At 67.2% G+C, this 56,734-nt stretch carries 54 protein-coding genes and 3 pseudogenes (2 of these 57 only partly in view); 38 read left to right on the top strand and 19 right to left on the bottom strand.

The genetic code is table 11. From position 1 onward, the window contains the following. Positions 1 to 86 carry the start of an acetaldehyde dehydrogenase ExaC gene (exaC, locus tag JX552_RS04420; protein ID WP_205876267.1) on the bottom strand. 1,438 nt of this gene lie to the left of the window's left edge, so 86 of the gene's 1,524 nt are visible here — the first part of the coding sequence; its start codon is at positions 84 to 86; the stop codon falls past the left edge of the window. Positions 87 to 142: 56 nt separating this feature from the next. On the opposite strand from exaC, the gene JX552_RS04415 reads away from it, so the two are divergent. The 6 genes from JX552_RS04415 to JX552_RS04390 all read left to right on the top strand — a co-directional run bounded on the left by JX552_RS04415 (position 143) and on the right by JX552_RS04390 (position 5,292). Further along, the gene (locus tag JX552_RS04415; protein ID WP_205876266.1) at positions 143 to 2,173 is read left to right on the top strand and encodes a prolyl oligopeptidase family serine peptidase; all 2,031 of its coding nucleotides are present in this window, start codon (positions 143 to 145) and stop codon (positions 2,171 to 2,173) included. A 52-nt stretch (positions 2,174 to 2,225) separates the two neighbouring features. Continuing rightward, the gene (locus JX552_RS04410; RefSeq protein ID WP_205876265.1) at positions 2,226 to 2,849 is read left to right on the top strand and encodes a DedA family protein; all 624 of its coding nucleotides are present in this window, start codon (positions 2,226 to 2,228) and stop codon (positions 2,847 to 2,849) included. 32 nt (positions 2,850 to 2,881) lie between these two features. Then, positions 2,882 to 3,802, top strand: coding sequence for a crotonase/enoyl-CoA hydratase family protein (locus JX552_RS04405; protein WP_205876264.1), 921 nt, complete (start codon positions 2,882 to 2,884; stop codon positions 3,800 to 3,802). A 63-nt stretch (positions 3,803 to 3,865) separates the two neighbouring features. Continuing rightward, a complete protein-coding gene (locus tag JX552_RS04400; protein ID WP_205876263.1) occupies positions 3,866 to 4,324 on the top strand; it encodes a DUF5078 domain-containing protein in 459 nt (152 codons plus the stop codon). 62 nt (positions 4,325 to 4,386) lie between these two features. Further along, a complete protein-coding gene (locus JX552_RS04395) occupies positions 4,387 to 4,629 on the top strand; it encodes a hypothetical protein (protein ID WP_205876262.1) in 243 nt (80 codons plus the stop codon). 339 nt (positions 4,630 to 4,968) lie between these two features. Beyond that, the gene (locus JX552_RS04390; RefSeq protein ID WP_065132712.1) at positions 4,969 to 5,292 is read left to right on the top strand and encodes a hypothetical protein; all 324 of its coding nucleotides are present in this window, start codon (positions 4,969 to 4,971) and stop codon (positions 5,290 to 5,292) included. A 5-nt stretch (positions 5,293 to 5,297) separates the two neighbouring features. On the opposite strand, the gene JX552_RS04385 is transcribed toward JX552_RS04390, so the two are convergent. From JX552_RS04385 to JX552_RS04375, 3 genes are all read right to left on the bottom strand, one after another. Next, positions 5,298 to 8,258 carry an MMPL/RND family transporter gene (locus tag JX552_RS04385; RefSeq protein ID WP_205876261.1) on the bottom strand — a complete coding sequence of 987 codons (2,961 nt, stop codon included), beginning with the start codon at positions 8,256 to 8,258 and terminating at the stop codon, positions 5,298 to 5,300. Beyond that, the gene (locus JX552_RS04380; protein ID WP_205876260.1) at positions 8,255 to 8,812 is read right to left on the bottom strand and encodes an MmpS family transport accessory protein; all 558 of its coding nucleotides are present in this window, start codon (positions 8,810 to 8,812) and stop codon (positions 8,255 to 8,257) included. The genes JX552_RS04385 and JX552_RS04380 overlap by 4 nt, the downstream gene beginning before the upstream one ends. A gap of 275 nt (positions 8,813 to 9,087) precedes the next feature. Then, complete coding sequence (locus JX552_RS04375) at positions 9,088 to 9,774, bottom strand: TetR/AcrR family transcriptional regulator (protein ID WP_205876259.1); 687 nt, start codon at positions 9,772 to 9,774, stop codon at positions 9,088 to 9,090. 253 nt (positions 9,775 to 10,027) lie between these two features. Here JX552_RS04375 and JX552_RS04370 point away from each other — a divergent pair, with 253 nt between their 5' ends. From JX552_RS04370 to JX552_RS04335, 8 genes are all read left to right on the top strand, one after another. Next, positions 10,028 to 10,450, top strand: coding sequence for an MmpS family transport accessory protein (locus tag JX552_RS04370; RefSeq protein ID WP_205878225.1), 423 nt, complete (start codon positions 10,028 to 10,030; stop codon positions 10,448 to 10,450). Between the two features lie 74 nt (positions 10,451 to 10,524). Next, complete coding sequence (locus JX552_RS04365; protein ID WP_205878223.1) at positions 10,525 to 13,356, top strand: MMPL/RND family transporter; 2,832 nt, start codon at positions 10,525 to 10,527, stop codon at positions 13,354 to 13,356. A 135-nt stretch (positions 13,357 to 13,491) separates the two neighbouring features. Next, positions 13,492 to 14,781, top strand: coding sequence for an NAD(P)/FAD-dependent oxidoreductase (locus tag JX552_RS04360; protein ID WP_205876258.1), 1,290 nt, complete (start codon positions 13,492 to 13,494; stop codon positions 14,779 to 14,781). Continuing rightward, positions 14,775 to 15,482, top strand: coding sequence for a DUF1365 domain-containing protein (locus JX552_RS04355; RefSeq protein WP_205876257.1), 708 nt, complete (start codon positions 14,775 to 14,777; stop codon positions 15,480 to 15,482). Before JX552_RS04360 ends, JX552_RS04355 begins: the two co-directional genes overlap by 7 nt. Continuing rightward, the gene (locus JX552_RS04350; protein WP_205876256.1) at positions 15,479 to 16,753 is read left to right on the top strand and encodes a class I SAM-dependent methyltransferase; all 1,275 of its coding nucleotides are present in this window, start codon (positions 15,479 to 15,481) and stop codon (positions 16,751 to 16,753) included. Before JX552_RS04355 ends, JX552_RS04350 begins: the two co-directional genes overlap by 4 nt. A 20-nt stretch (positions 16,754 to 16,773) precedes the next feature. Then, complete coding sequence (locus tag JX552_RS04345; RefSeq protein ID WP_205878221.1) at positions 16,774 to 17,544, top strand: DUF1295 domain-containing protein; 771 nt, start codon at positions 16,774 to 16,776, stop codon at positions 17,542 to 17,544. Positions 17,545 to 17,588: 44 nt separating this feature from the next. Then, positions 17,589 to 18,152: a sigma-70 family RNA polymerase sigma factor gene (locus tag JX552_RS04340; RefSeq protein ID WP_205876255.1), complete on the top strand. Its 564-nt coding sequence runs from the start codon at positions 17,589 to 17,591 to the stop codon at positions 18,150 to 18,152. 45 nt (positions 18,153 to 18,197) lie between these two features. Continuing rightward, positions 18,198 to 18,893, top strand: a complete 696-nt coding sequence (locus JX552_RS04335; protein ID WP_205876254.1) for an anti-sigma factor — start codon at positions 18,198 to 18,200, stop codon at positions 18,891 to 18,893. Here JX552_RS04335 and JX552_RS04330 read toward each other — a convergent pair. Genes JX552_RS04330 through JX552_RS04320 form a run of 3 tightly spaced genes read right to left on the bottom strand, consistent with a single transcriptional unit; the run spans position 18,886 to position 20,661 of the window. Then, positions 18,886 to 19,749 (bottom strand): hypothetical protein, encoded by an 864-nt coding sequence (locus tag JX552_RS04330; protein ID WP_205876253.1) that lies wholly within the window; start codon positions 19,747 to 19,749, stop codon positions 18,886 to 18,888. The genes JX552_RS04335 and JX552_RS04330 overlap by 8 nt on opposite strands. 11 nt (positions 19,750 to 19,760) lie before the next feature. Further along, positions 19,761 to 20,279, bottom strand: a complete 519-nt coding sequence (locus JX552_RS04325; RefSeq protein WP_205876252.1) for a mycothiol transferase — start codon at positions 20,277 to 20,279, stop codon at positions 19,761 to 19,763. Positions 20,280 to 20,289: 10 nt separating this feature from the next. After that, positions 20,290 to 20,661 (bottom strand): VOC family protein, encoded by a 372-nt coding sequence (locus JX552_RS04320; protein ID WP_205876251.1) that lies wholly within the window; start codon positions 20,659 to 20,661, stop codon positions 20,290 to 20,292. A 46-nt stretch (positions 20,662 to 20,707) separates the two neighbouring features. Between JX552_RS04320 and JX552_RS04315 the strand changes: the two genes are divergently transcribed. From JX552_RS04315 to JX552_RS04305, 3 genes are all read left to right on the top strand, one after another. Then, positions 20,708 to 22,447 (top strand): N-acyl-D-amino-acid deacylase family protein, encoded by a 1,740-nt coding sequence (locus tag JX552_RS04315; RefSeq protein ID WP_205876250.1) that lies wholly within the window; start codon positions 20,708 to 20,710, stop codon positions 22,445 to 22,447. A 76-nt stretch (positions 22,448 to 22,523) separates the two neighbouring features. Further along, positions 22,524 to 24,017 carry a PPE family protein gene (locus JX552_RS04310; protein ID WP_205876249.1) on the top strand — a complete coding sequence of 498 codons (1,494 nt, stop codon included), beginning with the start codon at positions 22,524 to 22,526 and terminating at the stop codon, positions 24,015 to 24,017. Positions 24,018 to 24,038: 21 nt separating this feature from the next. Next, positions 24,039 to 24,458: a pyridoxamine 5'-phosphate oxidase family protein gene (locus tag JX552_RS04305; protein WP_205876248.1), complete on the top strand. Its 420-nt coding sequence runs from the start codon at positions 24,039 to 24,041 to the stop codon at positions 24,456 to 24,458. On the opposite strand, the gene JX552_RS04300 is transcribed toward JX552_RS04305, so the two are convergent. Next, entirely contained in the window at positions 24,436 to 25,665 is a 1,230-nt protein-coding gene (locus JX552_RS04300) for a TerC family protein (protein ID WP_205876247.1), read from the bottom strand. The two genes, JX552_RS04305 and JX552_RS04300, sit on opposite strands and share 23 nt — an antisense overlap. 74 nt (positions 25,666 to 25,739) lie before the next feature. Then, a complete protein-coding gene (gene groL / locus JX552_RS04295; protein WP_205876246.1) occupies positions 25,740 to 27,365 on the bottom strand; it encodes a chaperonin GroEL in 1,626 nt (541 codons plus the stop codon). A gap of 291 nt (positions 27,366 to 27,656) precedes the next feature. Here groL and JX552_RS04290 point away from each other — a divergent pair. Next, a pseudogene (locus tag JX552_RS04290) lies at positions 27,657 to 28,150 on the top strand (cupin domain-containing protein). A gap of 20 nt (positions 28,151 to 28,170) precedes the next feature. On the opposite strand, the gene JX552_RS04285 reads toward JX552_RS04290, so the two are convergent. Together JX552_RS04285 and JX552_RS04280 are read right to left on the bottom strand one after the other, a co-directional pair. Then, positions 28,171 to 29,610 carry a flavin-containing monooxygenase gene (locus JX552_RS04285; RefSeq protein ID WP_241010881.1) on the bottom strand — a complete coding sequence of 480 codons (1,440 nt, stop codon included), beginning with the start codon at positions 29,608 to 29,610 and terminating at the stop codon, positions 28,171 to 28,173. Then, positions 29,610 to 29,858 carry a hypothetical protein gene (locus tag JX552_RS04280; protein ID WP_241010880.1) on the bottom strand — a complete coding sequence of 83 codons (249 nt, stop codon included), beginning with the start codon at positions 29,856 to 29,858 and terminating at the stop codon, positions 29,610 to 29,612. Before JX552_RS04280 ends, JX552_RS04285 begins: the two co-directional genes overlap by 1 nt. Positions 29,859 to 29,957: 99 nt before the next feature. Between JX552_RS04280 and JX552_RS04275 the strand changes: the two genes are divergently transcribed. Both JX552_RS04275 and moeA read left to right on the top strand, forming a co-directional pair. Further along, positions 29,958 to 30,881 (top strand): SDR family NAD(P)-dependent oxidoreductase, encoded by a 924-nt coding sequence (locus tag JX552_RS04275; protein WP_205876243.1) that lies wholly within the window; start codon positions 29,958 to 29,960, stop codon positions 30,879 to 30,881. A 1-nt stretch (position 30,882) separates the two neighbouring features. After that, complete coding sequence (moeA, locus tag JX552_RS04270; protein ID WP_205876242.1) at positions 30,883 to 32,097, top strand: molybdopterin molybdotransferase MoeA; 1,215 nt, start codon at positions 30,883 to 30,885, stop codon at positions 32,095 to 32,097. Here moeA and JX552_RS04265 read toward each other — a convergent pair. Next, positions 32,094 to 33,239: an MFS transporter gene (locus tag JX552_RS04265; RefSeq protein WP_205878220.1), complete on the bottom strand. Its 1,146-nt coding sequence runs from the start codon at positions 33,237 to 33,239 to the stop codon at positions 32,094 to 32,096. The genes moeA and JX552_RS04265 overlap by 4 nt on opposite strands. Positions 33,240 to 33,374: 135 nt before the next feature. Between JX552_RS04265 and JX552_RS04260 the strand changes: the two genes are divergently transcribed. From JX552_RS04260 to JX552_RS04200, 13 genes and pseudogenes are all read left to right on the top strand, one after another. Next, positions 33,375 to 34,082 (top strand): phosphatidylserine decarboxylase, encoded by a 708-nt coding sequence (locus JX552_RS04260; protein WP_205876241.1) that lies wholly within the window; start codon positions 33,375 to 33,377, stop codon positions 34,080 to 34,082. Next, entirely contained in the window at positions 34,079 to 34,933 is an 855-nt protein-coding gene (gene pssA / locus JX552_RS04255; protein ID WP_205876240.1) for a CDP-diacylglycerol--serine O-phosphatidyltransferase, read from the top strand. The genes JX552_RS04260 and pssA overlap by 4 nt, the downstream gene beginning before the upstream one ends. 1 nt (position 34,934) lies before the next feature. Next, positions 34,935 to 37,091 (top strand): AAA family ATPase, encoded by a 2,157-nt coding sequence (locus tag JX552_RS04250; protein ID WP_205876239.1) that lies wholly within the window; start codon positions 34,935 to 34,937, stop codon positions 37,089 to 37,091. A 73-nt stretch (positions 37,092 to 37,164) separates the two neighbouring features. Further along, positions 37,165 to 39,752, top strand: a pseudogene (locus tag JX552_RS04245) (PE family protein); the annotation flags it as partial. Between the two features lie 3 nt (positions 39,753 to 39,755). Next, positions 39,756 to 41,318 carry an alkaline phosphatase family protein gene (locus JX552_RS33635; RefSeq protein ID WP_346779307.1) on the top strand — a complete coding sequence of 521 codons (1,563 nt, stop codon included), beginning with the start codon at positions 39,756 to 39,758 and terminating at the stop codon, positions 41,316 to 41,318. A gap of 120 nt (positions 41,319 to 41,438) precedes the next feature. Beyond that, positions 41,439 to 44,348 (top strand): Na+/H+ antiporter subunit A, encoded by a 2,910-nt coding sequence (locus JX552_RS04235; protein ID WP_205876238.1) that lies wholly within the window; start codon positions 41,439 to 41,441, stop codon positions 44,346 to 44,348. Then, positions 44,345 to 44,818, top strand: a complete 474-nt coding sequence (locus JX552_RS04230; RefSeq protein WP_205876237.1) for a Na(+)/H(+) antiporter subunit C — start codon at positions 44,345 to 44,347, stop codon at positions 44,816 to 44,818. The genes JX552_RS04235 and JX552_RS04230 overlap by 4 nt, the downstream gene beginning before the upstream one ends. Next, positions 44,808 to 46,436 (top strand): Na+/H+ antiporter subunit D, encoded by a 1,629-nt coding sequence (locus tag JX552_RS04225; protein WP_241010879.1) that lies wholly within the window; start codon positions 44,808 to 44,810, stop codon positions 46,434 to 46,436. Before JX552_RS04230 ends, JX552_RS04225 begins: the two co-directional genes overlap by 11 nt. Further along, entirely contained in the window at positions 46,433 to 46,984 is a 552-nt protein-coding gene (locus tag JX552_RS04220) for a Na+/H+ antiporter subunit E (RefSeq protein WP_205876235.1), read from the top strand. The genes JX552_RS04225 and JX552_RS04220 overlap by 4 nt, the downstream gene beginning before the upstream one ends. Then, a complete protein-coding gene (locus JX552_RS04215; protein ID WP_205876234.1) occupies positions 46,981 to 47,271 on the top strand; it encodes a monovalent cation/H+ antiporter complex subunit F in 291 nt (96 codons plus the stop codon). The genes JX552_RS04220 and JX552_RS04215 overlap by 4 nt, the downstream gene beginning before the upstream one ends. Then, positions 47,268 to 47,615 carry a monovalent cation/H(+) antiporter subunit G gene (locus JX552_RS04210; protein ID WP_205876233.1) on the top strand — a complete coding sequence of 116 codons (348 nt, stop codon included), beginning with the start codon at positions 47,268 to 47,270 and terminating at the stop codon, positions 47,613 to 47,615. The genes JX552_RS04215 and JX552_RS04210 overlap by 4 nt, the downstream gene beginning before the upstream one ends. Before the next feature lie 154 nt (positions 47,616 to 47,769). Continuing rightward, a complete protein-coding gene (locus tag JX552_RS04205) occupies positions 47,770 to 48,231 on the top strand; it encodes a hypothetical protein (protein ID WP_205876232.1) in 462 nt (153 codons plus the stop codon). 44 nt (positions 48,232 to 48,275) lie between these two features. Continuing rightward, a complete protein-coding gene (locus JX552_RS04200; protein WP_205878216.1) occupies positions 48,276 to 49,424 on the top strand; it encodes an MFS transporter in 1,149 nt (382 codons plus the stop codon). On the opposite strand, the gene JX552_RS04195 is transcribed toward JX552_RS04200, so the two are convergent. Together JX552_RS04195 and JX552_RS04190 are read right to left on the bottom strand one after the other, a co-directional pair. Further along, complete coding sequence (locus JX552_RS04195; RefSeq protein ID WP_205876231.1) at positions 49,409 to 50,050, bottom strand: LON peptidase substrate-binding domain-containing protein; 642 nt, start codon at positions 50,048 to 50,050, stop codon at positions 49,409 to 49,411. The genes JX552_RS04200 and JX552_RS04195 overlap by 16 nt on opposite strands. Then, a complete protein-coding gene (locus JX552_RS04190; protein ID WP_205876230.1) occupies positions 50,037 to 50,654 on the bottom strand; it encodes a TetR/AcrR family transcriptional regulator in 618 nt (205 codons plus the stop codon). The genes JX552_RS04195 and JX552_RS04190 overlap by 14 nt, the downstream gene beginning before the upstream one ends. A gap of 21 nt (positions 50,655 to 50,675) precedes the next feature. On the opposite strand from JX552_RS04190, the gene JX552_RS04185 reads away from it, so the two are divergent. After that, a complete protein-coding gene (locus tag JX552_RS04185) occupies positions 50,676 to 51,065 on the top strand; it encodes a hypothetical protein (protein WP_205876229.1) in 390 nt (129 codons plus the stop codon). Here JX552_RS04185 and JX552_RS04180 read toward each other — a convergent pair. The 4 genes from JX552_RS04180 to napA all read right to left on the bottom strand — a co-directional run bounded on the left by JX552_RS04180 (position 51,062) and on the right by napA (position 53,831). Next, complete coding sequence (locus JX552_RS04180; RefSeq protein WP_205878214.1) at positions 51,062 to 52,192, bottom strand: glutamate--cysteine ligase; 1,131 nt, start codon at positions 52,190 to 52,192, stop codon at positions 51,062 to 51,064. The genes JX552_RS04185 and JX552_RS04180 overlap by 4 nt on opposite strands. Before the next feature lie 25 nt (positions 52,193 to 52,217). Next, positions 52,218 to 52,928, bottom strand: a complete 711-nt coding sequence (sodC, locus tag JX552_RS04175) for a superoxide dismutase[Cu-Zn] (RefSeq protein WP_205876228.1) — start codon at positions 52,926 to 52,928, stop codon at positions 52,218 to 52,220. A 95-nt stretch (positions 52,929 to 53,023) separates the two neighbouring features. After that, positions 53,024 to 53,497 carry a LytR C-terminal domain-containing protein gene (locus JX552_RS04170; protein WP_205876227.1) on the bottom strand — a complete coding sequence of 158 codons (474 nt, stop codon included), beginning with the start codon at positions 53,495 to 53,497 and terminating at the stop codon, positions 53,024 to 53,026. A 25-nt stretch (positions 53,498 to 53,522) separates the two neighbouring features. Then, the gene (gene napA / locus JX552_RS04165; RefSeq protein ID WP_205876226.1) at positions 53,523 to 53,831 is read right to left on the bottom strand and encodes a nucleoid-associated protein NapA; all 309 of its coding nucleotides are present in this window, start codon (positions 53,829 to 53,831) and stop codon (positions 53,523 to 53,525) included. A 276-nt stretch (positions 53,832 to 54,107) separates the two neighbouring features. On the opposite strand from napA, the gene JX552_RS04160 reads away from it, so the two are divergent. The 4 genes and pseudogenes from JX552_RS04160 to JX552_RS04145 all read left to right on the top strand — a co-directional run bounded on the left by JX552_RS04160 (position 54,108) and on the right by JX552_RS04145 (position 56,658). Continuing rightward, positions 54,108 to 54,704, top strand: coding sequence for a peptide deformylase (locus JX552_RS04160; RefSeq protein ID WP_205876225.1), 597 nt, complete (start codon positions 54,108 to 54,110; stop codon positions 54,702 to 54,704). Continuing rightward, positions 54,704 to 55,279 (top strand): annotated as a pseudogene (locus JX552_RS04155) (GNAT family N-acetyltransferase, cg3035/Rv0428c family); the annotation flags it as partial. The gene JX552_RS04160 and the pseudogene JX552_RS04155, both read left to right, overlap by 1 nt. Before the next feature lie 52 nt (positions 55,280 to 55,331). Beyond that, entirely contained in the window at positions 55,332 to 56,150 is an 819-nt protein-coding gene (locus tag JX552_RS04150; RefSeq protein WP_205878212.1) for an exodeoxyribonuclease III, read from the top strand. Between the two features lie 67 nt (positions 56,151 to 56,217). Further along, a complete protein-coding gene (locus tag JX552_RS04145; protein ID WP_205876223.1) occupies positions 56,218 to 56,658 on the top strand; it encodes a hypothetical protein in 441 nt (146 codons plus the stop codon). 20 nt (positions 56,659 to 56,678) lie between these two features. Here the strand turns inward: JX552_RS04145 and JX552_RS04140 are convergent, their stop codons facing one another. Continuing rightward, on the bottom strand, positions 56,679 to 56,734 hold the 3' end of the coding sequence (locus JX552_RS04140) for an Rv1535 domain-containing protein (RefSeq protein ID WP_241010878.1). Its footprint extends 235 nt past the window's final position; only the last 56 of its 291 coding nucleotides appear in the window; its start codon lies off the right edge, out of view; it ends in the stop codon at positions 56,679 to 56,681.

Genomic DNA, 56,734 nt, shown 5'->3' with positions numbered 1-56,734 from the left:
ACCCATTCGCCGCCGATGAAGTTCCCGTACCGCGACTCATACGACATCAGCGCCCCGGAGGTCCCTGGACGTGCAAAGACAGGCATCTGCTCGGCTCCTCGCTAGTTCATGTAATACAGCTCACACTACCGCTGGGGCCAGAATGGCTTCCATGTCATCTGAGACCGCCGAAGACCGCTACCTCTGGCTTGAAGACGTCACCGGCGACGCGGCACTGGACTGGGTGCGCTCCCGTAACGAGCCGACCAAAGCGGAGTTCTGTGACGCGGAATTCGAGAAGATGCGCACCGAGGCGCTCGAGGTGCTCGACACCGACGCCCGGATCCCCTACGTGCGTCGGCGCGGCGACTACCTGTACGACTTCTGGCGTGACGCCACCAACCCCCGTGGGCTCTGGCGGCGCACCACGCTGGAGAGCTACCGCACCGACGCACCCGAGTGGGATGTGCTCATCGACGTGGACGCGCTAGGCCGCGCGGACGGCAAGAACTGGGTGTGGGCCGGCGCCGACGTGATCGAACCCGAGCTCACCCGCGCTCTGATCAGCCTTTCCGCGGGCGGCTCAGACGCCGTCGTCGTACGTGAATTCGACATGCTGACACGCCAATTCGTCGCCGACGGCTTCGAGTTGCCAGAAGCCAAGTCACAGATCGGCTGGGACGATCCCGACACCGTCCTGGTGGGCACCGACTTCGGGCCGGACTCGATGACCGAATCCGGCTATCCGCGCATCCTGAAGCGCTGGCGGCGTGGCACACCCTTGACCGAGGCCGAGACCCTCTTCGAAGGTGAGCGCAGCGACGTCAGCGCGGGCGGCTCCAAGGACCGCACGCCCGGCTTTGAACGCACCTTCGTCGGCCGCTCCCTGGACTTCTGGAACAGGCAACGCTACGAGCTGCGGGGAACCGAGTTGATCCCCATCGACGTGCCCACCGACGCGAGCAGCATGTCGGTGCACCGCGACTGGCTGCTGATCGACCTGCGCACCGACTGGACCGTCAATGAGACGACCTATCGCGCCGGCTCCCTGCTGGCCGCAAATTACGACGAATTCCTAGCGGGCGCAAAGGAACTCACGGTGGTGTTCGAGCCCGACGAACACACCTGCCTCTACCACTACGCCTGGACGAAGGACCGGCTGCTGATCGTCTCGCTGGCCGACGTCGCCAGCCGGGTGGAGATCGTGACGCCGGGCAGCTGGGACCGCGAGCCGCTGCAGGGCCTACCCGAGTCGACCAACACCGTGATCACCGCCGCCGACGACACCGGCGACGAGTTCTTTCTGGACTCCAGCGGCTTCACCGCACCGTCTCGGCTGTTGCGGGGCACCGGCTCCGGCAGGCTGGAACCGATCAAGTCCGCGCCGTCCTTTTTCGACGCTGAAGACATCTCGGTGGAACAACATTTCGTCACATCGCCCGATGGCACGTCGGTGCCGTACTTCGTGGTGCGTCCCGCCGACGCTGACGGGGCGGCCCCCACCCTGCTCTACGGCTACGGCGGGTTCGAAACGTCCAATACGCCGGGCTACAGCGGGGTGCTGGGGCGGCTGTGGCTGGCGCGCGGCGGGACGTACGTGCTGGCCAACATCCGCGGCGGCGGAGAATACGGGCCGGGCTGGCACACCCAGGCGATGCGCGAGGGCCGCCACAAGGTGGCCGAAGACTTCGTGGCCGTCGCCGATGATCTAGTTGGACGCGGCATCACCACGGTCGACCAACTAGGCGCTCAGGGTGGCAGCAACGGTGGCCTGCTGATGGGAATCATGTTGACCAAGTACCCGGAGAAGTTCGGGGCGCTGGTCTGCAGCGTGCCCCTGCTGGACATGAAGCGCTACCACCTGCTGCTGGCCGGCGCCTCGTGGGTCGCCGAGTACGGCGACCCGGACAACCCGGACGACTGGGCGTTCATCTCCGAATATTCGCCCTATCAGAACATTTCGACGGACCGGAAGTACCCGCCGATTCTGATGACCACGTCAACCCGCGACGATCGGGTGCATCCCGGGCATGCCCGCAAGATGACCGCCGCGCTGGAGACCGCCGGCCACCGGGTCTGGTACTACGAGAACATCGAGGGCGGGCACGGCGGCGCCGCCGACAACGAGCAGCTCGCGTTCAAGGCGGCGCTGAGCTACGCGTTTCTGTGGCGGATGCTCCGAACCGACACGTAGCTGTGACGGTTGCAACGTCTAGGCGCAAGCGGCTTCGGGCACCCTTGAAGTCATGTCCGCGCAACTGCCGGGAATCTTCGGATCGCTTGCCCCCACCCTCGATCGGTACGGGTACGCGGCGATCGTGACCCTGGTGGGCCTAGAAGGGGTGGGAATTCCCCTACCTGGCCAGCTGATCCTGATCGCGGGCGGAATCTACGCGGCCAGCGGGCACCTGACGCTGGTCCCGGTGCTGGTCGTCGGGCTGTTGGCGGCGGTGGTCGGCGACAATGCCGGTTACGCCATCGGCCGCTACGGCGGCCGCGGGCTGGTCCTGCGGTTCGGCCCCTACGTGTTCCTCAACCGGGAGCGGCTGGCCAGAACCGAACGCTTCTTCGCCAGACGCGGCCACATCGTGGTTTCCCTTGGGCGCTTCGTCGACGGGCTGCGGCAGGCCAGCGGTATCGCTGCGGGGCTGGCCCGGATGAGGTGGCGCCGCTACCTGGCCTACAACGCGCTGGGGTCCGCGGTCTGGGTCACTGTCTGGGTTCTCGCCGGGTATCTGGCAGGCAATCACATCGAGACGCTCTATGCCGGCGTGCAACGGTACGGAACCTATGTCGTGGCGACGTGTGCGGCGATTACCGTCGCGGTGCTGGCCGGGTTGGCGATCAGACGGCGGGCTGTCGACGCTTGACACGGTAGTTCGCCGCGACTTCGCTTCCGCTTATGCCTTCTGCCAAGCCCGAATTCGAAACACTGCTGTACTCCACCAGAGGTCCGGTGGCCACGATCACGCTGAACCGCCCGGAGCAACTCAATACCATCGTCCCGCCCATGCCCGACGAGATCGAGGCGGCGATCGGGCTGGCGGAACGGGATCACGACGTCAAAGTCATCGTGCTGCGCGGCGCCGGACGGGCGTTCTCGGGCGGTTTCGATTTCGGCGGGGGCTTCCAGCACTGGGGCGAGGCCATGATGACCGAGGGCCAGTGGGATCCGGGCAAGGATTTCGCGATGGTCAGTGCGCGCGAGACCGCGCCGACGCAGAAGTTCATGGCCATCTGGCGGGCATCGAAACCGGTGATCGCGCAGGTGCACGGCTGGTGTGTCGGCGGCGCCAGCGACTACGCGCTGTGCGCAGACATCGTGATCGCCAGCGAGGACGCCGTGATCGGCACCCCGTACAGCAGGATGTGGGGCGCGTATCTGACCGGCATGTGGCTGTATCGGCTCAGCCTGGCCAAGGTGAAATGGCATTCCCTGACCGGCCGTCCGCTGACCGGCGCGCAGGCCGCCGACATCGAACTGATCAACGAAGCGGTCCCCTTCGAGCGGCTGGAGGCCCGGGTCGCCGAGATCGCGGCCGAGCTGGCGCAGATCCCGCTGTCGCAGTTGCGGGCGCAGAAGCTGATCGTCAACCAGGCCTACGAGAACATGGGCCTGGCGTCCACTCAGCTGCTGGGCGGCATTCTGGACGGCCTGATGCGCAACACCCCCGACGCACTCGACTTCATCCGCACCGCCCAGGACCAGGGCGTGCGGGCCGCGGTGGCGCGCCGGGACGGCCCGTTCGGCGACTACAGTCAGGCGCCGCCGGAGCTGCGGCCGAACCCGTCACATGTGATAGTTCCTGATGAAGATGGGTAGTAAGATTGCCTACGAAATCGACGTCGGAATCTTTGCAACCTTGGAAGTGTTACGGTCAACATGATGTCTCGGCTGACTAGCGGCCTGCGTGCAGGCGCTGTTTTCACTGCTCTCGCGATCACCGCTGCGGTCTTTCCCGGCACGGCAGTGCCGCTGGCGAAGGCCGATTCCACTGAGGACTTTCCGATTCCGCGCAGGATGATCGCGACGACGTGCGACGCCGAACAGTATCTGGCGGCGGTGCGGGATACCAGTCCGGTGTACTACGAGCGGTACATGATCGATTTCAACAACCACGCGAACCTCCAGGAAGCGACGATCAACAAGGCGCACTGGTTCTTCTCGCTGTCACCCGCGGGGCGCCGGGACTATTCCGAGAACTTCTACAACGGCGACCCACTGACCTTCGCCTGGGTCAATCACATGAAGATCTTCTTCAACAACAAGGGCGTCGTCGCTAAGGGCACTGACGCGTGCAACGGCTACCCAGCCGGCGACATGTCGGTGTGGAACTGGGCATAGGGCATGTGCGTGGCAGTCAGCCGCCACAGCCGGTGGGCAGACTGTCGAGGAAGGTGTGCGTGATGGCCGTACCGAGGTTCGTCGGCGTGGCGATAATGGCGGCGGTCGCTTCGATCGCACTCCTGATGGGGAGTAGCCCGGCGCGCGCCGACAGCGACTTGGGTAAGCAATGCGCGCCGGAAGGCGCGAAGGTGTGGGGTAAGCCGGGTCCGATCTACTGCGAGCGCCAGGCGGACGGGCAATTGCAGTGGGTTTCCATTCCGGTCTCGGCCCTGTGCGTGGCCTTCTGCGTGAACCAGCCCTAACGAAACCGCGAGCCGGCTGAGGCCGCCCGCCCGTTTCCCGGCCAGGCTCCGGCTAGCAGACTTCTCGAATTTTGTCCTCCGTTTGGAGGACCGAAATTTCATCCCATCGGAGACCGTTTGGGGGACAGATCCGACCGCTGACCAGGGGAATCATGGCGGGTGGCACTAAAAGTACGATTTTGACGGGGTGCCGCAACCACTCGACGGCAGAGAAATACATCGACTGGGCCCTTGCCGCGGCAGGGCAAACGAACCCATAATGGACCTCCGGCCAGCCGAACATCCACTCGATCTGCATGCGGTGGATGCGACTGCGTTCCGGAAGCTGGAGGACATCGCATGAGCCAAACAACTGGCAACGGCATCCCTGGCACGCTCGCGGCCCTGGACTGGCAGACCATCACGTGTCAGTTCGAGGCGGGCTGCACCAACCGGGCGACACACATCGTCCACCGCCACGCGGTGGATGAATGCAATCACCCCCACGTCGACCCGTTCGGCAACATCGTCGAGATCGTCTGCATCGCCTGCCTGTGGCGCGCCGAGGCCGAGATACTGGTCCAGGTGGGTCAGCTCAGGCGCTCATCGGGCGCCTACTGCCTGACGTGCGGCGCCCCGGTGTCCGAGTTGAGCGACATCATGCGCGACGTCGTCGCGCTCTGACCCACTCAGTAGTGCGGCTGCGCTCCCGGTAACCGATCCGCGTCCGCCACGTCGGGGTCATCGGCGCGCTTCTCGCCCAACAGCGCACGCACCGCCGGCCGCGGCCCGAACGGACGCAGCATGGTGCTGGCCGGCCGTGGGCGCACGTGCTGCGGCCACCAGAACCAGCGCCCGAGCAAGGTGGCCAGCGACGGTGTCATGAACGACCTCACGATCAGGGTGTCGAACAGCAGACCCAGCGCGATCGTCGTACCTACCTGGGCCATAACGCGCAGTGGGCTGAACGCGAACGTGGCCATGGTGGCTGCGAACACCAGACCGGCGGCGGTCACCACCGAGCCCGAACCGGCCATCGCGCGGATCGTCCCAGTCTTGAGACCGGCGTGGATTTCCTCCTTGAACCGCGAAATCAGCAACAGGTTGTAATCCGAGCCGACCGCCAGCAGCAGGATGATCGCCATCGCCAGCACCATCCAGTGCAACTTGATGCCGAGGATGTACTGCCATAAGAGCACGGAGAGTCCGAACGATGCGCCCAGCGACAGCAACACCGTGCCGACGATCACGAACGCCGCCACCACGCTTCGGGTGATCACCAGCATGATGACGAAAATGAGTGTGGCAGCAGATATTCCGGCGATCAGCAGATCGATGTTGGAGCCGTCGTGCATGTCCTTGTACGTCGCGGCGGTACCACTGAGGTAGACCTTGGCGCCCTCCCAGGGCGTGCCCTTGATCGCCTCGTGCACGGCCCGCTGGATCGGTTCGATGAGGTTGATGCCTTCAGGACTCGCGGGGTCGCCTTCATGCGAGATGATCAATCGGACAGCGTGCCCGTCCGGCGATATGAACTGTTTGAGACCCCGCGCGAAATCCGGGCTCTGGAACGCTTCCGGCGGAAGGTAGAACGTGTCGTCGTTTTTCGCTCTGTCGAACGCATCCCCTTCGGCGGTGGCGTTGTCGGCCTGTGCCCGTGCCTGGTCGTTGAGACCCATGGTGGTCGCATAGTTCGACATGATGGTGTCGAGATTGCGCTGCTGGCTCTCGATCTGCGGTGGTATCAATGCCACGAGCTTGGGCTGAATCGCGTCCAGCCTGTCCAGGTTCTGGCTGAGGGCCAAGATGTTCTGCGCCACTTGGTCGATTCCATCGAGCGCATTGAAGATGGACCGCAGCGCCCAGCAGACCGGGATGTCGTAACAGTGCTTCTCCCAATAGAAGTAGCTGCGAATCGGCCGGAAGAAGTCGTCGAAGGTGGCGATGTCGTCGCGCAAGGCCTCCGTGATCGTCACGGTTTCTTTGGTGAGTCTGGCGGTTTCGTGAGTCGTATTGCTCAGGTCCTGGGTGACCTGCATCTGCTCACGCAGCGTGGCCATCGTCTTGCGCAACTCGTCCGCTTGGTTCAGCAGATTCTTGGCCTGCTCATCTTGAAAGTGCTGAGTCTGAATCCGTCCTGCGGCTTGGGCGCTCATCTGAAACCCCAGGGTGCTGTGGTCGAGCGGCGTACCCAACGGCCGGGTGATGGTCTGCACCCGACCGATACCTGGGACGTGAAAGACCGCCTTGGCGACCTTGTCCAGGACCAGGAAGTCGGCCGAGTTACGCAGGTCGTGATCGGTCTCGATCATCAACAGCTCAGGATTGAGCCGAGCCTGGTTGAAGTGCCGGTCGGCGGCCGCGTAGCCGATATTGGCGGGGGTGTCCGCGGGTAGGAAGTGACGGGTGTCGTAGTCCGTCTTGTAGCCGGGCAGGGCGATCAGACCGACCAGGGCGATCGCGATCGTGACCGCGAAAACCGGGGCGGGCCAACGCACGATCGCCGTACCGATCCGGCGCCAGCCGCGAGTCTGCAGCTTTCGCTTCGGATCGAGAAGGTTGAAGAAGGACGCCACGGTCAGCACCGCGGGGCCCAGCGTCAACGCCGCGAGCACCGCGACCAGCATGCCGACGGCGCACGGTGCGCCCAATGACTGGAAATACGGCAATCGGCAGAAGCTCAGGCAGTACATCGCGCCGGCGATAGTCAGGCCCGATCCGAGCACGACATGCGCGGTGCTGTGGAACATGGTGTAGAACGCTTCTTCGCGAGTCTCCCCCAGCCCGCGGGCCTCGTGGTAGCGGCCGACCACGAAAATCGCGTAGTCCGTTCCGGCGGCGATGGCCAGCAACACCAGCAGATTGTTGGCGAAGGTGGAGAGTCCGATGATCTCGTAGTTGGCAAGCAAAGCCACGACGCCTCGAGCTGCCAGCAATTCGACGAAGACCATGAACAACACGGCCAGCACGGTGACGAGCGAACGATAGACGAAGAGCAGCATGACAAAAATCACCAGGATCGTAATCAGGGTGACTATTGCGACGCCCTTCTCGCCCGCGTGGGACTGGTCGGCGAACAGCGGACCCGCGCCCGTGACGTAGGCCTTGATGCCCGGCGGGGCGGGCACCGAGTTGACGATCTTGCGGACGGCGTCGGCTGACTCGGCGGACAAGCCGCCGCCCATGTTGCCGGCCAGATAGACCTGGACATAGGCGGCCTTCTGGTCGTGGCTCTGGGAACCCGCGGCGGTCAACGGATCGCTCCAGAAATCTTGCACGTGTTGGACGTGTTTCTTGTCTTCCTCGACTCGCTTGACGATCTGGTCGTAGTAGCGGTGCGCCTCCGCCCCCAGCGGCTTGTCGCCCTCCAGCACGATCATCGCCGAGCTGTCGGAATCGAACTCCTTGAACTTCTTTCCGACCTGCATCATCGACTGGAACGACACCGCGTCGGTGGGACTCTGCGACACCGAATGGTTCTTGGCGACGGTCTCGAGTTGCGGCGCAACGGTATTGGTCACCAGGACTACACCCAGCCACACCAGCACAATGGGCAGTGCCAGCCGATGGATCATGCGCGGCAGGAACGGCGGGATCAGCGGCTGCGAGATCGCCGGGGGGGCAGATTTAGGCTCGGTGGTCTCACTCATGCGGACTTGTCCAGGCAGTAGACGAAGGCGTTCACCGATTCGTTGGGGCGCGACTGATTCGGGGCCTTCACGATGTCACCGCGCCCGTCGTTGTTATTGACGAGGAACCGGCAGGCGATCCAGCTGCCATTCCCTTGCGCCATCAGGTTGGCCGGGATACCGGGCTTCGTTGACTTCAATTCCGTCTTCCACGGTAGGGGCACATTCAATGCCTGCTGAGGATGGGAGTTCTCATCGAGATAACTGATCGTCGCCGTGCTGCCTGGCGAACCCCAGACCTCGAGTGTGATGGTCTTGGGGTTGAACTGGTCGATGACGTCTCCGGACGAGCCGCCACCAAACGAATCGCTGCGAACTCCGAAAACGTCGTGCAACCGGTGAACCGCGAATCCCGCCACCCCGACGACGGCGAGCACGGTGAGGATGAGCCAGAACCGGCTGGCCAGGCCCATCAGACGTCTGCGCTTGGCCGGCTGGCGAGTCGATTTATCACCTTCGCCGCCAGCAGATTCCGGGGTCGTCAACGCATCCGTCTTTGGCTCAGTCGTCGTCATGGGCGCTTCCTAACCATTGACGAGAGCCGCCAACCAATTAGCTTGTCTGTCAACTTAGTCTCTCTAACCTAATGCGCAAACGTAGAGAAGTCTCGGCGTGGTGCGCGAAGGCCCTGCGCATCAGGACCTTCGCCAACGTGAAATACGGTGTCATCGCGCCCACCAGGTGCTGGGACCGTCGGCGCTCTCGCATGGGCTCAGTCGGCGCGCAAATCCGGTTTTCCCCGCACCGTGGCCCGGCATCCGGGTCGGGTCTGTCACCGGGTTCAGCGGGTTCATCGGGACCCCGGAAGCGAGCCGATGCAGGTTGCGGTGAGCACCCGGGCTAGCGCGGACCCGAAGTCCATGTTCCATTCGGCCGGTAACACCTCGGGCTCCTCTTCGTAGACGTCCGAGATCTTCGCCGGCGGGTTTGCGATCTGCCAGAACGCCGCGGCCAGCGAGTAGGCCGCGATGAGGATGTCAAACGCGCCCGACCGCCCGAGCGCCGGCAGCGCCTGCTCGATGGCGTCGGCAAGTGCGATCGCGGCGGCGGAAATGGTCCGCCGAATCTCGATGACCCGTTCGATCTCGACTTCGTGCTCGAGATGCAGGTGCAGGTTGGCCAGCAGGTCGCAGAACAGCGGGTCCGCGGCGAGGCCGCTGGCCAACGTTTCTGCCACCCGCTCCGCCGTCATCGGTCCGGGCGCAGCCAGGTCTTCGCACACCGTGGCCGACCACCGCACCCAGCCTTCGGCGGCCAGATGCAGCAGCACTTCCTTGTGAGAGCTGAAGTATCGGCGCACGGCCGAGTAGTGGATTCCCGCGCGGCCGGCGACCGCGGTCAACGTCACCGATGCGACACCGGTTTCCGATGCGATCGAGCGCGCGGCTTCCACGAGCGCCGCGGCTCGCTGGCGCTTGTTCTCCTCGGTTCGAGCGCGCCGGAAAGTGAGTTGCGCCACCGTCAGAGGATAACGCACACAATGTGATTTGTGGGCGAAATTCGCGTGTTTACGCACGCGGCATGCCTTAGAATCGGCGTACTCATGTAAGGAGCCCGCCCCGGTTCCGGACGCCTCCGTGTTTTACTTAGGCCAGGCTAATTGTGTTCGCGATGTGCAGCCACATCTGGGCGCAGTGCGGTCGGTCGAATGAAGACGCAAGCGTCTCCTAGGGCGGGTATCGTCCGACCTGAGCGATGCCCAACGGTGAAAGGGACCTGAGATTTTCAAGCTGCTGTCGCGGGTTTGGATCCCAGTCGTCATCATAGCGGTGTTGGTCACCGGCGCTTTCATCGTGAAGCGGGTGCACGGCTACTTCGGTTCGGAGAAGCGGGCGTCGTACGCGGACAGCAACTTGAAGAACCCGGAGCCGTTCAACCCCAAACGAATCACCTACGAGGTTTTCGGTCCGGCGGGCACGGTTGCCGACATCAGTTATTTCGACGTCAACGCCGACCCGCAACGCGTGGACAACGCGCGGCTGCCCTGGTCGCTGCACATCAGCACGAATAAGGCCGCGATGGTCGGCAACCTGATGGCCCAGGGCGACAGCGACAGCATCGGGTGCCGCATCCTGATCGACGACGTGGTCAAATCCGAGCGAGTCTCCCACGAGGTCAATGCCTTTACCTTCTGCCTGGTCAAGTCCGCGTGAATACCACCTACGCCGACGGCCGTCCCGGCACCCCTGCCGTCGAACCTCGTCCCCACCGCCCGTTCATCCCACGGATGATCCACGCCTTCGCGGTGCCGATCATCTTGTTCTGGGTGGTGGTGGTCGTGCTGCTCAGCCTGCTCGTCCCGTCACTGGAAGTCGTCGGGCAGCAGCGCTCGGTGTCGCTGAGCCCCAAGGATGCCCCGTCGTTCGTCGCGCTCAAGCGGATCAGCCACGTCTTCAAGGAAGGCGAGACCGACAGCGTCGCGATGATCGTGCTGGAAAGCGAACAACAACCCCTCGGTGACACCGCCCACCGTTACTACGACGATCTGATCCGCAAGCTGCGCGCGGACAAGCACGTGCTGAGCATCCAGGATTTCTGGGGTGACCCGCTCACCGCGGCCGGCGCACAGAGCAACGACGGTAAAGCCGTCACGGTCCAGCTGAACCTGGCCGGCAATCAGGGCGAACCGCTGGCCAACGAATCCGTCGACGCCGTCCGCAAGATCGTGGACGCCAACCCACCCCCGCCCGGGCTCAAGGCCTACGTCACCGGCGCCTCGGCACTGGCCGCCGACCTGCAGCAAAGTGGCGACAAGTCGATGGCCAAGATCACCATCACCACGGTCCTGGTGATCCTGTTCATGCTGATGTTCATCTATCGTTCGCCGCTGACGGTGATTCTGCTGCTGGTCACCGTCGGTATCGAATTGACCGCCGCGCGCGGCGCCGTCGCGATCCTCGGCAGTAACGAGCTGATCAGCCTGTCCACCTTCGCCGTCAGTCTGCTCACGTCGTTGGCGATCGCGGCCGGAACCGACTACGGCATCTTCATCATCGGCCGATATCAGGAAGCTCGCCAGGCCGGGGAGGACCGGGAGACCGCCTTCTACACGATGTATCACGGCACCGCCCACGTCATCCTGGGGTCCGGTTTGACGATCGCGGGCGCGACGTTGTGTCTGGGCTTCGCGCGCATGCCGTACTTCCAGACGCTGGGTATTCCCTGCGCGGTCGGCATGCTCGTCGCCGTTCTGGTCGCGCTGACGCTGGGCCCAGCCGTGCTCGTCGTCGGAAGCCGCTTCGGCGTGTTCGACCCCAAGCGGGTGCTGTCGGTACGGGGCTGGCGCCGGGTCGGCACGGCGGTCGTGCGCTGGCCGCTGCCGATCCTCGCCGTCACCTGTGTGATCGCCCTGATCGGCCTGATCACCCTGCCCGGTTACAAGCCCAGCTACGACGACCGGGCCTACCTCCCCAGCTTCATCCCGGCCAACCAGGGCTTTCTCGTCGCAGACCGGCACTTCTCCCAGGCTCGGATGAAGCCGGAGATTCTGATGATCGAGTCCGATCACGACATGCGGAATCCGGCTGATTTCCTGGTCCTCGACAGACTGGCGAAGGGCATCTTCCGGGTGCCGGGCATATCCCGCGTCCAGGCCATCACCCGGCCGGACGGCACCACGATGGACCACACGTCGATACCGTTCCAGATGAGCATGCAGAACGCCGGTCAGATGCAGACCATCAAGTACCAGCGCGACCGGATGGACGACATGCTCAAACAGGCCGACGAAATGAGCACGACCATCGCGCTGATGCAGCGGATGTACGGCCTGATGTCCCAACTCGTCGGGGTCACCCACAAGATGGTCGGCGATACCGAAGAGATGCAGCGGGTCACCCGCGATCTGCGCGACAAACTCGCCAACTTCGACGACTACTTCCGGCCGATCCGTTCCTACTTTTATTGGGAGAAACACTGTTTCGACATCCCGGCCTGCTGGTCGCTGCGGTCGGTCTTCGACGCCCTCGACGGCATCGACGAGATCGACGAGAAGTTGAACATGCTGGTCGGCGACATCAAGCAGCTCGACGTGCTGATGCCGCAGATGGTCCAAACCTTCCCGCCCATGATCGACGCCATGGCCAGCATGCGAACGATGATCCTCAGCATGCACAGCACCATGTCGGGGATCTTCGACCAGATGGACGAGATGAGCGACAACGCGACGGCGATGGGTCATGCGTTCGACGCCGCGAAGAACGACGACTCCTTCTATCTGCCGCCGGAAGTGTTCAAGAACGCCGACTTCAAGCGCGCCATGAAGAACTTCCTGTCCGCCGACGGGCACGCGGCGCGGTTCATCATCCTGCACCGGGGTGACCCTGCCTCGGCTGAGGGCATCGCGAGCATCGGCAAGATCCAGACGGCCGCCGAAGAAGCGCTCAAGGGCACTCCCCTGGAAGACTCCAAGATCTACGTCTCGGGAATGGGCGCCATTGTCAAGGACATCTCCGAAGGCGCCAAATGGGACCTGGTGATCGCCGGCATTTCGTCGCTCTGCCTGATCTTCATCATCATGTTGATCCTGACCCGGGCATTCGTTGCGGCAGCGGTGATCGTCGGAACCGTCGCGCTCTCGCTGGGCGCCTCGTTCGGCCTGTCGGTGCTGGTCTGGCAGCACATTTTCGGCGTCCCGCTGCACTGGCTGGTGCTCGCGATGTCGGTGATCGTGCTGCTTGCCGTGGGATCGGACTACAACCTGTTGCTGGTCTCTCGGTTCAAACAGGAGATATATGCCGGGCTGAACACCGGCATCATCCGGTCGATGGGCGGAACCGGCAAAGTGGTCACCAATGCAGGTCTGGTCTTCGCCTTCACAATGGCGTCCATGATCATCGGCGACGCCCGGATGATCGGGCAGGTGGGCACCACCATCGGCCTGGGTTTGTTGTTCGACACCCTGATCGTGCGGGCCTTCATGACGCCGTCGATCGCCGCGCTGCTGGGTCGCTGGTTCTGGTGGCCCATTCGGGTGCGGTCCCGTCCGGCACGCAGCCCCCGGCTGCCTCGCGAGGAGCCGGTCACCGACAGATCACCGGCGCTGACCGCCGAGCGCTGACGGTGACTGCCAGCCCGGCGTAGTCAGACACACCCGGGCGCGGCGGGTACCTCCCGCGCACGGGGGACGGATCACACCATCGAGTCCCGATTTCGAAGCCGCCAACCGAGTGCCGCGGGGCTCCGAATAGTAGATGTGCAGGCAACAGACGGACGATCGATAGCGGTCATCGGCAGCGGCGTAGCCGGTCTCACGGCCGCCTATCTGCTCTCGGCCCGTGACCGGGTCACCTTGTACGAGGCCGACACGCGTCTCGGCGGTCACGCGCACACCCACCTGGTGGACGATGGCGACGGTCAGGAGACGGCCGTCGACACCGCGTTCCTGGTGCACAACGACCGCACCTATCCCACGTTGTGCAGGTTGTTCGCACAACTCGGGATCGCCACCCAGGAGTCGGACATGTCGATGTCGGTGCGGGCCGACGACCTCGAATACGCCGGGGCCCTGGGCGTCAAAGGGCTGTTCGCCTGCCGGCAGTCATTGCGGCCCCGGTACCTACTCATGCTTGCCGAGATCCTGCGCTTCCACCGTGCGGCGACCCGGCTGCTGCGCGAGGAAGACGACGATCTGGAAACGCTGGACGTATTCCTGCGACGGCACGCTTTCTCGTCCTACTTCATCGAATACTTCATCACCCCGCTGGTGGCGGCGGTCTGGTCCTGCGCGGGCGACGACGCGTTGCGCTACCCGGCCCGCTACCTGTTCGTCTTCCTCGACCACCACGGCATGCTGTCGGTTTTCGGCTCTCCCACCTGGCGCACGGTGACCGGTGGCTCGGCCACCTATGTGCAGGCCATCGCGGCCCGCCTCGACGAGGTGTTGACGGGCACCCCGGTGCGGTCGCTGCGACGGGCGCCGGACGGTGTGGAGGTGCGGGCAGGCGACGGCCCACCGCGCACATTCGACGCGGCGGTGGTCGCCGTCCATCCCGACCAGGCGCTACTGCTGCTCGACGAGCCGACCCGATGGGAGCGCGCCGTGCTCGGTGCGATCCCCTACTCGACCAACCGCGCACAATTGCACACCGACGAATCGGTGCTGCCGCGACACCGCCGGGCCCGTGCGTCGTGGAACTACCTGGTGACACCGGGTCACGAGCAGGTGGTGGTCAGCTACGACATCAGCAGGCTGATGCGGCTCAACGGCCGCCGCCGGTTCCTGGTCACCCTGGGCGGCCACGACTGGGTGGAGCCGTCGTCGGTGCTGGCCGAGATGACCTACAGCCATCCGCTCTATACTCCGGAATCTGTTGCCGCACAACGACTTCTGCCAACCCTCGATGACGACCGGGTGGTGTTCGCCGGCGCCTACCACGGGTGGGGCTTCCACGAGGACGGTGCGGCATCGGGAGTGCGGGCCGCCCAGCAGCTGGGCGCGGACTGGCCCGCGGTACCTGGCCGTGAGGCGGTCCTGACATGCTGACCCCGGCGATCTACCGCACGACCATTAGCCACTGCCGGCAGGTTCCGGTGCAGCACTCGTTCGAATACCGAAGCTACAGCTGGTATGTCGACATCGATCAGCTGCCTGCACTGCCGTGGTGGCTGCGGCCCTTCGCGCGCTTCTCGGCCGCGGACCATCTGGCCGGTTCCGACGACGCTGCGGATACTTCCTTGCGCCGGCGCCTAGAGACCTTCTTCGCCGAGCACGACACAGCCATGCCCGACGGCCGGATCACCGCGCTGCTGCAGGCGCGCGTTCTTGGCTATGTCTTCAACCCGCTGAGCGTCTTCTGGTGCCACGACCGCAACGGTCGGCTGCGCCACGTCATCGCCGAAGTGCACAACACCTACGGCGGTCGCCATGCGTATCTGCTGCCGCCGGCCGATAGACCCGTGCTGGTCAACAAGCAGTTCTACGTTTCACCGTTCAATCCGGTGGATGGACATTACCTGGTGCTGGCCCCACCACCGGAGCACCAGGTGGACGTGATGGTGTCGCTGCTGCGGGAGCGCCGGCTTGCTTTCACCGCCACCCTGCGCGGCGAACGGCTGCCCGCCACCGTCCGGCACGTCGCGGCTCTGCAATTCCTGTCACCGATGGCCCCACTGGTGGTGGCCGCACGCATCCGTCTTCAGGGGATCAGATTGTGGTTACGACGAGTCCCGGTGGTGGCGCGATGATCGTTGAAAGTGTCGAAAGACTCAGTCCAACAATCGATTCCGACCGCTGGCCGGCGGTCGCCACGGTGCCGACCGGACCACTGGCCGCTACCGCGGCCACCATCGCCGGACTGCTGCTGCGCCGCGCGTCCGCCGCGCTGCCGCTGCGGCTGAAGTATCCAGACGGCACCGTGGTCGGCGGCGGCGACGCCAACTCCCCGACGCTGCGGATCCATCGACCGGACGCGCTGGCCCGCCGGATCGGACGGCACGGCCTGATCGGATTTGGCGAGTCCTACATGGCCGGCGAGTGGTCGTCGGAGGACCTGACGGCGGCGCTGACGGTGCTAGCGGAATCGGTCGCCGACCTGGTGCCCCGATGGCTGCACTGGCTACGCCCGATCGCTCCGGCCTTTCAGCCCGTCTGGCGCGATCCGGGCCGCGATCAGGCGCGCCGCAACGTCGCCGAGCATTACGACTTGTCCAACAACCTGTTCGCCGAGTTCCTCGACGAAACGATGACGTACTCTTGCGCGCTGTTCGAGGAGCTGCCGGCAAGCTGGCCGGAACTGGCCGTGGCCCAACGTCGCAAGATCGACCGGCTGCTCGACCTGGCTCAGGTGGGCGCAGGCTCGACGGTGCTCGAGATCGGCACCGGTTGGGGGGAGCTGTGCCTGCGCGCCGCAGCACGAGGGGCCCGCGTGCGCTCGGTGACTCTGTCGGTCGAACAGCAGCGGCTGGCCAGGCAACGGGTTGCCGCGGCCGGTTTGTCCCAGCTGGTCCAGATCGACCTGTGCGACTACCGCGACGTGAGCGGGGGCGGCTACGACGCGGTGCTGTCGGTCGAGATGATCGAAGCCGTCGGATACCACTCGTGGCCAAGGTATTTCACCGCTCTGGAGAAGCTAGTGCGGCCGGGCGGCAAGGTCGCGATCCAGGCCATCACGATGCCGCACGAGCGGATGTTGGCCACTCGCAATACGCATACCTGGATTCAGAAGTACATTTTCCCTGGCGGATTGTTGCCGTCTGCCGCGGCCCTGGTCGACATCACCGAGCGTCATACGAACTTGCGCACCGTCGACGCGGTCTCGCTGCGGCCGCATTACGCCGAGACGTTGCGGCTGTGGCGCGAGCGCTTCCTGCAGCGTCGTAACGAGTTGGCGCGGTTGGGATTCGACGAGGTATTCGAACGCATGTGGGAGCTCTATCTGGCCTACTCGGAAGCCGGATTCCGGTCCGGCTACCTCGACGTGTACCAGTGGACGTTCGAGCGCAGAGGTGTGCGGTGAGCGAGGGCGACATCCTGACGGTGACCGGCGCCTGCGCCCTGGCGGTGACCGCGGTGCATTCGGTCACCTTCGCGGTCGGGCGCAGAATCGGCCGCTACAACGTCGTGGACGTCGCATGGGGAATCGGCTTCGTCGCGGTGGCCGCGGTGGCCGCGACGGTGGGCCACGGCGACCCGACCCGGCGCTGGCTGCTGCTGGCGCTGGTGTCGGTTTGGGGGCTGCGGCTGAGTTGGCATATCCACCGCAAGACCGCCGGGCAGGGTGAAGACCGCCGATACGCGGATCTGCTGCGAGGCGCGTCGGTGGCCCAGGTGGTGCGGAAGGTCTTTCTTCTGCAGGGTTTTCTGACGCTGTTCATCTCGTTTCCGCTGCAGCTGTCGGCGGTCACCGGCCCCACGCCCCCGCCGTTGCTGGCGCTGACCGTAGCGGGCGTGGCGGTATGGCTGGTCGGATTCACCTTCGAGGCACTCGGCGACCGGCAGCTGCGGGAATTCAAGGCAGACCCGGCTCACCGCGGGCTGATCATGGACCGGGGGCTGTGGTCGTGGACGCGTCACCCCAATTACTTCGGTGACGCCTGTGTGTGGTGGGGATTGTGGCTGATCACGGTCACCGGCTGGGCGCCGTTGGCCACCGCGGTCTCGCCGTTGGTGATGACCTATTTCCTGGTGGAGGTGAGCGGGGCCCGCCTGACCGAGAAATACATGAAAGGTCGTCCCGGATTCGCCGGGTACCAAAAGCGGACCGCATACTTCGTTCCGCGGCCACCGAGAAAGGTGCGCCAACCATGACCGGCATGTCGGGTGCGGTAATTGCTGACGTTAGGCTACCGACGATGACCGGACCGCTGCAGTCAAGCGGCGACCTGGACGCCTTGCTGCGCCGGGTCGCCCGCGGGGACAACGCCGCGTTCGCCGCGTTCTACGACCAGACGAAGACCCGGGTGTACGGGCTGGTGACCAGGGTGCTGCGCGATGCCGGCTACAGCGAGGAGACCACCCAGGAGATCTATCTCGAGGTGTGGCGAAGGGCCGCCGAATTCGACTCCGCCAAGGGGTCCGCGCTGGCCTGGCTGTTGACCATGTCCCATCGCCGCGCGATCGACCGGGTGCGCAGCGAGCAGGCGGGCTCACAGCGCGAATCACGTTATGGCGTATCCAATCTCGACCCCGCCTGCGACGTCGTCGCCGATTCCGCGATCGCGGGCGATGAGCGCCGCCGGGTGGCGCAGTGTCTGGAAGGGTTGACCGACACGCAGCGCCAGTGCATCGAACTGGCCTACTATGGCGGACTTACCTATGCCGAGGTGTCGCAGCGGTTGGCCGCGAACCTGTCGACCATCAAGTCGCGCATGCGCGATGCGCTGCGAGGCCTGCGGCACTGCCTGGACGTGCCATGACCGCGGCGACGATGCAAAGCGGAGCGATGCTGAGGAGCGACGCTCATGAATGAGCCCACCGACTTCGACCTCCTCGAACTGGCGACCCCGTACGCCCTGCACGCCGTGTCCGAAGCGGAGCGCGCCGAGATCGACCGGCGGGTCGCGGCGGCTCCGGCGCCAATAGCCGCCGCCTTCAACGACGAAGTGCGCGCCGTCCAGGAGACGATGGCGCTGGTGTCTGCGGCCAGTGCCGCCGAGCCGCCGGACCAGCTCCGCACGGCCGTGCTGACCGCGATACAGCCGGATCGGCACCGCAACTCGCCTTGGCGTGCAAGGGTTTTCGCTGCCGCAGCGGCTGTCGCCATCGGCTTGGGGGGCTTCGGTCTCGGAGTTCTGGTCAAGCCGCACCCCACATCGACGGTCACCGAGCAGGTTTTGACGGCTCCGGATATGAAGACGGTGTCCCGGCCGCTGGGACCCGGGCAAGCCACGGTGATGTTCTCTCGTGATCGCAACGCGGCGGTGCTGGTGATGAACAACGTGCCGCCACCGACCAATGGAACCGTCTATCAGATGTGGCTGATCGGAGCCAATGGCCCCAGGTCCGCGGGGACCATGGGCACCACGGCGGTGCAGCCCACGACGACGGCGACGGTGAATGAGATCGGCACCTGCAGGGCGTTGGCCTTCACGGTCGAGCCCGGCGCCGGCTCGCCGCAGCCCACCGGCGCGATCCTAGCTGAGATCCCGCTCAAGTAGCTGTGCGCTGGGGTTTCTTTTTGAACAGGCCGCCGAGCAGCGAGACGAGCAGGCCGATCCCCACCAATCCCGCACCGGTGAGCAGCGTCAGGTTGAGCCAGAGGTGCATGCTGCTTTCGGCGTGGCCGACCATCACGTCGGCCACCCGTCGGATGTCTCCGGTGGTCCGGTTCAGCGCTTCGTTGAGGGAGCGCCCGCCGATCTCGATTCCCGCCCACCCGGCCGCGCCGACGAGCAACGCCGAGATCCCCAGGCTGGTCAGGGCGCGGCCGCGACGACGGGCGAGGACCAACGTCAGGAACGCAAACAGCGCCGCGAGGGCCGCCACACCGATGCTGACCCACGGCCCCCACACCTCGGCGCGGTGAAACTGCCCCTGCCGCACCGGCTGGTCGGCCGGCACCGTCACCGGGACTTTCAAGGTCGCCGGCACCTGCACGTTGTAGGTGGCCAGCTGCTGCTGGATGCCGGTGTCCTTGAGCATCGGCGCCACGTCGATCACCCATTGTTCGTTGCCGCCAGGCTGCGGCGCGCTGAACAACCAGCTGTGCGCGGCCCGGTTCACCTGGACGAACAACGGCGGAAACGCCGAACCAGCGGTGAACGCCGCCGCCACGTCGTGCACGGTCGAGCTGTCGACGCGGCGGCCGCCCTGTTCGCTGATCAACGCCATGGCACGGGTGGCCAGCTCGGACGCCATTGCCGACTGTAGCGCCGGATCGCGGGCCGCCTGTTCGGCCAGCGCGGCGTAACCGTCTTCGTCGACGACGTTCGCCTGCGTCCACGCCAAGGGTATGGACGCCGCCAGCCCGGCGGTGGCGATCAGCCAGCACAACACTGTTACGAGAAACCGCACGGGTTGGAACCCTACTGGGCGATCCCCCGCAGATAGGCAGCCTGCCCGAGGTGTTGTGCGCAGTCGTCGATGACGCTGATCAGCCGCGCGCTCGCGGTGACCGGCGGATCCCAGTTCGTGTCGACGATGCGGGCGAGTTCGTCGGTGGTGACCGTCTCGACGTACTCCAGCGTGAGCAGATGCACGGCGTGGTAGTAGCTCAACAACAGGTCGACGGGTGCGCGGACCTTGGCCACGTCTTCGGCGCTGTGCCCGTAGCCGGTGTCGTTGCGGGGTAAGTCCAGATCGAACCGGTCCACCCAGCCGTCGGCGGCCCAGGCCTGTTCCACGCCCGCTATATCGGCCACCTGCAGGTCCTGAACCCGGGCGCTGTGCCAGAGCAGCCAGGCGATGCTGTTGGCGTTCCCGGTCGGCCGGTAGCCGGCGATCTCATCGGTCAGTCCCTGACACACGTCGCCGACGTGTTCGATCAGGCGGGTGAACGCGTCACGCAGGAGCTCCTGCACGGCAGCGGTTTCGGGGGAGGCCATGGTTCCGACCCTACGGGCCGCCGTGGAACACCGCTTCGACGTTGTTGCCGTCCGGATCGCGGACGAAAGCGCCGAAGTAGCCCGGGTGGTATTCGGGCCACAGGCGTGGCGCGTGCAGGGACTCTGCGCCCAGGCCGACGGCCGCATCGTGGAACGCCCGCACCGCGGCCTCATCGGCCGCTTGGAAAGCGACGTGAATCTCCCGGTTCGGCCCCATGCCCGTCGCGTCGGCGATCCAGAAGGCGGGATGCCCGTCCCGGCCGTATCCGATGGCCACGCCGAAATCCATCTGCCGGGAGTACCCGAGAACGCCCAGCACCGTGTCATAAAACTGCTGGGATCTGGCGTATTCACCGCAATTGATGCCGAAGTGATCGATCATGGCTGGATCCTGGCACGAGCCACCGACATCGCCGTAGATTATTTAGATGACCTACGACCTTCTGATCCGCAGCGGCACCATCGTGGACGGACTCGGAGGTGAGCCCTACGTCGGCGACGTCGCCGTAGCGGACGGGCTGATCGCGGCGGTCGGCGCCCTGAACGGCGCAAGCGCGACGAAAGAGATCGACGCCACCGGTCTGCTGGTCACACCGGGTTTCGTCGATCTGCACACCCACTACGACGGCCAGGCCATCTGGTCGGACCGCTTGACGCCGTCCTCGGCGCACGGGGTCACCACCGTGGTGATGGGCAACTGCGGCGTCGGATTCGCACCCTGCCGCCAGGAGGACCACGACGTGCTGGTCGACGTCATGGCCGGCGTCGAGGACATCCCCGGTGTCGTGATGACCGACGGCCTGCCCTGGACCTGGGAAACCTTCCCGGAATACCTCGATGCACTGGAATCGGGCAGCCGGGACATCGATGTCGCGGCCTACCTGCCGCACTCCCCGCTGCGGGTCTATGTGATGGGCCAGCGCGGCGCCGACCGTGAACCGGCTACTCAGGAAGACTTGGCCAGAATGCGCGCGCTGGCCACCGAGGCCATGGAGGTGGGGGCGCTGGGTTTCGCCTCCTCCCGGCTGACCATCCACAAGACCGAGAGCGGCGCACCCATCCCCAGTTACGACGCGGCCCGCGAGGAGATCGAGGAGATCGCCCGGGGCGTCGTCGACGGCGGCGGCGGGCTGTTGCAGTTCGTACCCGACATCCCGGCCGGGGGTTACCAGCCCGTGCTGCAGACGGTCTTCGACGTCGCCGAGGACGTCGGGTTGCCCGTGACCTTCACACTAGTTGTCGGGAACGCGGGGGACCCGACGTGGCCGGACGCGATCACGATGGTGGAGAAGGCCAATGGAAGGGCCGGCGCCGGCGACCCTCAGTTCACCGCTCAGCTCTTGCCGCGCCCGATCGGACTGATCATCGGGCTGCAACTGTCGGCCAACCCGTTCGTGCTGTATCCGAGCTATCGCGAGATCGCACACCTGCAGCTGGCCGAGCGGGTCGCCGAGATGCGCAAGCCCGAGGTGCGGGCCCGCATCCTGGCCGACCAGCCCGGCCAGGGCCACCCGATCCTGTATGTGGCCCAGATGTGGGACTGGATCTTCCCGCTGGAAGACAACCCCAACTACGAGCCCGACCCGGCGGACAGCATCGGCGCCCGAGCCCGGGCGCGCGGCGTCACTCCGATGGAAGAGGCGTACGACCGGCTCCTCGACGACGAGGGGCGGGCCATGCTGCTGGTCGCCACCAGCAACCTGGAGGGCAACTCGCTGGACACCGTCGGCAAACTTCTGCACCGCGACGACGTCGTCCTCGGCCTGGGCGACGGAGGCGCCCATTACGGCATGATCTGCGACGCCAGCTACTCCACGTACTTCCTCACCCACTGGGCGCGCGATCGCAAATCGGGTCGATTCAGCGTCGCAGCGGCCGTCCGCGAGCTGACTTCGGTGCCGGCCCGCATCGCCGGACTGGGCGACCGCGGCCGGATCGCCGAAGGCTTCAAGGCCGATCTCAATGTCATCGACCACGCCGCGCTGCGAGTGCACAAGCCGGTCATCGTCCACGACCTTCCGGCCGGCGGCCGCCGGCTGGATCAGACCGCGCAGGGCTACGTCGCGACCGTGGTCTCGGGGCAGGTGATCGCCGAGAACGGCGTACCCACCTCCGCCCGCCCGGGAAAGCTAGTCCGCGGTCGGCAGCCGGCGCCGGCCCCGGTCTGACGGCCCGCTGCGAATTAACGGTAGCGGGTTGACCGATACGCCCACGGTAACAGGCTGTGCCGGGTAAGTTTGGGTGGTGACAAGCCCGCATTTCGCGTGGTTGCCGCCAGAGATCAACTCGGCACTGATGTTCGCCGGTCCCGGTGCGGGACCGCTACTTTCTGCTGCCTCCGCATGGGGCAGTTTGGCCGAAGATCTCATTTCAGCGGCATCCTCGTTCGGGACCGTCACCCAGGAATTGACCAGCGGATCGTGGCAGGGCGCCTCGGCCGCCGCCATGATGGTCGTCGCCACCCAGTACATGGGCTGGCTCAGCGCCGCGGCAGTTCAGGCGGAGCAGGCGGCCGAACAAGCCGCCGCGACGGCGGCCGCCTTCGAGACGGCGGTGGCCGCCACGGTGCAGCCCGCCGTGGTGGCGGCCAACCGCGGCCTGGTGCAGATGCTGGCCTCGACGAACTTCTTCGGCATGAACTGGCCGGCGATCATGGACACCGAATCCGCCTACGAGCAAATGTGGGCGCTGGACGTGGCAGCCATGGCGAACTACCACTTCGACGCGTCGGCGGCGGCCGCTCAACTGGCGCCTTGGCAGCAGGTGTTGCGCAACCTCGGCATCGACATCGGCAAGAACGGCACCATCAACTTCGGCTTCAACAACACCGGTAGCGGCAACATCGGCAACAACAACGCCGGCAATTACAACCTCGGTAGCGGCAACAGCGGCAGCGGCAACGTCGGTGCGGGCAACACCGGCGTCGGCAACCTCGGCATTGGCAACACCGGCAACAACAACCTGGGCTTCGGCAACCTCGGCAACAACAACGTCGGCCTGGGCAACACCGGCAGCGACGCCTTCGGCATGGGCCTCACCGGCGACAAGCAGTTCGGGTTCGGCGGATTCAACTCGGGCAGCGGCAACACCGGGTTCGGCAACTCCGGCACCGGCAACACCGGCCTGTTCAACTCCGGCAACGATAACCTCGGCCTGGGCAACTCCGGCTCGCTCAATACCGGCCTGGGCAACTCGGGCAGCGTCAACACCGGCTTCAACGGTTCGATGGGCTACCTGGGCTCGGGGTTGCAGAACGCGATCGGTGGTACCGGCCTGGAAGCGGGATTGGCCAACTCGGCGCACTATGCGACCGGCGGCCTGGGTACCGCGGCGCTGAGTTCGGGGTTGCTCAGCTCGGCCCTGGCCAACACCGGCGGTCTGCACTCCGGCCTGGCCGGAGCCTTGAACTCGGGTCTGAGCAGCACACCCGTGGTCGCCCCGGCATCCGCACCGGCGGCGGCCGTCGACTCGGGCGCGCAGAGTTCCGTGTCAGCGAACCCGACCAGCAGCCCGGCGGCCAACACGGGTCTGAGGACCTCCGCCAGCACCCCGGTGACGGGCTTCGTCAACCCCAGCACCAGCGACCCAGGAGTCCGGACCACGCTCGGGCGCGAGCCGGGCATCGGCGCGCCGACGCTGCCGAACTCGGGCATCCCGAAGTCGAACTTCTACCCGCCCGCCGAGCGCGATACCGGCGACCAGAGCCGGGTCATCCAATTCCCGATCCGCACCGAATAGCGCCGCGCCTATCCTCGACCCATGGCAGCAAAGACCAGCAAGCCGGTCGACTTCCAGCGGTTGGCCGACACCTTGCCGAGCTATCCGTTCGCCTACCTGATCACCGTTGGCGACGACTACCGCGCCCACACGGTGACCGTTGAACCGGTGCTGCGGGACCTGGCCGTACTCGACGTCGGGCTGATCGGCGGCGGCACCCGCACCAACCTGGCGCGGCGCGGCGACGTCACCCTGGTCTGGCCGCCGTCCGCACCCGGCGGTTACTCGTTGATCGTCGACGGCCGCGCCGAGATTTCCGACGCGCAGGCCGAGGCGGTGCGCTGCGTGGTGACTCCCACTCGCGCGCTGCTGCACCGCAACGCCGACTCCCCCTCGGCCGCCAAGGGCTGCCTGCACGACTGCGTGGTGTTCTCGCTGCCTATCCGGTCAGACCCTTCCTGACGAACGGCTCCGCTTCGCCGCGCTCCACGGCCTCGTCGTGCTTGGCGGCCGCGTCGTCGAGGAGTTTGGTCAGTGCGGGCTCATCGCGGACCAGCTGATGGTACTTCGGTCCGAGCGCCATGATCTGGTCACGCTCGTCGAGCAGTTTGCGGAAAATGCGTTCGCGTTCCTGCGGGTCGTGGGTGTATTCGGAATCCAGATACGCCGTCGCATGCCGCCGGGCGTTGGCGATCGCCGTCGTCGCTTTGCCTTTCTTGCTGAGCAGCGAGGCGACCACGGTGACGACGAGGACTCCGACGATCACGCTCAGCGACATCATGGTGCTGATCTCGACCACCTTCACCGGTTCACCGCCGTTGATGAACGGAACATTGTTCTCGTGCAGGGCGTGCAGGATCAGCTTCACGCCGATGAGCCCGAGGATCGCGGCAAGCCCATAGGAGAGGTAGATGAGCCGGTCCAGCAGGCCGTCGACGAGGAAGTACAGCTGCCGCAGTCCGAGCAGTGAGAAGGCCGTCGCGGTGAAGACGATGTACACGTGCTGGGTGAGTCCGAAGATGGCGGGGATGGAGTCGAGCGCGAAGAGGATGTCGGTGCCGCCGAGTCCGACCATGACCAGCAGCATCGGTGTCATCGCCCGCTTGCCGTCGACCGTGGTGAACAGTTTGTCGCCGTCGTAGTGCTCGCTGGTGCGAATCACCTTCTTCGCCAGCCGGATGACGAAATTGTCGGCCTTGCGATCGTCGTCGTCGTGATCGGACTTGAGCACGCTGCCGGCGGTGAGCAGCAGGACCAAGCCGAACAGGTAGAAGATCCAGGCGAAGGCATTGATCAGCGCGGCGCCGAGGAAAATGAACCCGGTGCGTGCGATCAGGGCGAAAGCGATCCCGAACAACAGCACTTTCTGCTGATCCTCGCGCGGGACCCGGAAGCTGGCGATGATCACCAGGAAGACGAACAGGTTGTCGACCGACAGCGCTTTTTCCGTGACATACCCGGCGAAGTACTCCGGACCCGCGTCGGAGCTGCCGAACATCAACAGGCCGACGCCGAACAGCACGGCGACGCCCACATAGGCGGCCGACCATACCGCCGCCTCCCGCAGCGTCGGTACGTGCGCCTTGCGGACATGGAAGATGAAGTCGAACGCCAGCAGGCCCACAATGCCGAGAGCGGTCAGAGCCCAAACCCAGTCGGGAACGTCCATGGGCTATCGATACCCCAATCTCACGGAAAAGCCCGGCTCCTCCTGGGAGGAACCGGGCTTTTCGTTGACTTCTCTTAGAAGTCCATACCGCCCATGCCACCGGTCGGGTCGCCCGCCGGAGCGGCCGCCTTCTCCGGCTTGTCGGCCACGACGGCCTCGGTGGTCAGGAACAGGCCCGCGATGGACGCCGCATTCTGCAGCGCCGAACGGGTCACCTTGACCGGGTCGGCAACGCCGGCCTTGAGCAGGTCCTCGTACTCACCGGTGGCGGCGTTCAGGCCGGTGCCGGCGGGCGAGTTGCGGACCTTCTCGGCCACCACGCCGGGCTCCAACCCGGAGTTGAAGGCGATCTGCTTCAGCGGAGCCTCGAGCGCCACGCGCACGATGTTGGCACCAGTGGCCTCGTCGCCCGTGAGGTTCAGCTCAGCCAGGGCCGGAGCCGCCTGCAGCAGCGCCACGCCACCACCGGCGACGATGCCCTCCTCGACGGCCGCCTTGGCGTTGCGCACGGCGTCCTCGATGCGGTGCTTGCGCTCCTTGAGCTCCACCTCGGTGGCAGCTCCGGCCTTGATCACCGCAACACCGCCGGCCAGCTTGGCCAGGCGCTCCTGCAGCTTCTCGCGGTCGTAGTCGGAGTCGCTGTTCTCGATCTCGGCGCGGATCTGGGCCACCCGGCCGGCGATGGCGTCGGAGTCACCGGCGCCCTCGACGATGGTGGTCTCGTCCTTGGTGATGACGACCTTGCGGGCCTTGCCGAGCAGCGAGATGTCGGCGGTCTCGAGGGACAGACCGACCTCTTCGCTGATGACCTGACCACCGGTGAGGATGGCCATGTCCTGCAGCATCGCCTTGCGGCGGTCACCGAAGCCGGGGGCCTTGACAGCCACCGACTTGAAGGTGCCGCGGATCTTGTTCACGACCAGGGTGGACAGCGCCTCACCCTCGACGTCCTCGGCGATGATCAGCAGCGGCTTGCCACCCTGGATGACCTTCTCCAGCAGCGGCAGCAGGTCCTTGACCGTCGACACCTTGCTGGAGACCAGCAGGATGTAGGGGTCCTCCAGGACGGCTTCCTGACGCTCGGCGTCGGTGACGAAGTAGCCCGAGATGTAACCCTTGTCGAACCGCATGCCCTCGGTGAGCTCAAGCTGCAGGCCGAAGGTGTTGGACTCCTCGACGGTGATGACGCCCTCGTTGCCGACCTTGTCCATCGCCTCAGCGATCAGGTCACCGATCGACTGGTCACCCGCGGAAATTCCCGCGGTGGCCGCGATCTGCTCCTTGGTCTCGACGTCCTTGGCCGAGCTGAGCAGGGTCTGAGTGACCTTTTCCACGGCCTTCTCGATGCCGCGCTTGAGGCCCAGCGGGTTGGCGCCGGCGGCAACGTTGCGCAGGCCCTCCTTGACCAGCGCCTGCGCCAGCACGGTGGCCGTCGTGGTGCCGTCACCGGCCACGTCGTCGGTCTTCTTGGCAACTTCCTTGACCAGCTCGGCGCCGATCTTCTCGTACGGGTCCTCCAGCTCGATCTCCTTGGCGATGGACACACCATCGTTGGTGATCGTGGGAGCGCCCCACTTCTTCTCCAGTACGACGTTGCGGCCCTTGGGCCCCAGCGTCACCTTTACCGCGTCGGCGAGGGCGTTGAGGCCCCGCTCGAGGCCGCGACGGGCCTCTTCGTCGTACGCAATTGTCTTGGCCATTGCGAAGTGATTCCTCCGGATTGGGAATGAAAGGGGTCACGGATGACGACAACCCCGTTACTTACGCTGGCCGGGCGCAGTGCCCGCGACGGACGATCACAGCGGTTGGTTGCTGGACCTCACCGTCCCGACCTAGCACTCGCCTATGCCGAGTGCCAACGTCATTTTTAGCACTCGCCTATGCCGAGTGCAAGGTCGGCTAGCGACGTTCGCCCTCGGCATAAGCGAAGCCGAGGCACCCGGAGGCGCCCAACCGTGACGTGGGATCCCCGAGGGCGTCAGACTGAACAGATGTCGCTGGTCGTCCCGCCCTACCCCAACCCGCGCTACACCCAAGCGGAACCGGAGGTCAGCGCGTGGCTCAAACGGGCCGACGAAGCGCCGGATTACGAGAACTTCGGCGTCGCCTACCACTACCTGGCCACACAGCAGGCCACCGACGGCGACTACGGTCTGTACCGGGTCGACATCGCACCGGCCGGAGGCGGCCCGGGCCCGCACTACCACCGCGCGATGTCCGAGGCCTTCTTCGTGCTGTCGGGGACCATGCGGCTCTACGACGGCCGGGACTGGGTCGACGGCCACCAGAGCGACTTTCTCTACGTGCCCCCGGCGGCATCCACGGATTCCGCAACGAGGTGGACGAGCCTGCGTCGATTCTGATCCTCTTCTCCCCGGGCGCCCCGCGCGAGGCTTACTTCGAGGGTTTATCCGCACTGGCGGACATGACCGACGACGAGCGCCGCGAGTGGTTCGCGGCACACGACAACCACCTCGTGGACTAGCCCCGAAACCCCCGCGAGCATCAACTCAGCACGTAGTCGCCGGCGACCGGCGTGCGGGTCCGCTCGAAGAACTCGCGGCCGCTGTAGGGCAGTTGGGTGACGACCTTTCCGCTGGGATGACGGAAGTAGTTGGTGCAGGCCAACCAGACCTTCCCGGTCATCGCGGCCTGCAGCTCGTCGTTGTAGCGCCGCTGCGCGCCTGCGGTCACCTCGACCGTGCGGGCGCCCCGCCCGCCCATGAGATCGAGGAGACGGCGGATGAAGGTGGTCTGTATCTCGTGGATGTAGATGATGGAGTTGACTCCGTTGGTGTTGGGGCCGTATAGAACGAAGAAATTCGGATATCCGCTGACCAGGGTGCCGAGATAGGCCTCGGCGCCGTCACGCCAGTCCTCGCGCAGCTGCCGGCCGCCGCTTCCGAACACCTCGATGCTGTCCAGATAATCGGCGGCCTTGAACCCGGTGCCGTAGATGACGGTGTCGACACGGTGTTCGACGCCGTCGACGGTGCGCACGCCGTGCTCGGTCAGCTCCGCGATGGCGGTGGTCTCCAGACGAACGTTGGGCAAGGCGAAGGTCGGGTACCACTCCCGCGACATCAAGGGCCGTTTGCATCCGGCCGGGTAATCCGGCGTCAGCTTGGCCCGCAGTTCGGGGTCGGCCACCTTGCGTGCCAGGTAATTCCTGGCGAGTTCGGTTGCCTCACGGGTCTGAGCGGCGTCGACGTCGAAGCTGGCCGACTCGTAAGCCTCGAACGCCTCGTCGCGCAGCTTCTGCGCCATCTCGGGGTGACGTTCGAACTCCTCCTGTTGCGCCGGGCTGAAGGGGAAGTCGAATCGGGGCGCGATCCAGATCGGGGTGCGCTGAAACACGGTGAGGTGGGCGGTGTCTCGCGCGATCGCGGGGACGTACTGCACCGCACTGGCACCGGTGCCGATGGAGGCGACCCTCTCCCCGGCCGTCGACCTGCTGTGGTCCCAGCGGGCGGAGTGGAACTGCCGGCCCCGAAACCGCTGCGCCCCCGGAATATTCGGAACGTTAGGCACATCGAGCATCCCGACCGCACTCACCACGACGTCGAAGTCGTATTGGCGACCGCCGGCGGTTGTCAGTGTCCAGCGCTTCGAGTCATCCGACCATCGCACACCAGCGATCGCGGTGTGCGGCCGCAGGTGGGGGCCGAGGCCGTGGGTAGCGGCGACGTTCTCCAGATAAGCCAGGATCTCCGGCTGATTCGCGTAGGTCTTGCTCCAGCGCGGGTTGAGCGCGAACGAGTAGGAGTACAGGTGCGACGGCACATCGCAGGCCGCGCCCGGGAAGGTGTTGTGCCGCCACGTCCCGCCGAAGCCGTCGGCGCGGTCGAAGATGGTGAAGTCGTAACCACCGGCGGCGAGTTGGATGCCCATGGCAATGCCACCGGCGCCCGCGCCGATGACACCCACGGTGATTCTTGGGGACATCATGCCCCCGATCGCGCGAGGTACGGTCGTCCGGATCGGCTGTTCTGCTCGAGAGTGAACACCACGCCCCTGGGGTCGACGAACCAACAGGTGCGCTCCAGGGCCCGGCCGACCTTCTTGGTCGGATCGGACACCAGTTCGCCGATGCCGTCGCGAATGGCGTTACCGGCCATGGCACGCGGCGGCGAGAGCACACGCAGGCCCGATACGTCCCGATAGAACGCGCCGGCGGCCGCACGGTCGGGCACGCACGCACAGGAGCACGCCAGACCGGTAATCACGTTCTCAACGTTACCGGGCGTCCGCCGCCCCACTGCCGGGGCCGCCGGGGTGAGTAAGTTGAGGCCATGACCAACCAGCCTCCCAAGTGGTCGGCAGCCGACATCCCCGATCAGCGCGACCGCACCGTCGTCGTCACCGGTGCCAACACCGGGTTGGGCTATCACACGGCCGCCGCGCTCGCCTTCCACGGCGCCCGCGTCGTGCTGGCCGTCCGCAATCTGGAGAAAGGCAACGCCGCACTGTCCCGCATCGTCGCCGCCAAATCGGACGCGGACGTCACGCTGACGCAGCTCGACCTCAGCTCTCTGACCTCAATCCGCCGCGCCGCCGAGGAGCTGCGCAGTGCCTACCCGCGCATCGACCTGCTGATCAACAACGCCGGGGTGATGTGGACGCCCAAGGAACTCACCGCCGATGGCTTCGAGTTGCAGTTCGGCACCAACCATCTCGGCCACTTCGCGTTCACCGGTCTGCTGCTCGACCACCTGCTCGGGGTGCGCGGCTCCCGAGTGGTGACGGTCAGCAGCCTGGGCCACCGCATGCGCGCCGCGATCCACTTCGACGACCTGCAGTGGGAACGCAGCTACAGCAGAATCGGCGCGTACGGGCAGTCCAAGCTGGCAAATCTGCTGTTCACCTACGAGCTGCAACGGCGGCTGTCCGCCGCCGCCGCCCCCACCGCCGCTGTCGCCGCGCACCCGGGCGGGTCGGCCACCGAACTGGCCCGCAACGTTCCACGCATCCTGCGGCCGCTGAATGCCTTGGCGCCGCTGCTGTTTCAGAGCGCAGAGGCCGGAGCGCTGCCGACATTGCGGGCGGCCACCGATCCGACGGCGCAGGGTGGGCAGTACTACGGACCCGACGGCCTCGGGGAGCAACGGGGCCACCCGAAGCTGGTGCAGTCCAGCCCGCAGTCACACGACGCGCAACTGCAGCGCCGGCTGTGGAGCGTCTCCGAGGAACTCACCGGCGTGAAGTTCCCGGTCTGACATGCGTTCCGTCACCGAACATCAGCGCGTGATCGCGGAAATGATCGCCGCCCGCCCGGCCGTCACCCTCGCGCTGGCCGACACTCTGGGCCTGGTGCTGGCCGATGACGTCGTCGCGCCGCTGTCCCTGCCGGTCTTCGACAACTCCGCGATGGACGGTTACGCGGTGCGCGCCGAGGACACCGCGGGCGCGACTCCCGAGCGGCCGGTGGTGCTGCCGGTCGTCGAAGACATACCCGCAGGCCGAACCGACGAACTGACGCTGCAGCCGGGCACCGCGCACCGGATCATGACCGGCGCGCCGCTTCCGGCCGGAGCGACGGCGATCGTGCCGGTGGAAGCGACCGACGGCGGCGTGCATTCGGTGCAGATCCGGCAGCATTCCGAGTCGGGCAAGCACATCCGCCGCACTGGTGAGGACGTCGACGCCGGCACCACCGTGCTCAGCGGCGGCGAGGTGGTCACACCGGCCGCGCTCGGCCTGCTCGCGGCGCTCGGGCTGGCCGAGTTGCCCGTGCTCCCGCGGCAACGCGTGCTGGTGATCTCCACCGGCTCAGAACTGGTGAAACCCGGCCTCGAGCTGAGGCCCGGGCAGATCTACGAATCCAACGGGATCATGCTGGCCGCCGCCGTTCGGGAGGCCGGTGCCGACGTGGTCGCCACCGCCACCGCAGGTGACGACGTCGCGCAGTTCACCGCGGTCCTGGACGACTATGCGCCCGACGCGGACCTGATCATCAGCAGCGGAGGCGTCAGCGCCGGCGCCTACGAGGTGGTCAAGGACGCCTTCGGTCGCGACGGCCTGCAGGGCGATCAGGGCGTCCAGTTCGTGAAGGTGGCGATGCAGCCCGGTATGCCGCAAGGCGCCGGGCGAGTGGCCGGGACACCGATCGTCACGCTGCCCGGCAACCCGGTCAGCGCGCTGGTCTCCTTCGAGGTGTTCTTGCGCCCCGCGCTGCGCGCGGCCATGGGCCTGCCGAACCCGCAGCGGCCGAAGCGCACCGCGGTGCTCACCGAGGCGGTGACTTCGCCGCGCGGCAAGCGGCAGTTCCGGCGCGCCATTTTGGATGCTGCCGCGGGCCGGGTGACCAGTTACGGACCACCCGCGTCGCACCATCTGCGCTGGTTGGCCTCGGCCAACGCGCTACTGGACATTGCGGAGGACGTGGTGGAGGTGCCGGCCGGGACCGAGTTGCAGGTGTGGGATCTGAGCTAAGCCCGGTGGAATTCGTCGGCCGCGTCGAACGCGGAGGTAGCCGCGATCGCTACCGCCGCAAGAGAGATCACCACCGGAATGGTGACCAGCGCCGCCGAGAGCCCAACCCACTGCGCCAGGTGGCCGATCAGCGGCGGTCCCAGCAGGTAGCCCACCCAGCCGGTCGCGGCGACCAGGGCGATCGCCGATCCCCCGCCGCCCGCCGAATAGGCCGCGCTGAACGCCGTGGGCACCAACAGCGCCACCCCCGCGCCCAGACCGGCGAAACCGATGACGCTGGTCACCGGATCGCCGGCGGCAAGGGTGAGGCTCATGCCGACGGCGGCGAGCACGGCCAGCGCCGGCAGCAACCGGCGCGCCGGCACCCTGGCATGCAGGCGCATCGCGCCGAAGCGGACAAGCACCATCGCCAGGGTGTAAGCGGCATAGCTCAGCGCCGCCACCCCTGCCCCGGCGCCGACGACGTCGTGCAGGTAGTTGGCCGACCAGTCGGTAGCGGCGCCCTCACACAGGAAGGAAGCGAACGCCACGACGGCCAGGATCGCCACGGTGGGTGTCCAGATCCTCCCCCGGTCCGGGGCGGCCTCGGCCACGGCCTGATCCGGGACCAGCTGCCGGGTGAGTGGACCCACCACGATCACCACAACCGCCCCCAGCACCACCAACTGCGGTTCCAGCCCGACTCCCACGCTCACACAGGCCGCCCCGATCACCGCCCCCACCAGAGCGCCGACACTCCACATGCCGTGAAACCGGGCCATGACCGGGGCCCCCGCCAATCGTTCGACGGTGCCGGCCTGGGTGTTCATCGCGACATCCAGGGCGCCCTGGAACCATCCCCACACCATCAGGGTCACAAACAGCCACAACCCGGAACCGGACAGCCCCACCATCATCGCCGCCAGGGAATACCCGGCCACCATGACGGGCACCAGTCGGCGACTGCCCCACCGGGGCAACGCCCAGTGGCTGAACAGCGTCGCGGCCACCGACCCGAGCGGCGCACCGAACAGGGCGGTGCCCAGTGCCCCGTCGGACAGCCCGAGAGCCGCCTTCACCTGGGGGATGTGGGCCGCCCACGACGAGAACACGACGGCATGAGCGACGAACGTCGCGGTGACGCCGACCTTTGCCCGCCGCAGTTGCACGGCGGCACGGGATCGGGTGGGTGGGGTTGGAATGTCAAACTCCTCGAGCAAGCAGGCTAGTCGTCTGCTTTCCCTCCGCGGGGCCTAACGAACCGCGCCACCCGAAGGCGCATACGTAAGATGACCCGCGTGGCACGACGCCCTGGCTCTTCCGAAGGTCCCGCGCACCTCATCGAATTGGTGCGGGACACCGTTCCGCCGATCCACCCGGGTGGGCGGCCGTTCATCGGTGCGGGGCTGGCCCTGGCCGCCGTCGGGTACCGCCACCGGTGGTTGCGCCGGACCGGTCTGCTGGCCGCGGGGGCCTGTGCGGGCTTTTTCCGACACCCGAAGCGGGTGCCTCCCGCCCGGCCGGGGGTCGTCGTCGCCCCCGCCGACGGCACCGTCTGCGTGATCGACACCGCCGTCCCGCCCGCCGAACTCAGCATGGGTGACACACCCAGGCCCCGTATCAGCATCTTCCTGTCGATCCTCGACGTACACGTGCAGCGGGCTCCGGTGAGCGGCGAGGTGATCGCCGTGCAACATCGCCCGGGCAGCTTTCTGTCCGCCGATCTGCCCGAGGCCAGCGAAGCCAACGAACGCACCAGCGTGCGGATCCGGATGGACCTCGGAGATGAATGCCCCGAGGTCATAGTCGTGCAGATCGCCGGACTGGTGGCACGCCGCATCGTGTGCGACGCCCACGTCGGCGACCGGCTGACCATCGGCGAGACCTACGGACTGATCCGGTTCGGCTCTCGCCTGGACACCTACCTGCCGCCGGGCGCACAGCCCCTCGTCAGCCTCGACCAGCGCACTCTGGGCGGCGAGACCGTCCTGGCAGAGCTCTCATGATCAACAAGCCGCGAGTTCGCCGCACCGAGGCGCTGCACCTGCTGCCCAGCGCCATGACCGTGCTGTCCATCTGCGCCGGTCTCACCTCGATCAAGTTCGCGCTCGACCACAAGCCAATCCCGGCGATGGCCCTGATCGCGGTGGCCGCCATCCTCGACGCCCTGGACGGGCGGGTGGCCCGCATCCTCGACGCGCAGTCCCGGATGGGCGCCGAGATCGACTCGCTGGCCGACTCGGTGAACTTCGGGGTGACTCCGGCGCTGGTGGTCTACGTGACTCTGTTGTCGAAGTGGCCGGTCGGCTGGGCGGTGGTGTTGCTGTATGCGGTGTGCGTGGTGCTGCGACTTGCCAGATACAACGCCCAGCAGGACGACGGGACGCTGCCGCCCTACGCCAAGGAGTACTTCGTCGGCATGCCGGCGCCGGCGGGTGCGGTGTCGATGATCGGAACAATCGGCCTCAAACTGCAGTTCGGCGAGGGCTGGTGGACCTCGATCTGGTTTTTGGGCTTCTGGATCACCGGGACATCGCTGCTGATGGTCAGCGCGATCCCGATGAAGAAGTTCCACACCCTCGCGGTTCCGCCGAACTGGGCTGCGCCGCTGCTGGCGGTGCTGGCGATCGCGGCCGCGGCGGCGGTGCTGGAGCCCTTCATCCTGATCTGGGTCATCATCATCTCCTACGTGTGCCACATCCCGTTCGCGGTGCGCAGCAAGCGGTGGCTGGCCAAACACCCCGAGGCGTGGGAAGACGACAACAAACAACGACGCGCCGCCCGGCGCGCGACCCGACGGGCCCAACCGCACCGACGGTCGATGGCGCGGCTCGGGTTGCGCAAACCGGGCCGGTGACGTGACCCGACCCCACCTCGCGCTCACCGCCCGGCTGAACACTTCGGCTGTCGACTCGCGCCGCGGTGTGGTGCGACTGCACCCGAGCACCATCGTCGCGCTGGGCATTCGGGAGTGGGACGCGGTGTCGCTCACCGGGTCTCGTACCACCGCGGCGGTCGCCGGCATGGCCGGCGGCGACGTCCCGATCGGGATCGTCCTGCTCGACGACGTCACGCTGTCGAACGCCGGCCTGCGGGAGGGCACTGAAGTGCTCGTCAGCGCGGTCACCGTGTACGGGGCGCGCACGGTGACCTTGAGCGGGTCGACGCTGGCCACCCGGTCGCTGTCCTCGGCCACGCTGCGCCAGGCCCTGCTGGGCAAGGTGATGACGGTCGGCGACGCGGTGTCCCTATTGCCACGCGACCTGGGACCGGGAACCTCGACGTCCACCGCTAGCCGCGCGCTGGCCTCCTCGGTAGGGATCAGCTGGACTTCCGAACTATTGACCGTCACCGGGGTAGACCCGCAGGGTCCGGTCAGCGTCCAGCCGAACACCCTGGTCAGCTGGGGCACCGCGGTACCCGACTCATCCCACGTCGTTCCGGCGGTGGACGTCTCGACCCCCGAGATGCAGGTCGAGGAACTCAAGGGAGCGCAACCGCAGGCCGCCAAGCTCACCGAGTGGCTCAAGCTGGCCCTCGACGAGCCGCACCTGCTCAAGAGCCTGGGCGCGGGCACCAACCTCGGGGTCCTGGTGTCCGGGCCGGCCGGCGTCGGCAAGGTGACGCTGGTGCGCGCGGTGTGCGCCGCCCGCAGGCTGGTCGAGCTGGACGGTCCGGCGATCGGCGCGCTGGCCGCCGAAGACCGGCTGCGGGCCGTGTCGACGGCGGTCACGAAGGTCGGTGACGGCGGCGGGGTGCTGCTGATCACCGATGTCGACGCCCTGCTCCCGGAAACCCCGGAGCCGGTGGCGGCGCTGATCCTCACCGAACTGCGCAGGGCCGTGGCCACCGACGGCGTCGCGTTGATCGCCACGTCCGCGCGCCCCGACCAGATCGACGCCCGGCTACGCTCACCGGAGCTGTGCGATCGCGAGCTGGGGCTGCCGCTACCCGATGCCGGAACGCGCCGGGCGCTGCTGGAGGCGTTGCTGAAGAAGGTGCCCACTTCCGATCTCGATCTCGACGCAATCGCCTCCCGCACACCGGGTTTCGTGGTCGCCGACCTGGCAGCCCTGATGCGCGAGGCCGCATTGCGGGCAGCCTCGCGGGCCAGCGTCGACGGCCAGCCACCCACGCTCAGCCAGGACGACCTGATCGGCGCACTGTCGGTGATCAGGCCCCTGTCCCGATCGGCCAGCGAAGAGGTCAGCGTCGGCAGCGTTACGTTGGCCGACGTCGGGGACATGGTCGAGGCCAAGCAGGCCCTGACCGAAGCGGTGCTGTGGCCGCTGCAACACCCGGACACCTTCTCCCGCCTGGGGGTCGACCCACCACGCGGAGTGCTGCTGTACGGTCCGCCGGGCTGCGGCAAGACATTCGTGGTCCGTGCGCTGGCCAGCACCGGCCAGCTGAGCGTGCACGCCGTCAAGGGCTCCGAACTGATGGACAAGTGGGTCGGGTCCTCCGAAAAAGCGGTACGCGAGTTGTTCAGGCGGGCAAGGGATTCCGCTCCGTCGCTGATATTCCTCGACGAGGTCGACGCGCTGGCCCCACGGCGCGGCCAGAGCTTCGACTCGGGCGTCACCGACCGCGTGGTGGCCGCGCTGCTGACCGAACTCGACGGCATCGATCCGCTGCGTGACGTCGTCGTGCTGGGCGCCACCAACCGACCGGATCTGATCGACCCGGCTCTGCTGCGTCCCGGCCGGCTGGAACGGCTGGTGTTCGTCGAGCCGCCCGACGCTGATGCACGTCGCGAAATCCTGCGCACCGCGGGCAAATCCATTCCGCTGAGCTCCGACGTCGACCTGGACGCGGTGGCCGCCGGCCTGGACGGGTACAGCGCGGCGGACTGTGTGGCCCTGCTGCGTGAGGCCGCGCTGACGGCGATGCGCCGTTCCATCGACGCCGCCGACGTCACCGCGGCGGACCTGGCCGCGGCTCGGGAAAAAGTGCGGCCGTCGCTGGACCCGCTGCAGATCGAGTCCTTGCGCCAATTCGCTAACATGCCGTAGCGCGGGGCTTCGCATTCCCGGTTTCGTGCAATATTGTTAGCCGTTCGATTCGCCCCAATGACGGGAGCCGCAGATGTCGACGTTCCTGACCGCAGCACCCGAATCCGTGGCCACGGCCGCGGCCGACCTGAGTGGGATCGGGGAGGCGATCAGAACCGCGACGGCGGCGTGGGCGCCGTCGACGACGGGGATAGCGGCGGCGGCCGCCGATGAGGTGTCGGCGGCAATCGCGCGGCAATTCGGCAGCTATGCGCAGGAGTATCTGGCGCTGCAGGCCCGGGCGGCGGTGTTCGAGATGCAGTTCGCCCAGGCGTTGAGTGCGGGGGCGGGCAGCTATGCGGCCGCTGAGGCGGTGAACGGGCTTGGGCTGCTGCCCCCGGAGCTGCAGACCCTGAAGCAGGATCTGCTCGCCTCGGTCAATGTTCGCGTTCTCGCGCTGACCGGACGTCCGCTGATCGGCAACGGCGCCAACGGGGCGCCCGGGACCGGGGCCAATGGCGGGGCCGGGGGCTGGTTGATCGGCGACGGCGGGGCCGGTGGGTCCGGCACTGCCGGTAGCGGCGGCGGGGCCGGCGGCGCCGCGGGGCTGATCGGCACCGGCGGGGCCGGCGGGGCCGGGGGGGCCGGGGGCGGGGTCGGTGGTCGAGGCGGGGCCGGCGGGTTGTTGCTGGGCACCGGCGGGGCGGGTGGGACCGGCGGATTCGTGGCCAACGGGACCGGCGGGGGCGGTGGCGCCGGCGGAGCCGGTGGGTTGTTCGGCGCGGGCGGGGCCGGGGGGACCGGCGGGTTGGCCGGGATCGGGACCGGCGGCGGCGGTGGGACCGGCGGCACCGGCGGTCTGCTGGGCGGACTGGTCGGCGCGGGCGGCGGGGTCGGCGGCGTGGGCGGCGCCGGGGATGTCGGAGGCGCGGGCGGGATAGGCGGGGCCGGTGGCCTGCTCGCCGGTGCCGGCGGGCCCGGCGGCACCGGCGGCTTGGGCATCATTGGGGCCGGCGGGGCCGGCGGCGCCGGCGGCGCGGCCGGCCCGCTGTTCGGCAACGGCGGCGCCGGCGGAACGGGGGGTACCAGCTTTAACGGCGACGCCGGAGCCGGGGGGGCCGGCGGGCAGGCCGGATGGTTGGGCTCGGGCGGCGCGGGCGGGGCCGGAGGCAGCGCGTTCGGCGGGGGCGACGGCGGCCATGGCGGGGCGGGCGGGGCCGCGGGCCTGTTCGGTTTCGGCGGGACCGGCGGAGTAGGCGGGTTCGCCTCGGCCGGGGCCGGCGGGGCCGGCGGCGCCGGCGGGGCCGGGCCGTTGTTGATCGGCAACGGCGGCGCCGGCGGAGCCGGCGCCCAGGGCGCCCGCTGGCCGCCGGTGGGGCCGGCGGGGCCGGCGGGCGCGGGACGCTGCTCGGGCTGGGCGGCACCGGCGGGATCGGCGGTCTCGGTACGCCTGCCGGCGCCAACGGCGCCAGCGGCGCCAACGGGTTGCTGCTGCCCGCGGCGGCGTTGAACGTCATCAATGCGCCCAGTCTGGCCCTGACCGGGCGTCCGCTGATCGGCAACGGCGCCCCGGGCGCCGCGGGCAGCGGGGCCGCCGGTGCGCCCGGCGGGTGGCTGCTGGGCGACGGCGGGGCCGGCGGATCCGGCGCCAACAACATTCCCGGCGGGCCCGGCGGGACGGCCGCCCTGCTGGGCAGCGGCGGCGCCGGCGGCGCGGGTGGGTTCGGCGCGTCCGGTGTGGGCCGGGCCGGCGGCCAGGGCGGCAACGGCGGATTGTTCTTCGGGAACGGTGGTCCCGGCGGAGCCGGCGGAGTCGGCGCGCCGGCCGGACTCGACGCCGGCGGCGGAGGCGGCGGGGCCGGTGGAACCGGTGGACTGTTCGGCTCTGGCGGGGGCGGCGGTGCCGGCGGCATGGCCGGTCAGCTGGTCGCGGGTGTGCGCGCCGGCGCCGGCGGGGCCGGCGGGGCCGGCGGGGCGCTGAGCGGGCTGGTCGGCGGCGGCGGTGGGGGCGGCGGGGTGGGCGGAGTCGGGGACACCGGCGGGGCCGGTGGAGCCGGCGGAGCGGCCGGAATCAGTGCCTCGGTGCTCGGCGGCGGATCGGGCACCATCGGCGGCTCGCTGTTCGGTGCCGGTGGCGTCGGCGGTGACGGCGGCGCCGGCTTCGCCGGCGTGGGTGGGCCCGGCGGGACGGGCGGTGCCGGCGGTCAGCTGACCGGCACCGGCGGGTCGGGCGGGGCCGGCGGATCCAGCCAAGCCGGCGGCGGGGGCCTGGGCGGGGTCGGTGGTATCGCCGGCGCGCTGGGCGCCGGCGGCGCCGGCGGAGTCGGCGGAGCCGCGGGCGGCCTGGGCGGTCAGGGCGGCCTCGGCGGCAACGCCACCCTGCTGGGCTCTGGCGGCGCTGGCGGGGCCGGCGGATTCTCCGAAGCGAATACCGGCGGTGCTGGCGGCAACGGTGGGAGTGGCGGGTCGCTGCTCGGCAACGGCGGTCCCGGCGGGGCCGGCGCGGACGCCTCCCCCGGCTTCCGCGGCGGCAACGGCGGCCGTGGCGGCAACGCTCTGCTGATCGGCGACGGCGGCAACGGCGGCAACGGCGGCCACGCCCAGACCCTCGCGCTAATGGGTGGCCCCGGAACCGTAGGGACCGGCGGCTGGCTGCTAGGCCGCAACGGTATCCCCGGATTGCCGATGAGCCCGAACCTGCTCGTCAACCCCGGCTTCGAAATCGCCACCCCGTCCCCGACGGGCTACAGCGCGGTGACCATACCGGGCTGGATAATGTCGGGCACGCCCACGATCATCCCGAACGGAGCCCCTCGCCCCTTCCCGCCGCTGCTGACGCTGGACTGGCCGGACCTGCCCGGTTTCCTCGGTTACCCGAACAGCGCGCCCGACGGCGGGGGCAACAATTTCGCCGGCGGCGGCCCCGTGGCCACCTCCACCATCAGCCAACTCGTCGACCTCACCGCCGCAGCCGCCAGGATCAACACCGGCACCACCCCCTACACCCTCAGCGGACTGCTCGGCGGCTACATCCTCGACCCGTCCTCGACCTCGGTGCAGGTCACCTTCCTCAATGCCAATGGGGTCGCGCTGGGCACCGGATCGATCGGCACGGTGTCGCCGGTGGACCGTCTGGGAGTAACCGGGTTCCAGCTACGAGACGTCTCCGGGACGATCCCGGCGGGCACCACCTCGGCACTGGTGACCGCGACCTTCGCCGACCGCAACATCTTCCTGGACAACTACAACAACGCCTTCGCCGACAACGTGTCGTTCACTGTCGGCGACCCCAGCCTCGTCCCGGCGCCCCTGCTGGTCCCCACCTCCAACGTCGGCCAACTGGACCACGTCTTCCTGATCTACATGGAGAACAAAGGCGCTGCGGACATCCTCGGCAGCGTCAACGCCCCCTACTTCAACAGCCTGATCAACAGCTACGGATACGCCAACAACTACTTCGCCCTGGGCCACCCCAGCGACCCCAACTACATCCGGCTCATGGGCGGAACGGACTTCGGCATCATCACCAACCCGCCCCCGAACGTCATCAACGCACCCAGCCTCATGGAGGAAATGGATCTCGCGGGCATATCCTGGGCCGGCTACGCCCAAAGCATGCCCTTCCCGGGCGCCATCACGTCCTCCGGCGAGTACGCCGTCGACGCGTTGCCCTTCGCTTTTTGGAGCTACGTCTTCAACAACACTCCCGCCTACCAGCAGACGCACCTGCTTCCGCTGACGGAGTTGAGCGCCGATTTGACGAACCCGGCCACCACGCCGAGATTCTCGTGGATTGCCGCCAACGGGTCTTTCAACATGGAGGGTCCTGTCGAAACCCCCATTGAGATGGCCAGCTGGCTTGGCAGTCAGCTCACGACGCATCAGTACAACGTCGCGGCCGGCGACCAATTCCTCCAGCAAACTGTGACCACTATCACAAGCTCGACCACATGGAACACGCCAGGTGTCAGGAGCGCGCTCATCATCACGTTCGACGAGGACTTCAACAACCTGTCCCTGGGCATCGGCAACCAGGGCAACCTCATCTCGACGGTCGTCATCCCGAACGAGGCCGCCGTGACCCTCGGCGGCATGCAATCCGGCCCCTTCGTCACCAACTCCCACTACAACCACTACAGCCTGATGTCCACACTCGAATACGCCTTGAGCCCCGTGGCAGGAACTCCGTTTGCCACGCTGACCAACAACGACCGGTACGCCGTTCCGATGAACGATTTCTGGACGTAGCAGACGGCGCAAATACACCACGCGCCATGCCACCCGAGGTTTGCCCGCGCTCATCGCGGGTATCGTCCGCGTGTGTCAGGGCCATAGTCCGCCCATATCGATACGTCGTATCGGAGTGCCGTGCTCGCCGTCTTGCTTGCCCACGCGCTGGCCGCCGCAATAGCGCCGGTACTCGTGTACCGATGGGGTCGTCGCGCGTTCTACCCGCTGGCATCCGTACCCCTGATCTGTCTGGTGTGGGTCGTCGTGAACTGGCCGGCCAGCCACGCCGACGACCACACGCAAATCATCGATTGGGTGCCCGGCCTGTCGATGGACATCGCACTGCGATGGGATTCGCTGGCGGCGATCATGAGTGTGCTGGCGCTGGGGATCGGTGCGCTGGTGTTGTTCTACTGCGTCGAGTACTTCCGCCACCAAGACGGCCATCAAGAGAACCGGCTGCCCAGCTTCGCCGCCCAACTGGTCGCGTTCTCCGGCGCCATGTTCGGCTTGGTGGTCGCCGACAACATGCTGGTGCTCTACGTGTTCTGGGAACTGACCACCGTACTGTCGTTCCTGCTGATCGGCCACTACGCGGAACGCTTCGCCAGCCGGCGCGCCGCCACCCAGGCGCTGCTGGTGACCACCGCCGGCGGGCTCGCAATGCTGGCCGGCATCATCGGGCTGGGCCAGGCCGCCGGCAGCTATCTGCTGTCGGATGTGGTCGCGGCACCGCCGACGGGGGTGGCGGTCACCGTCAGCGTGCTACTCATCCTGGTCGGCGCGTTGAGTAAGTCGGCCATTGTGCCACTGCACTTCTGGCTGCCGGGCGCGATGGCCGCGCCCACACCGGTAAGCGCCTACTTGCATGCCGCGGCGATGGTCAAGGCCGGTGTGTATCTGATCGCGCGCCTGGCGCCAGGTTTCGCCGATTCTCCAGGCTGGCAACCGACCGCAGTGATTCTGGGTTTGCTGACGATGTTGACGGCCGGGTGGCGCGCTCTTCGCGAGTACGACCTCAAACTGTTGCTGGCCTACGGCACGGTCAGCTATCTGGGCCTGATCACCGTGCTCCTCGGCGCCGGAGGCCGGGATCTCGTACTGGCCGGGCTCACCGTGCTCTGCGCGCACGCGATGTTCAAAGCGGCGCTCTTCATGGTGGTCGGGATCATCGACCATGCCACCGGGACCCGGGACATCCGGCGGCTTGTGGGGCTCGGGCGACGCTGCCCGGCGCTGATGGCGATTGCCGTCGCTGCCGCCGCAAGCATGGCGGCCCTGCCACCGTTTCTCGGATTTGTCGCGAAGGAAGCCGCGTTCGCCACGCTGGCCGACAGCGAATCGCTCGGAAAGACCGCGCCGTGGGTGTTGGCCGGTGTGGTGATCGGATCGATCTTCTCGGTCGCCTACAGCCTGCGATTTCTGTGGGGCGCTTTCGCCGGGAAGGGCCGGTCGGCGCCCAGCACTCGAGTCGCCGAACTGCATCCGCCCACACCGACGTTCCAGGCGGCCCCGGCGGTGTTGGCAGCGGCGGGCCTCGGCGTCGGTTTGGCGCCTGTCCACCTGAGCCACCTCCTGGAAGGCTACGCGGACACGATCGCGTCGGACCGCCACGATTACCACCTGGAGCTGTGGCATCCGGGTTTGGCCCAAACGCTCTCGGCGCTGGTGCTGCTCGTCGGCACCGCGGCATTCCTCGGACGGGCCTGGTTGCGGCGCGCCGTGCTGCGCGAGCTTTCCGGTCACGACGCATCGGCCGACCGGGCCTACGACGCGGTGATCCGCGGGCTGGATGTCGCGGCGGTGCGGGTGACCGCGCTGACCCAGCGTGGCTCCATCCCGGCGACCCAAGCGGTGATCCTGTCCACCCTGGTGCTGCTGCCGGCGGGCGCGCTGTGGCTGGGCGCCCACACCCGCCCGGAGCTTCGGCTCTGGGATTCGCCCATTCAGGCGGTGGTCGTCGGGGTGATCTTGGCCGGCGCGCTCGGCGCCACCATGACCTGCAATCGGCTTGCCGCCGTGCTCATGGTCGGGGTCACCGGGTACGGCAGTGGCGTCCTGTTCGCCTTTCACGGCGCGCCCGACCTGGCGCTGACGCAGTTCCTGGTGGAAACGGTGACACTGGTGATATTCGTGCTGGTGCTACGGACGCTGCCGGCCGAGGTCGATGCTGCGGACGTGCGGCGGTTTCGGTTGCCTCGTGCACTGCTGGCACTGGCGGTGGGCGTCAGCGTGACCGTGCTCGCGGCGTTCGCGATGGCAGCGCGCACCGCCGCGCCGATCGGCTCCTTGCTGCCCGATGCCGCCTACTTCCGGGGGAACGGCGGCAACACCGTGAACGTGATTTTGGTCGATATCAGGGCCTGGGACACCCTCGGTGAAGTGTCGGTGTTGCTGGTGGCCGCGACAGGGGTCGCCTCCCTGGTGTTTCGGCACCGTCGTTACGGCTCGGCTCCGCGGGTCCCCCCTCCGCGAACTGCCGCCACTGGGCCGCCGCCCACGCCCACACGGCCCGCCACGCCGTATACCCCTGCCGTCAGCGACACCACCTGGCTGCGCGGCAGTGAGTTTCGCGACCCCGGCTCCCGATCTCTGGTACTCGAAGTCACGACGCGCATCATTTTCCCGCTCCTCATGCTCATGTCCGTGTTCTTCTTTTTCACCGGCCACAATGCCCCCGGGGGTGGCTTCGCCGGGGGGCTGGCCGCGGGATTGGCCCTGACGTTGCGCTACCTCGCCGGAGGTCGCTACGAACTCGGCGAAACGCTGCCACTGGATGCCGGCAAGATTCTGGGGGCCGGCCTCGCTCTATCCGCCGGAACCGCGGTGGCCTCGCTCGCGCTGGGGGCACCGGCGCTGTCGTCGGCGGTAGTGCAGTTCGATCTGCCCTTGGTAGGACACGTCAAGTTGGTGACAGCGCTGTTCTTCGACTTGGGCGTATATCTCATCGTGGTCGGCGTGGTGCTCGACGTGCTGCGCAGCCTGGGCGCACGGGTCGACGAAGAGCTTGCCGAATCGGTGCCCGAAGCGCAGGTGCGTGCGCCGTGACCACGTACGTCGTTTCTATGCTTGCGGTCGCCGGCCTCCTGGGCGCCGGCGTATACCTGCTGCTAGAGCGCAGCCTGACCCGGATGTTGTTGGGCCTGCTGCTGATCAGCAACGCGGTGAACCTGCTGATCGTCAATGCCGGCGGGCCACCAGGCAATCCGCCGGTGCGCGACCACGGCGGCGCTACCAAGCCGGCGACCGCCGATCCGTTAGCGCAGGCCATGGTGTTGACGGCGATCGTCATCACGATGGGTGCCGCGGCATTCGTGCTGGCGCTGGCCTACCGGTCATATCGCCTGACCACCGCGGAACGGGTGGGTGACGACTTAGAGGACGTCCGCGTCTCGCGGTTATCAGGGTCCGAAGCCGGTGCCGTGGACGAGGATGAGGATGCACCGGTGCCAATCTCCGGCAGCGACGACCCACATGAGCTCGACGCGATACCCCCGGAGGGCCGCAGTGGGCCTTGACCTCGGCTCCACCCTGACTCCGCTGCCCGTCCTGCTCCCCACCCTCGGCGCAGCGGCCACGTTGATCGCGGGACGACGGCCGCGGATACAGCGCGGGATTGCGCTGACCGTCCTTGCAGCGCTGGTCGCAGTCTGCGCGGCCCTGCTCTACCTCGTCGACAAAAACGGAACACTGGCCCTCGCCGTCGGCGGCTGGGGCCCGACCGGCGCCGGGCTGGGACCATTGGGCATCATGCTGGTGGTCGATCGACTATCCGCGCTGATGCTGGTGGTGTCCTCGATCGTGTTGGTGACCGTTGTCGTCTACGCGATCGGCCAGGGCATCCGCGACGGCGACGAGCACCACCCGATCTCGATTTTCCTCCCCACCTATCTGACGCTGGCCGCGGGCGTCTGCATGGCGTTTCTGGCCGGCGACTTGTTCAACCTCTTCGTCGGATTCGAGGTGCTGCTGAACGCCAGTTTTGTGCTCTTGACCATCGGGGCCACCGCTGACCGGGTGCGTGCCGGCATCGGCTACGTCATGGTCTCGATGCTGTCGTCACTGATCTTCTTGTCCGGCATCGCACTCGTCTACGCTGCCACCGGAACCCTCAACATGGCTGAACTGGCCGTGCGGTTCGACGGAATCAGCTCCGGTACGCGCAGCGCGGTGTTCGCGGTGCTGCTCGTCGCATTCGGAATCAAGGCCGCGGTCTTTCCGCTTTCGGCCTGGTTGCCCGACTCCTACCCCACCGCGCCTGCCCCCGTCACCGCGGTATTCGCCGGAATCCTGACCAAAATCGGTATCTACTCGATCATCCGGGCACACGCACTGCTACTCCCTGGCTCTGGATTGGACCATGTGCTGCTGGTGGCGGCGCTGCTGACCATGCTCGTCGGCATCTTCGGCGCCATCGCCCAGAGTGACATCAAACGTCTGCTGTCATTCACGCTGGTTAGCCACATCGGCTTCATGATGTTCGGGGTCGCGCTGAGCAACCAGCCTGGCATGTCCGGTGCCATCTATTACGTCGCGCACCACATCATCGTGCAAACCACACTCTTCCTGGTGTTGGGGCTCATCGAACGGCAGGCCGGCACGTCGGCGCTGGGTCGCCTCGGCGGTCTGACCGCCACCCCGCTGCTGGCGTTCGCGTTCCTCGTGCCCGCATTGAATCTTGGTGGCATTCCGCCGTTCTCGGGTTTCATCGGCAAAGTGGCGCTGCTGCAGGCCGGCGTGTTGAACGGTTCGGTGCTGGCCTGGACCCTGGTCGCCGGGGGCGTGCTCACCAGTTTGCTGACTTTGCTGGTAGTGGCCCGAGTGTGGACCAAGGCATTCTGGCGACCCCGCGCCGAGGCGCCCGGTGCTGATTTGGTGAGCGCCAGCCCGGCGGCGTTGCTGGGTGACGCGGACGACGTGGCCCTCAGCCAGCGCGACGACGTGGGCAAGATGCCTGTCGGTATGGTCGGCCCCACCCTCGCCCTGGTTGCGGTGGGATTGACGCTGACCGTTGCGGCCGGACCTATCGTCGACTACAGCCAACGGGCAGCCACGGAAGTCCTCGACCGGAGCCGCTACATCACCGCGGTTCTGTCCGGGGCCGACGCACACCATGACGAGGCAGGTGGCCAATGAGCGCGGCCAACCCGACGCGGACGGTCGTGCGCCGGGTGACGGTACTGGTCACACTGGCGGCGGTCTGGACGTTGCTGTGGGGGGATTATTCGCCGGGCACCGCGCTCGTCGGGTTGATGGTGGCCACGGTCATCGTCACCGTGCTGCCATTACCGAAAGTTCCGATCCAGGGCCGGGTGCACGTGGTCTCGCTGCTTCGACTCATCACGCGCGTCGCGTGGTTTCTGCTGGTCTCCAGCGTTCAGGTCTCCTGGTTGGCGATCAGACCGGGCTCGTTGCCGCTTTCGGCTGTGCTTCGCGTGCAGCTCGCAGTGAAGTCCGATCTGGTGCTGGTGTTCGCCTCCAACATCCTGTCGATGATGCCCGGGTCGTTGGTGCTGGAGATCGACCAAACGCGCCGAGTGCTCTTCTGCCACGTGATCAATGCCGGATCTGCGCGCGCTATGGAGACGTTCCGGCACCAGGTCACCGAGTTGGAACGGCTACTGCTCGCCGCCTTCGAACGCGATGCCGATTGGCGACCGCGGCGAATCGAGGGGAATCCATGACCATGGTCTCGGCAACCTCATTGGTCGCCGCGGTGATGCTGGGGATCGCAGCCGTACTCACTACCGTCCGCCTCCTGGCGGGCCCCAGCACGTTGGACCGCCTGGTCGCGCTGGATACCCTGATCGCGGTCACGATGTGCGCTATCGCGATCTGGGCGGCGGTGAGCCTGGACATCACGGTGGCCTTCAGCCTCGCTGCCCTTGCGCTGATCAGTTTCATCGGGTCGGTGAGCGTGGCTCGCTTCAGGGTGCGCGAGGTCCAGCGGAACCGGCGGAGACGCCGATGAATATCCTCGACACCGCCTCGGCCGCATTGCAATTGTCCGGTTCAGCACTGGCGCTGACCGCGGCCATCGGGGTCGTCCGGTTCAAAGACACCTTGTCGCGGATGCACTCCGCGACCAAACCTCAAGTGATCGGCCTGATCTTGGTCCTGACGGGTGCAACTGTCCGGCTACGCCATGATTCCGACGTCGGTGTGCTCATCTTGACCGGATCGTTCACGATCATCACCGCACCCGTCATCGCGCATCGCGTTGGGCGCTTGGCATACCACGAGCAGGACCTGCGGGACCTGCTGACGACTGACCAGCTGAAGTCAGATGTTCCCGATGAGCGAGAAGACGGCTGATTGACCAGCCCGTCACTCCGAGCGCTGAAACTTCACCACCGCGGCAACCGAGTGACGGCCTCGAGCAACGCCGCCAGCCGACTCCCGGACGTGACGCCGACGGTCACACTGTTCTAACCCGTTTAAGCTGACCCGCATCGGGTATCGCTGGCCGATGCCCGAGGCGCCCGGCGTCAACCGGTTACACCGCTGGCGTAGTCCGCTGCGTGGCCCCTGGCTGACGTCGGTGCGTGGACTGGTCTGGAGACCAGAAGGCCCCTGGTGGAAATCGATGGCGGCGTGGTTCGCCGCGGCAATCATCTTCCACGACCTGGTGTTGTTCCCGCTGTACGCCCTTGCCGATCGAATCCTGGGTGCCGGCACCGTATGTCGGCGCGCTCCGTGGTTGCGCAACTACCTGCGGGTTCCCGCGCTCGGGTCCGGCCTGCTGTTCCTCATCTTCCTGCCGGGCATCATCAAGCAGGGCTCGGCGACATATTTCGAGGACACCGGGCTCAGCCAGACACCGTTCCTGGGCCGGTGGTTGATGCTGGCGGCGGTGATGTTCATGGCCAGCGCTGTTGCCTGCGCCGCTCACCACGTTCACCTGCATATCAACGAAGGCGACAAGCCGTGACGACAACCCAGACGCACGACGTCAGCACGGCCAGGCGTTGGTCGATGCTGATGGTGTCACAGGGAGCGACGCTGTCGGCCAACGTCTTCATCAACGGGGTCGCGTTCCTGATACCCACCCTGGCCGATCGGGGCAACACCCTGGTCCAGGGTGCTCTGCTGGCGTCGATGCCGAGTGTCGGCATGATGCTGACTCTGATCGGCTGGGGTCACGTCCTGGACCGCCGCGGCGAGCGGTTCGTGCTGTCGGTGGGTCTGGGCCTGACCGCGGCGGCGGGCTTCGCCGCCGCGACGGTGCACTCGATGCTGCTGATCGGCGCCTTTCTAGTGCTCGGCGGCATGGCCGCCGCGAGCTGCATCACCGCCAGCGGCAGGCTGGTCACCGGATGGTTTCCCGAGCCGCAACGGGCGCTGGCCATGGGAATCCGGCAGACCGCGCAACCGTTGGGAATAGCCGTAGCCGCCTTGGCGATCCCCGCTCTGGCCAACCACAACATCTCAACCGCTCTGGTGTTCCCCGCCGGCCTGTGCGCGCTCGCGGCGGCGGTCAGTTTACTGGGCATCCACGATCCGCCACGGGAGGAACGCAGCGACGTCGACATGCACGAACTGGTCGACCTCTACCGGGGAACGTCGTTGTGGCGCATCCATTTCGCTTCCGCGCTGCTGATGGTGCCCCAACCGGTGGTGCTGACGTTCATGCTGGTCTGGTTCACCGCCGAATACCGACTGTCGGCGGCTTGGGCCGGAGTGCTGGTCGGTGGCTCGCAACTCCTGGGCGCGCTGTTCCGGATCGCGGCCGGGCGGTGGGCGGACCGCATCGGCTCACGGATGCGGCCGGTCCGCATCATCGCGGCGGTCACCACCGCGGTGATGCTGGTGCTGGCGTTCACCAACCTTCTGCACTGGAGCGCCGCCATCCCTGTCATGGTCATCGCGTCGGCCATCACCGGTGACAACGGGCTGCCGTTCACGAAAATCCCGGAGATCGCCGGGCCGTACTGGAGCGGCTGGGCGCTGGGCAAGCAGAACACCTTCGAGCGCCTGGTGGTGGCCGTCGCGCCCCCCGTCTTCGCCCAGCTGATCATGGTCGCGGGCTACCCGTTGGCGTTCGCGGTATCCGGGTTGTTCCCGCTGGCCGCGCTGCCGTTGGTGCCCGTGCAGCCACGGCCGACCGATCACTCCGACAGCTGAAACTCCACCACTGCTTCGACGGAGTCGACGGCCTCGAGCAACGCCGCCAACCGGTCTGCGGCGGATGCGGCCGACAACACCGCGTACCGGTCGGCCGGCCCCATCGGAATGCGAGATGCCAATGCGTACAGCAGCTTTGGTACGTCGGCGGCGCGGTCCCCGTAGTCGAAGATCTCGTCGCGACTGGGCAGTTCAACGCGCTGCACGTCGGCGATCCGCTCGAACAGCGCCCACACCCGGTCCTCGACGTCGAGGAATTCGGCGGTGGTCACCGGCGGTCCCGGCTCGTCGGGCCACACCCGCACCAGGGCCCGCGGGTACGGATCGTCCGGCAGCCACCGCACCACCTTGATGCGTTCACCCATCCGGCAATGCAGCGCGTAGCGGCCACCGCCTGCGTCTAAGTAGTCGGTGATCGTGGCGAGGGTGCCGACTTCCGAGCGCGCTTCACCGCCACCGACCTCGCGGCCACGGGAGATCAGCACGACGCCGAAGCGAGGATCGGGGCTGTCCAGGCAATCCCGGACGAGTGCGGTGTAACGGGGCTCGAAGATGCGCAGCGGCAGATCGTCCTCCGGCAACAACGCAGATTCGAGTGGGAACATCGCTACGTCAAACGCTTCCATTCGCCTCGTCCCCTCTCTCCCCATAACTATGCAGCACCGCGCGGGCGGCGGCCGCGACATCAGCCTCAAGCCAGTCGGGCAACGGGTCGTCGTGAGCGTGGCGCCTGACGACGGCGTAGGGCAGATCGGAGACGGCGCGGTACACCGCGTCCAGCGCGCGTGGCTCGTCGCTGCCGTAGAGCCCGTCCGCCAACTCGCGAATCTGTTGCCTCAGCGGAGCGTTCATGGCGCTCAGCGTCTCCCGGAAGTCCGCGTCCGTGCGGCTGTCGACCAGGTCGCTTGGCCGGATGGTCAACAACAGCCGCGCGTCGTCGGGTAGCTCTCGGGCGAAGCCGATGGCGGCCACGGCCATGGCCGTGGCCCGCTCCAACGCGGTGTCGCCGGCAGCGGCAAGCGCACGCTGCTGAAAACGGTCCAGCGCCCGCAGCCAGGCAGCGATCACCACACCGTCCCGGTTGCCGAAACGGTGGTACAACGTGCCGGCCGGGGCGCCACTGGCCCTGGCTATCGCCGCGACGCTGGCCGCCCGCGGGCCTGCCCTGAGCACCAGTGCCCGGGTCGCATCCAAGATGATGTCGGTTTCGTGCTTCCGCGGCGGCGCCATGATCTAGTATGGTCCTTCTATATGAAACGATTGCCCTATATCGATGAGCATGCTATCTCAGTCCATGCCTCGGCCGCGCAAACCTGGGCGGCGCTGCTGGCCAAGACCTTTCGCGACCCCGCTGACCCCAGCACGGTTCCGTTCGGCTTCGCCCTCGAGGAGGCCACTCCCCCGCGCCGGCTCGCACTCAAGGGTCGCCACCCGTTCGCGGCCTACCGCCTGGTGTATGAACTGGACCCCGCGCCTGATGGGATTCGGTTGCGCGCGCTGACGTTCGCGACGTTCCCCGGTCTGCGCGGAAAGGTGTACCGCGCGCTGGTCATCGGTACCGGAGGACACCGGATTGTGGTGCGCCACCTGCTCAGGCGTGTCGCCGGCGCGGTCCGGCCGGCGGCCGGAGCGCTCTCCTAGATATCCAGCTCGGCCACGAGCGCGTCGACAACCGAACGTAGGTCGCCGTCGTGCTCCTCGGCCACCCGCCGCTGCCGTTGGTAGGACCCGCCGCGGCGCGGGATGTCGGCCACCGCCGCCAGTTCGTCAGAACACTTGAGCGACTTGGCGATCGGCTCCAGCCGGTTCAGCACGTCGTCGAGGTCCTCGGTGACCAGCCGCTCGTTGCTGTCGGCATCCAGGATGATTACCGCGTCCAATCCGTACCGGGCCGCCCGCCACTTGTTCTCCTGCACATGCCAGGGCGGCATCGTCGGCAGCGGCTGGTCGGCCTCCAGGCGACGGTCCAGGTCGACGATCAGACAGTGGGTCAACGCGACCAGCGCGCCCAGCTCCCGCAGGTTGGACACGCCGTCGCAGATTCGCACCTCGAGCGTGCCCAGATGCGGGGAAGGCCTGATGTCCCAACGGACTTCGTCGACGTGGTCGATGATGCCGGTCTTCTTCTGGTCGTAGACGAAGCCTTCGAACTCCGACCATTTCTGGAATTGGAACGGCAACCCGGCGGTGGGCAACTGCTGGAACATCATCGACCGGTTGCTCGCATACCCGGTGTCCTCGCCGCCCCACCACGGCGAGGACGCCGACAATGCCAGCAGGTGCGGGTAATGGTTGAGCAGTGACGACATGATGGGCATGACCTTGTTGGCCGACGAGATCCCGACATGCACATGCACACCCCAGATCAGCATCTGCCGGCCCCACCACTGCGTGCGTTTGATCAGCTCGGCGTACCGCGGCGCGTCGGTGAGCTTCTGGTTGGACCACTGCGCGAACGGGTGGGTGCCGGCGCAGAACAACTCCATGCCGCGGTCACGCACGATGCGACGGGCAGGGCCGAGGGTGTCACGCAGGTCGGCTATCGCCTCGGCTGCGTTCTCGCAGATGCCACTGACCACTTCGACCGTGTTGCGTAGCAATTCCTTGTGCACCCGCGGGTTTTCGCCGATCTCGGCGATCACCGCGGTGGCCTCGTTGCTCAGGTCCCGGGTCTGCGCGTCGACGAGCGCGAACTCCCACTCCACCCCGACCGTCGGCCGCGGCGAGCGGGCGAAGTCGATGTGACTCCGCGTCCTGCTGGACGGCACGACCCCCGGACCGTTAGCCGAACCCTTACCCGGATCCAATGACACCGCACGCCACCCGCTTGCCGGCGTCACCGGTTGTCATCGTCGTCTCGTCGGGTCCCGGTGTCCCGTCGTTCTGCTTGTAACGGTCCGCTGGAATGTTGGCGAAGTTGTCCGCGCCGGCGTGGATGATGATCGCGGTCTTGGCGCCGGAGGTCAGGTCGTCCATGGTGAAGGCATCCGTCGTCGTCACCAGCGTCCCGGAGCCGTCCTTGCGCACCTGCAACGGCGGCAGGTCACCGCTGGAGTGGCCGGCAGGGCCACCAGGCAGCTGGAGATGCCCACCGGCGGACAGGAAGTCGCCGGGCGCGCCACCGTTCGGGGCGACGGAGTTGGGTTCACACTTGCCCACCTTGTGCAGGTGCATGCCGTGGAACCCGGGCGAGAGCACCCCGGTGCCGCTCGTCGCAACCGTCACGGTGGCGTAGCCATTGGCGAACTCGAACTTCGCCGTCGCCACCTGCACGCCGTCCGGGCCCTTGAGGACGGTCATCAACATCTGCGCCGACGCGCCTGCCTGAGGACTCGGGTTCGCCTCCTGATGCCCGGAGGTGGCAGGCGCCGGGGATCCCGTCCATACCGACGGGGTGGTGCCCGGAGTGGTCGTGGCGTGCTGGGGCGACGAGCAGGCGCCCACCAGTGCGACGCAAGCGGCGGCCGAAAGGGCTGACAAAGCAGTGGCTGCAGGCTTAGGCATAGCGGAGAGCCTAGCGTGAGGACGATGCGGGTCGTAACGACCCGCTGAGGAGTCAGGCAATTCGGACCTAGCTTGGCGGCAGCGAGAACTCAGCGTCAACCCATCACCAGAACGATGACACCGGGCGGTTGGTCGGAAAGTGCCGAGATCCGCTTCTCCACCGGCGCTCCGAGCTTCTTGCCCACCGCCTCCGCGGTAGCCTTCTCGCCCTCGTCGCCGTAGTACACGGTGGTGGCCGAGACCTCGGAAACCGCCAGGTTGGTCACCTCGGTCACCTTGAAACCGGCCCCCTTGAGCTCATCGGCCGTGGACTTGGCGATGCCCTCCTTCGAGGAGATGTTGTACACCCGAACCTCGACCTCGTTCGCGGCGGCGGGCTTGGCGCTGGTCGAGGAGGCCGGTGTCGAGGGGGCCGACACCGTGGTGACCGGTGCCGCGTCATCGTCGGACTTTCCGGAAGAGTCCAGAGCCTGCCAGCCGAGCAACAGGAAGATGACGCCCAGAAACAACAGCACCATCACCATGGCACGCAGGGGAAGCCCGGAAGAGTCGGGCACGCGCTCGTTCATCGAGCCCACTGTAGCCGGGGGGCGCTCAGGTCACCTCGAAGCCGAGCCGACGGGCGGCGCGGGCCTTCTGACGGCTGGCACGCAGCCGCCGCAGGCGCTTCACCAGCATCGGGTCGGCCGCCAACGCCTCCGGCCGGTCGACGAGCGCGTTGAGCACTTGGTAATACCGCGTCGCCGACATCGAGAACAGCTCCTTGATGGCGTCTTCCTTCACGCCGGCGAACTTCCACCACTGCCGTTCGAAGGCCAGGATGTCGTGTTCGCGCCGGGTCAGCCCATCGGCGACCTCGGCGTCGTCCCCCGATCGATTTGCCCGCGCCATGGCGCTGTCCATATCGCTTCCCCTGGACCCTTCCGGCGAAAACTCGATTGACTCGAATGACCTGACCTACATCGGGGGCATTCTCCGGCGATTATTGAAACACGCCGGCATCTGCCGGGCCGGAAACCAGACCCGCGAGTCGGCCGAGTTGCTTTGGAACACGCCGCCTCAGCGGGCGGCAGGATGCCTGGCAGAGGCCCTTGGTGGCCCAGCCTCCGTCGGATTGGTCACACTTGGCGCGCGGCCCGTTCCGGGCCGACCCGGGGACACGCCTTAAGCTAGCCGACCATGGCCGTCGTACCCATCCGCATCGTGGGCGATCCCGTCTTGCACACCCCGACGACGCCGATACCGGTCGGCTCCGACGGATCGCTCCCGGCCGATCTGCCCGAGTTGATCAAGACCATGTACGACACCATGGACGCCGCCCACGGCGTGGGTCTGGCCGCCAACCAGATCGGGTACGGGCTGCGGGTCTTCGTTTACGACTGTTCCGACGACCGCGGGCTGACCAACCGCCGCCGCGGGGTCGTCGTCAACCCGGTGCTGGAGACCTCCGAGATTCCCGAGACCATGCCGTCGGCCGGCCACGACGACGACGAGGGATGCCTGTCGGTTCCGGGTGAATCCTTCCCCACCGGACGCGCCGACTGGGCCCGGGTCACCGGCCTGGACGGCGACGGAAAGCCGGTCTCCATCGAAGGCACCGGCCTGTTCGCCCGCATGCTGCAACACGAGACCGGGCACCTGGACGGATTTCTCTACGTCGACTGCCTGATCGGCCGGCATGCCCGGGCCGCGAAGCGGGCCATCAAGTCGCACGGGTGGGGCGTTCCCGGCCTGTCCTGGCTGCCGGGTGAGGGTCCCGACCCGTTCGGCCACTGATGGTCTCGTGGCCGGCCCTCGGCACGCGGGTGACGCTGCGCTACCGCCGACCGCCCGGGTCCGTCCCGCCACTGACGGACGCGGTGGGCCACCTGCTGGCCATCGACCCGGCAGTCCGGGTGCAGACGAGATCCGGCGTGGTGGTCGAGGTGGCTCCCCAGGACGTGACGGCAGTGCGTGTCCTGACCCACGCGCCGGTGCGCACCGCAGACATCCGCAGGCTCGAGCGTGCCGCCGCGGCCGACGCACCCGGCGCCGAGCAACTCTGGCTTTGCGGCTGGCTGCTGCGCGCCCACGGCCCCACTTTGGCGTCTAATTCCGCTGTCCCGCTAGATATTTCGGCACAAGCCAGTACCATCCCGGCGATTTTCGACTGGTACACCGAGCGCGGACTACAACCGCGGTTGGCCCTCCCGGACCGCCTGCTGTCGCCGCCGGCCGGCCTGGAATGCGAACGGGTCGAACAGATGCTGGTGCGCGGGACAGCGGCAGCGACCCCGGCGTACGTGTGTGTCCCTGACACCGACTCGACGGCCGCGGCGGAGGAACTGGGCTTCCGGCTGCACCACCGCCGCCGTTACTTCCACCGCCCCGACTCTCGATAGGACACACCCCATGCCCGAGCTGCTGCGGCTGGCGACCTGGAACGTCAACTCGATCCGAACCCGCCTGGACCGTGTCGTCGACTGGCTCGATCGGGCCGAGGTCGACGTGCTGGCCATGCAGGAAACCAAGTGCTCGGACACCCAGTTCCCCGCGCTGCCACTGATCGAACGCGGTTACGAGGTGGCACATCTCGGATTCAACCAATGGAACGGCGTGGCGATCGCGTCCCGCGTCGGCCTCGAAGACGTGCAGTACGGATTCGAAGGCCAACCGACGTGGAGCGGCAAGCCCGACATCGCAGCTGGCCGAGCTGCCGCGTCCGAGGCACGTGCCGTGGGCGCCACCTGCGCCGGTGTGCGGGTGTGGAGCCTGTACGTGCCCAATGGTCGCGCACTCGACGATCCGCACTACACCTACAAGCTCGATTGGCTTGCCGCGCTTCGCAATACAGCCGAGGGGTGGTTGCGCGCGGATCCGTCGGCGCCGATCGCCCTGGTCGGGGACTGGAACATTGCGCCCACCGACGAGGACGTGTGGAGCACCGAGTTCTTCGCGGGCTGCACCCACGTCTCCGAACCGGAACGACGGGCGTTCAACGCGATCGTCGACGCCCAATTCACGGACGTGGTAAGGCCTTTCGCTCCGGGGCCCGGGGTGTACACCTACTGGGACTACACCCAGCTGCGCTTCCCCAAGCGACAGGGCATGCGGATCGACTTCATCCTCGGCTCACCGGCGTTGGCCGCCCGGGTGGTGGACGCGCAGATCGTCCGGGAGGAACGCAAAGGCAAGGCGCCCAGCGATCACGCGCCTGTGCTGGTCGATCTGCGGACCACCTAGGAATCACTGGTCATGTGAGCGGCATGGGGGTATACAAAAGCAGGAGAAACCTAGGCCAGGAGTCATCATGGGTGTCGTTGATCGCACAGTGCGGGGTATGGGTCGAACGGTGAGTCGCGCTGCGACAGCGACAACGTCCGCCGCCGGGGCCGTCGGTGGGGCGGCCGTCAACGGAATTGTGGGCGGCGTCAAGGGCGCCGCCGAGGGCATTCAACAGGGGCTCAGCACCGGCAGCAGGTCCACACCCGCGGCAGCCCTGGCCATCGGCGCGATAGGCGCGGCGGGTCTGGTGGAATGGCCGATCCTGTTGGCCGTCGGCGGCGGCGCACTGTTGCTGCGCAAGCTGAACCACCCACCGGAGGCGCCGGTGCAGGCCGTGCAGCCGGTCAAAGCCAAGCTCGCGCCGGTGCCCGACGAACCGCCGGCCAAGAAAGCTCCCGCCAAGGCGGCGGCGAAGAAGGCCGCGGGTCGGCGGGCCGGCGCCGGCGACCTGCGCAGCACGAACTGACGAGGCGTCGATTCAGCTGATCAACCGGTTGCGCGGCGGCACTCCGCCGGAGCCGGGCCGGACGCGACCAGCCGTG

The sequence above is a fragment of the Mycobacterium gordonae genome, from assembly GCF_017086405.1.
GTDB classification, from domain to species: domain Bacteria; phylum Actinomycetota; class Actinomycetes; order Mycobacteriales; family Mycobacteriaceae; genus Mycobacterium; species Mycobacterium gordonae_D.
This window is presented reverse-complemented; position numbering and strand designations above follow the sequence as displayed.

What these genes read in the sequence shown, in the direction of transcription:
- JX552_RS04305 (WP_205876248.1), top strand. Translation starts at nt 24,039, where the DNA reads ATGGCAGCAAAGACCAGCAAGCCGGTCGACTTCCAGCGGTTGGCCGAC.
- JX552_RS04365 (WP_205878223.1), top strand. Translation starts at nt 10,525, where the DNA reads ATGATCCACGCCTTCGCGGTGCCGATCATCTTGTTCTGGGTGGTGGTG.
- JX552_RS04415 (WP_205876266.1), top strand. Translation starts at nt 143, where the DNA reads ATGGCTTCCATGTCATCTGAGACCGCCGAAGACCGCTACCTCTGGCTT.
- JX552_RS04340 (WP_205876255.1), top strand. Translation starts at nt 17,589, where the DNA reads ATGACCGGACCGCTGCAGTCAAGCGGCGACCTGGACGCCTTGCTGCGC.
- JX552_RS04320 (WP_205876251.1), bottom strand. Translation starts at nt 20,661, where the DNA reads ATGATCGATCACTTCGGCATCAATTGCGGTGAATACGCCAGATCCCAG.
- JX552_RS33635 (WP_346779307.1), top strand. Translation starts at nt 39,756, where the DNA reads ATGAGCCCGAACCTGCTCGTCAACCCCGGCTTCGAAATCGCCACCCCG.
- JX552_RS04315 (WP_205876250.1), top strand. Translation starts at nt 20,708, where the DNA reads ATGACCTACGACCTTCTGATCCGCAGCGGCACCATCGTGGACGGACTC.
- napA (WP_205876226.1), bottom strand. Translation starts at nt 53,831, where the DNA reads ATGGACAGCGCCATGGCGCGGGCAAATCGATCGGGGGACGACGCCGAG.
- JX552_RS04205 (WP_205876232.1), top strand. Translation starts at nt 47,770, where the DNA reads ATGCCCGAGGCGCCCGGCGTCAACCGGTTACACCGCTGGCGTAGTCCG.
- JX552_RS04380 (WP_205876260.1), bottom strand. Translation starts at nt 8,812, where the DNA reads ATGACGACGACTGAGCCAAAGACGGATGCGTTGACGACCCCGGAATCT.
- pssA (WP_205876240.1), top strand. Translation starts at nt 34,079, where the DNA reads ATGATCAACAAGCCGCGAGTTCGCCGCACCGAGGCGCTGCACCTGCTG.
- JX552_RS04300 (WP_205876247.1), bottom strand. Translation starts at nt 25,665, where the DNA reads ATGGACGTTCCCGACTGGGTTTGGGCTCTGACCGCTCTCGGCATTGTG.
- JX552_RS04350 (WP_205876256.1), top strand. Translation starts at nt 15,479, where the DNA reads ATGATCGTTGAAAGTGTCGAAAGACTCAGTCCAACAATCGATTCCGAC.
- JX552_RS04410 (WP_205876265.1), top strand. Translation starts at nt 2,226, where the DNA reads ATGTCCGCGCAACTGCCGGGAATCTTCGGATCGCTTGCCCCCACCCTC.
- moeA (WP_205876242.1), top strand. Translation starts at nt 30,883, where the DNA reads ATGCGTTCCGTCACCGAACATCAGCGCGTGATCGCGGAAATGATCGCC.
- JX552_RS04325 (WP_205876252.1), bottom strand. Translation starts at nt 20,279, where the DNA reads ATGGCCTCCCCCGAAACCGCTGCCGTGCAGGAGCTCCTGCGTGACGCG.
- JX552_RS04215 (WP_205876234.1), top strand. Translation starts at nt 46,981, where the DNA reads ATGACCATGGTCTCGGCAACCTCATTGGTCGCCGCGGTGATGCTGGGG.
- JX552_RS04395 (WP_205876262.1), top strand. Translation starts at nt 4,387, where the DNA reads ATGGCCGTACCGAGGTTCGTCGGCGTGGCGATAATGGCGGCGGTCGCT.
- JX552_RS04275 (WP_205876243.1), top strand. Translation starts at nt 29,958, where the DNA reads ATGACCAACCAGCCTCCCAAGTGGTCGGCAGCCGACATCCCCGATCAG.
- JX552_RS04195 (WP_205876231.1), bottom strand. Translation starts at nt 50,050, where the DNA reads ATGGAAGCGTTTGACGTAGCGATGTTCCCACTCGAATCTGCGTTGTTG.
- JX552_RS04285 (WP_241010881.1), bottom strand. Translation starts at nt 29,610, where the DNA reads ATGTCCCCAAGAATCACCGTGGGTGTCATCGGCGCGGGCGCCGGTGGC.
- JX552_RS04220 (WP_205876235.1), top strand. Translation starts at nt 46,433, where the DNA reads ATGAGCGCGGCCAACCCGACGCGGACGGTCGTGCGCCGGGTGACGGTA.
- JX552_RS04355 (WP_205876257.1), top strand. Translation starts at nt 14,775, where the DNA reads ATGCTGACCCCGGCGATCTACCGCACGACCATTAGCCACTGCCGGCAG.
- JX552_RS04190 (WP_205876230.1), bottom strand. Translation starts at nt 50,654, where the DNA reads ATGGCGCCGCCGCGGAAGCACGAAACCGACATCATCTTGGATGCGACC.
- JX552_RS04210 (WP_205876233.1), top strand. Translation starts at nt 47,268, where the DNA reads ATGAATATCCTCGACACCGCCTCGGCCGCATTGCAATTGTCCGGTTCA.
- JX552_RS04390 (WP_065132712.1), top strand. Translation starts at nt 4,969, where the DNA reads ATGAGCCAAACAACTGGCAACGGCATCCCTGGCACGCTCGCGGCCCTG.
- JX552_RS04385 (WP_205876261.1), bottom strand. Translation starts at nt 8,258, where the DNA reads ATGAGTGAGACCACCGAGCCTAAATCTGCCCCCCCGGCGATCTCGCAG.
- JX552_RS04405 (WP_205876264.1), top strand. Translation starts at nt 2,882, where the DNA reads ATGCCTTCTGCCAAGCCCGAATTCGAAACACTGCTGTACTCCACCAGA.
- JX552_RS04170 (WP_205876227.1), bottom strand. Translation starts at nt 53,497, where the DNA reads ATGAACGAGCGCGTGCCCGACTCTTCCGGGCTTCCCCTGCGTGCCATG.
- JX552_RS04185 (WP_205876229.1), top strand. Translation starts at nt 50,676, where the DNA reads ATGAAACGATTGCCCTATATCGATGAGCATGCTATCTCAGTCCATGCC.
- JX552_RS04160 (WP_205876225.1), top strand. Translation starts at nt 54,108, where the DNA reads ATGGCCGTCGTACCCATCCGCATCGTGGGCGATCCCGTCTTGCACACC.
- JX552_RS04145 (WP_205876223.1), top strand. Translation starts at nt 56,218, where the DNA reads ATGGGTGTCGTTGATCGCACAGTGCGGGGTATGGGTCGAACGGTGAGT.
- JX552_RS04400 (WP_205876263.1), top strand. Translation starts at nt 3,866, where the DNA reads ATGTCTCGGCTGACTAGCGGCCTGCGTGCAGGCGCTGTTTTCACTGCT.
- sodC (WP_205876228.1), bottom strand. Translation starts at nt 52,928, where the DNA reads ATGCCTAAGCCTGCAGCCACTGCTTTGTCAGCCCTTTCGGCCGCCGCT.
- JX552_RS04200 (WP_205878216.1), top strand. Translation starts at nt 48,276, where the DNA reads ATGCTGATGGTGTCACAGGGAGCGACGCTGTCGGCCAACGTCTTCATC.
- JX552_RS04335 (WP_205876254.1), top strand. Translation starts at nt 18,198, where the DNA reads ATGAATGAGCCCACCGACTTCGACCTCCTCGAACTGGCGACCCCGTAC.
- groL (WP_205876246.1), bottom strand. Translation starts at nt 27,365, where the DNA reads ATGGCCAAGACAATTGCGTACGACGAAGAGGCCCGTCGCGGCCTCGAG.